The following is a 57671-nucleotide window of genomic DNA, read 5'->3' as shown; positions in this document are numbered from 1 at the left end:
ATTCCTGCAATTACAAAAGGATTTCCCCAGCCTAATTCTTGGTTGCCATAAGGCGTTATACCGTAGGTTACCGAGACTAAGAGAACAGTTATACCAACTCCAAACAACGTGGTACCTATAACATCTAAAGATTGTGAGATGGGCTTTTGCGCATCCTTTAGTGACCTATAACTCCATAATGTACCAGCTATACCAACTACTAGATCGAAGATGAAAATATAGCGCCAGTTCACTGTAGCTAGAATTCCTCCCAATATTAGACCCACTACATTACCGACTAGTCCTGAGACCTGATTTAATCCTAAAGCTTTTCCTAGTTCACTCTTCGGAAAATAATCAGTTAATACCGCAGCACTGTTCACCATGAGGAAACCGCCACCTATCCCCTGAACAATTCTCAACAAGATGATCTCCATTATGCCCTCCGCGCCAGGACTTACAACACTTGCCAAGAGACCCGAGGAAATGGAAAATATTAGAAATCCAATCATGTATAGTCTTGCTCTACCCTTCATATCTGAGATCCTACCCATTGTAACTACCAATGATGAAGTAACAATCATGTAACCTAATATCACCCAAAGGAGGTAGTCCAACGCCCCTGGTGATGTCGGATTAAAGTTTAAGGAAGAGAATATGGTTGGTAGAGCTAATATTATCATATTATAGTTTGCAAAGGCTAAGAAGATTCCTATACTAGTATTTGTTAAAGCAATCCACTTTTTCTCCATTCTCGTTCGGTAATGAACATTTTCTCAAGACTAATTTAAATCTATTTCATATAATGACTTAAATCCTATCATAGTCATGAATTCAATCATTATAAATTTTAACATATATGAAAATATTAAATATTCTTCGGAAAGACTTTTAGAACAAAGGATGATATTTCGATTTTTAAACTCAGTCTTTTAAATAGAATTAAATCTATTTAAATATATATGAAATTACTATATCGAAAAAGCTTAAAAGTAATTTTCATGTAGAGCCCTTACGAGCACCTCATGAAAAATGCCATAATATATCTAACCCTTCTGTTTTTTTCATTGGCGGGTATAATAGCCCTGAGTGTAGACGCAACACCTTCCAGCAATAACACAACATTAAATATAATGTATCAGAGATATGGAAGTATTTACATAAACACCAACTACACAGGTTTACTCACTAACGCAACTTTTACATCTCTAATAGCAACCTCAGCCCTATATAACACAACTTTAAGTAACCAAACTAACGGCGCAACAAGGATCACTTACAATGAAACCTCTTATTTATTAGAGTTTTCAGATACTTACAAAACGTATTCAGGTAACATAAGCATTACAGCAAAACCAGACATGGAACTTATCATAAATAGTCAGATACCTTACCTCATCAGAGTTATAGTAAACTCTTCATCTCATTCTCAACTGGTGTGGTCAGGAATAACTAATGGTACCGCTACTATTGATACACATGCATACATAAATGGCTCTGGAAACGTGATATTACAGTTCGCCAACGGTACATCAATATCACAACTAACCTTTAATGTGAAGGCAAATGAAACTGTTACAGAACATGTGAGTGTAGTTTTGAGAGAACTAATTAGCACATCAATCCAACAGGAGAGCCAGGGAAAAATAACTGTTCAATTCAACTTACCTAGAAGATATGCCCCTGTTCAGTTTAACATGAGCTATAATGAAAATACCTCTGTGACTGCAAAGAGTAATAGCGTTAATGCAACAATTGCCTACTTCAATGGAACATATGTACCTGCATTAGTGTGGAAAGGAGAGGGATTAGGTAATATCAAATTTGGAATTAACTTGTTAAATGTGGAACTATCTTCGGTTATTAACGCAAACACTAACTTCGAGACCATAGAGTTTTATGGTGTCAATGGAACAGTAATAGGTTATGTACACTTAGCCAGTATAAATGGTACTGCGTATTCGTCCTTAGGTGTGTCTAGACACAGCCTGAATCTCTACATGACAGAATTAAAGATAGTTACAGTGAAAGGAGTTAATTCACTTCAACACCCCCAGTATGTGGGCGAGACTGAAATTGGAAATAACACAGTAGTTGTAGTCGCAAATGCAAGTGGTCAAGTTTCTTCGACTGCAGACGTACATTTGTCACACAAGGTTGTACTAAATCAACAGCTTGAGGGAATTTTGGCTTCCCTGTCTATAAATAACACGGAAAAAGTTATAGTATTAACATCAGCTAACTCAACTTTAGGCGTCAAACCTGTAGTAAATAAAACAGTACAACAGACTTATGTGAACATTAATGGATCTCAGTATTCTGCTGAAAGGGTAGACATTCAGAACAAGACAGGATACATAATCTTTAACGTTAGTGTAAGTGGACAAGGCAATGTGGCTGTATATAAGGAAGTTAATGGAAGTTGGATAGAACTAAATTCAGAGAATTACTTCATAGTCAACGGCAGTGTTGTAGTATTTGATGATCCTGCAACAACTTACTATGTGGTTTATGGTCAGCCTCAACAGACTTCAACAGGGACGACAACTCAGTCTAATACACAAACCTCCTCTTCAAGTACTTCTCAAACTAATTCGAGTAGTTCCAGCACTCAATCTACACCTAGCGGTACAGGAGTTCCACTTAACTCTGGATCTAGTAGCACAACACCACCTCAAAGCTCTTCTCAGTCATCTAATAATACATTCTATATTGTATTAGCGGTCATAGTGATAATCATAGTGATAGGAGTAGTTGCCCTGCTCTTAAGGAGAAAATAATAAGTTTTTTCTGCCTATTTTTTGATTAAAGGTAGTATAATATTTCTTATTTCTTTCTATATCCGTCACCATCTCTAACACTTCCGTTTCCTATTGCTTTTATCCTCTCTAGAACTCTAGGAATGTTAATTTTCATTGGGCACACTTCCTTACAATTACCTGAATGCATGCAATACATAGCTGGTTTAGTATCCCTATAAACTGCATAAGACCACATTGCACCCATTGGTCCAGTGTATGGTGGATCTCCCCAGTCAACTCCTTCCACCCTATATACGGGGCAATGCATATGACAGCGACCACACCTGATACACAAAAGAGTCTCCTTCAAAATCTCGTCCTTAGAGATTTGGATCCTGCCATTATCTACAATAACTAAATGGAATTCTTTTGGACCATGGGCTGGACTAACTCTCTTCATCTCTATATCCCCTGTAGAACTTGGACCAGAGGACACATTGATATAGGTCGGAGGATACAGACCTGCAAAAGCTGCCTGAACTGTAGCTTCAGTGAGCGCATCATAGAATGTAGGAACTATCTTCTCTACTCCTGCCACAGCTATGTGAACAGTTGGTAGAACACTACTCATTCTTATATTTCCCTCATTCTCCACCAATATAACCGAACCTGTGTCAGCGGCTACAGCATTGGCTCCAGTTATCCCCACATCAGCCTTTACAAATTTCTCCCTTAGGAACTCCCTAACTTTGGCAACTAATTCTTCATGGGAGGAATTCACGTCCACATCTACATGTAGCTTTTCCCTTATTAGTTTAGCAATTCTCTCCTTTGTCATGTGGACTGCTGGAGCAAGTATATGAGAGGGTGGCTCATCAGCAAGTTGAATTAGAAACTCACCTAGGTCTGTCTCCCACACTTCGTTACCTATTGATTGAAGATGTTTCCTTAACCCTATCTCATAAGCGACCATTGACTTACCCATTACCACCTTTTTGCCAGAGCCAACTATCTTAGAAATCACTTCTCTAGCCTCATTTGCGTCCCTTACAAAATACGCATTTCCACCTATCCTCTTTACTGAATTTATTGTCTCCTCAATGTATTTTTCAGGGTTAGACAGAACCTGAAGTTTAGCCTCCCTTAATTTCTTTGCGAGCTCCAATATGTAAGGATATTTGTTTAGAATCTGGAAGACTTTAGGAACATTATTGTTTATTGCCCTATTCACTGCTATTTCCCATTCACTCATCACTCCACCACCTCAGCTAAATCATATATTTTATTGTGATATTTCGATAAATTAGCGTAACACATAGGACATACTACAAGTATGTTGTCACTTAATTTCTTCAATTGCTCCACTCTTGACTTGGCAACTTTCTCCCCTAATTCATGGTTTACTGGTTTTATTGGACTCCCACAGCAATAGGAGACCTCTTTACTGGTTACCATTAAATCTTCCACAATCTTTCCTCCAGCATTGGTTAGAATTTGCCTGTAGACGTCTCGTAAACCTAGAAACCTGGAGTATAAGCACGAGTCATGAATCACAAAACTGACATCCGTTTTTATCTTGGCATCCTTAATAAGCTCTAAGTAATTTACAACCTCAATATCGAACTTAGTGAACTCGCTATACCTATTTAGTGCATTATGGGTATGGGGATCTACAGTTATTATCCTCTTCACTCCTTTCTCTTTGAGGAATTTAGTTACCCTCTCCGCATGGATACCAAACTCGTTGAGGTACCCTAACTCTAAAAGGATTGCCCCGCTATAAGGTTCCTCTTCATAAAGATATCCAAAATTCACTCCATTCTTCTTCAGTAGACTTACTATATTCCTGAGAACTTTATATGACCTTTCTAACTGCTCCTTATTTGGTTTGATAAGTTTTGCAAAAACAGATAGTGAGGGCACTTTTTCAGCTAAAGGTATGGTTCTTGAAAATGTATCACTTAAGCTAGCTGTCTGGTGCATACATGAGGTAAACAGGATAGTTTCCCCGCCCTTAGGTAGATCACTAGCCCAGCCAGAACATATTTTTTTATCTATGTTATAGGGAAAATCGTATTTCTCAAGGTTTTGTAAAATAATTTTCCCTAACACATTAAATATTTAGAAACAAGGTATAAAAACTAGTAATAGTATTAATACTTATGAGACGACTAATTAGGTGGTACATGCTTTATAGACTTTTAGTAGCACTATTAAGGAGAAGGAGGGGTAGAAGATGAGCTTCACATATGTAATTGAAAAAGAGTTGGGAAGAAGAATAGAACAGCTAAATAGAGGATTCTATGAGTTAGTATATCCTCCTGTAGATATGTACGAGGAAGGGGGATATCTGATAGTTGTAGCTGACTTAGCTGGTTTCAATAAAGACAAGATTAAAGCTAGAATATCTGGACAGAATGAGCTGATAATAGAGGCAGAAAGGGAGATAAGTGAACCTGGTATAAAGTATCTAACGCAGAGACCAAAATACATAAGGAGGACAATAAAACTACCCATTAATGTAGCTAAGGACGCGGAAGTCGCAGGTAAGTACGAGAATGGAGTTCTCACAATAAGGATACCTATAGCGGGCGTATCAGCAATTAAGATCGAATAATGTAGAAAAAATAATAATAATCCAATTTTATTACTTATTCATGATTATTACAAGCGCAATTATGGCTATGAGAAGAGGAAGAATTGAGTTTCTGTCATAGAGATATGTCAAAAGGGCTATGACTATGAAGGAGAACGACAAGTATCTAGATATTTTTTCACTTGTACTCTTTTTATTTAACGGTATAGGTTTCTCCAGCAAGGATAACCTAAACTTCTGAATGGCTGAGCTTATAGTACTCCTCATGTCATTAATCATAGCCTCAAATAGTAATCCCTCCTCTTCAACAAGCTTCTGTAAGTTCAGAAAGAAATTAAACTCAGGATCAATTCTTGTACATGTTCCGCCTAAAATAGAGGTCATCCTAATGTAGATTGCCAGTTTATCAGGTATCTTTAGTGGAAACCTATAGAATACCTCATTTGTAGCCTCAAGGAATTGTTCAACTTCCAGAGTCTCAGGTGTTATACCTTGAAATTGTTCCAAAAATAGCCCTATCCCTTTGGCTAGTATTTCCCTATCAGCCTCTGGCTGTATTGCCCCTAATTCCTCTAAAACCTTCACGAGCCCTATACTATCAAATCTAAGTAAAGCTCCGTAAGCCCTCAATAATCTAAGTCTCGTATCTCTGTCCATCCTACCAACTATTCCAAAATCATATAGAATTAGATTACCTTTTTCGTCTAATGCTATATTTCCCGGATGAGGATCAGCGTGAAAATACTCCTTTGTCAAGAGCATTACCATAAAAGTCCTGAAAACCATATATGACAAATCAGGCGCCCTCATAATTCTCTTAGCCTCTTCAGAAGTCACCTTATATCCCTTAACGTACTCCATAATCAACACCCTCTTTGTAGCTAAGTAGGGTTCTGGAATTCTAATCCAGGGATAGTCAGACATCTCCTCTCTTATCTTTTTCATGTGAAACTCCTCGATCGTGAATTCCATCTCCTCATATATTTTCTTTCCGAAATTATCGACAAGAACTTTGAAACTTTCATAGAAAGACTCGTCAAATACATATTTCGTAAGTGGTGCTAATGATTTCAGAACGCTTATGTCTTGATCAGCCATCTCCTTTATGTTAGGTCTATTTACTTTTATCACAACTAACTTTCCGTCCTTTTTCCTCTTAGCTATGTAGACTACACCTATACTTGCAGAGGATATAGGTGTTGGGTCTATCTCATATTCATTCAGTTTATTGCCTAAATCTTCCTCAAGAATTTTCTTAATTTCCTCCCATGATGGAGGGTCCACGTCGTCTTGAAGTCTGCTGAGAGCCTTGAGATAAGGTTGTGGTAAAATGTCTGAGTGAACTGACAATAATTGACCAAACTTTATGAAAATGGGACCAAGAGATATCAGTGTGTCCACAAATTTTTCAGCCTCTTTCTCCATTTCTTTCTCGTCCACTTGCTCATTATTTAGAATTGCATTTCTATAATTTCTTATCTTTATAACTCTTGGTAATAACTTGATAATGACACTTAGTGTTCTAAACACTTTAAAAATATTTAGTCAAGGGTATTTTAAATAATAATGATATGGATGATAACATATTTACAGACCCTGTAGGTTACAAGAACTGGTACGTTAAACATAATGACTTGTATGAAAGTGAAAGGAAACTAGTCCAGTCCTTTAAGTTAAAAAACTGCATTGATCTTGGATCTGGTCCTGGAACATTCCATGAAGTAATTAATGGGAGAAAGATATCTATCGATATTTCACTACTAATGCTTAATGAAGTGGATAAAAGTGAAGATAGGATTCTGGCTGATGTTTCAGATATTCCGCTAAGGGATAACGCTACTGACTGTGTTTTTATATCGTTAACAATTTGTTTTGTTGACGATGTAAGAAAATTCATAGATGAGGCAATGAGAGTTACTAAAGAAAGGCTTGTGGCATGTTTTATACCCAGGGACTCAGAATTGGGTAAGTATTACGAAGAGTTAGGAAAAAGGGGACACAGATATTACTCTAAGGCTAGGTTTATTAGCAAAAAGGAACTTTACGCTCTTTTATCCAATTATAATATAGTAAGCGTTAAAAGTACGTTATTGAGTGAAAAGGAAAAAACTTATGAGATAAGATATGATGATTCGGGCTCTTATGTATGTGTAGAGGTTTCTAAACAATCATCTTAGGTCTTATCTTGAATTTCCTATATAGTAATAGTAACAGGGAGGGAGCTAACAGACTCCATAAAAGGGTTGTCTCCAGTATTGCCGCTATAGCAAATGCGAATCCTAGTTCTTGAAGTATTGGTGCATTAACTAACATTAGTGATCCCAATGTTCCCGCAAATATTAGTCCAAGAAACGCTATGGTAAGCCATAGTCTCCTTACGGCAACCTCCACTGCAGATCCCATGTCATTACCTTTTTCGAGTTCTTCATGAATTCTAGCCACCAGGAATATGTTATAGTCCATACCAATACCTATTATTATGGCTACTAAGAACAATGGAACTACTGCAAATATGGAGAAACCTAAGATTGATGAGAAGATTAGCCTTTGAATGGCTAACGTTATTGCTACTGCTGATAAAATTACAAATATTATTGTAGCCGAAACAGAAAGGCTTCTTGTTATTATCCACAATATGACAAACATGGTTACAGAAATTTCCACAACTATTAGTCCAAAATTACCCTCTACGAAACTGTAAATGTTATAATCATCAACAGGTCCACCACCAACATAACCTGAATTTCCTACTATTTTATCAACCTGTTTTACTACATTAAATGCCTGAGTTGAGAAAGGATCATATTTCTGATTAATCTCAAATAATATGTAGTTATTTGAAAAATACTGGGTGTAGTTGTAATTATTCAACTGGTTATAATTAACAATGTATCCATATGGAGATACAGGTGAATTAACACTAGTAACTCCCGGAATACTCATAAACTTATTATATAAGCTGACTGTAAAGTTGTAGGCGTTTTGATCAAATGTGCTATTATACGGTATAACCACATATATTGGGAAGATATTGGCAGATGTGAACTGAGTACTCAATATTCTAACTCCTGAAGTGGCTTGTGAACTTGGCAACAATGATAATACATCTAAGGTTAGTGGTGTAGAGGCAGCATATATTGCAGAGATTAAAACTATAGCTGTTATAACGCCAACAATAATGAGGGGCTTCTTACTTACTATTAGTGGTTTCTCTTTTGCTTGCCTTTTACCGTCATTTAAGCTATTACCGAATTTCCTTGGGTAAAATAACCTATCTCCCGCAACTCTAAGTATGGAAGGATAAAGTGTTATTGAGACTAACCATACTATCACGACACCAACCATATTTGATATTGCAGTGTCAGAAAAGAATGGTATTCTATAGATATATATAAACAGGAAGGACAAGATTACAATAAACGCAGTTATGGTAACAGCTCTTCCTCCCCATCTTACTGCATCATAAACTGCATCACGTTGATCTCTACCATTCTTTCTTTCTTCAACATATCTACTGGATATAAAGACGACATAGTCTGTACCTAAACCAAGAGCAAGTAATAAGACTTCGCTGGGGGTCAGAAAACTTAGCTGAAGACCTAAAAGTTTTATTGCGACCAAATACAGAAGCACCGACGCTACGAGATAGGCTGAGAGAAATATCGTAAGCGGCATGAAAGCAGCTATTACAGATCTGAAGTAAACTCCTGCAAGAATAATAGCTAAGGCAATTCCAACGGGAATAGCTACTGAATATGCAGTTGAAGCTATTCCACTAAGTTGATGTGAAATTGGTTCACCGCCCGTAAGGACAGTATTTAAGTGTGTATAGTTATTCACGTACTGCTGAAATTGCACTAACTCGTTGTACGTAACGTTTCCTTTCTTTGCATCTGACTTTAGGAAAAGTAACAGTAAGTTATTGCCTATAATGCTCTTAGTTATGTTCTGTATAGGATATATGGGATAATTGCCAGACTTTATGACATCATAATAACTTACATTACTTGCAATATCATTTACTAATAGTGTTCTGTTGACCGTAAGTATTGGCGAGAAATTAGCATAATTTATTATAAGCTGTGATGCAAGTAGCCTGTAATTTACATCTTTCTGTTGTAATAGGAGAGCAAACTCGTTCGTAGTTAGGTTACTACTTGATATTAATGGCTGAAGCTTTCCTAGATTTGTGGATATGAGGTATGCGGTTAGGTTTGTTATATTTCCAAACTTGTAGAGCGAAATGAAAAACCACTGAGGAATCTTGCTCTCATTTGAAGCTTGTTGGGCAATGTAATTCAGGTAATCCTCTGTAGAGTTGAAATTAAGAATATCACTTATGGTCGTTTGAGATATATTATAGGCTTGAGAAATATAGGAAACGGCAAACTCGTTTGGAGATTTAGTTTGATTTAAGTAAACCTGAGTGACGAATTCTTTTTCTGAAGTGTTCAAATTTGAGGTTATAAGCTGATATGCAAGTTCACTAAAGTTAGTAGAATTAAATACCTCAAACAGGAACGAATCATTTAAGCCAGTATTTTGATGATATATGCTTATCAGCACTTGGAGAGCTGGGTAATTAAGTAGGCTGTAGGCTAATTGATATGGAACATGGTAAAGTTCAACAAAATAGGTTATTGTAAAGGTCTGATAAGAGGACTTGTTGAGAAAGTTAGATATATTTATGTAATTAAACATGAAGGAAATAAATTGGTACTCAGTTGAATTGAATATTTTTGCACTTGCGTTCTCAATAGACTTTTGGGCATTATACTGTAAATTTGGAAGGGGATTAGGTATTGAAGACCAGTAGCTGTAAAATAAGTTAAAGTACTCTTTTTCCTGCTGGCTTGATAAAGAATTGTATACTTGGTTATAGGCATACTGGTTAGCTAACTGTGTATTATGAGTCTGATTATAGATACCTTCCCAGGCAACGAGAAAGTAACTTACAGGATAATAAAGAAAATATGATATATTAGTAGCAGTGGAGTTTACGTTTAGCTCCTCTTTTCTAAGATTTTCAAATGTGGTATAGTTCTCTACCATAGATCTGTGTAGTAAAGCCAGTTTCTCCTTGGTAGAGTTTAGAGTGTATGAAATATTAATGAAAGAGTTCTCTATTTTTATTGTAGCGTTTCTAAGAAGCATTAATTTATTTATATCACCTGTTATATTCTGCCTCTGTGTCTGCAGTTTGCTCTCTAAAGACGTCTCTGAAGAGGAGATGTTTTGCAAAATTTTAGTTAAATTGTCTACTCTAGGGCTTAACTGGGAGAAAGTTGTGTTCAGCAGATCTTTTTCAATGGTGTAGAAAGAAATCACTGAAATATTCTTATAGCTGGTTAAATTCGCGAAAAATCCAGCGTATTGAGAATAGTTACCCTCAACTATTAGCACCCCGTTGGATCCTGCAGCACCAGATATCTTAAAATCCTGGGAAATTATATTTTCAGCCTTTTCAGCTGTACTACCAGGTACTGATATGGACACTTGATATGATACTGATTTGAAAAATAGTGAAGTGAATGGAGCAGAAATAAGTATGACAACTATCCATAAAGCTAGGATAACATACCATTTATTTACGATAAACTTAGCTAAGCCAGGAAACATATAATGAGATATATCGATTTCGTTAAAAAATTTGTTATTTATGAGGAGTATATAATAAGCGAGACTTCAATTTATATGGAGAAGGTGCTTTTGTATGAAACGATTCGAAAACCTAAAGGAACTTTTGGCAGAGTATAAGAAATTATGGTCTCTACAATACGCTGAGTCCCTAATGGGATGGGATATTGAGACTTATATGCCGGAAGATGATGCCATGACTAGAGGCGAAGTCATATCAACTTTTAGTGAGATTAAAAGGGAAATATATCAAAAATTAGGTAAAATAATAGAAAGATATGAAGGAAAGGAGGGGCTTAACGACGAGGAAAGAGGAATATTAAGAGTTCTTGGAAGAGATTACAAGTATTATTCAAAGATACCGTTGGAAATAATTCAACAAATTGAAAGAGTTAGAAGTGAAGCTACAGTAGTGTGGAGACAGGCTAAAGCTAAGTCAGACTACTCAATGTTTAAACCTTACCTCGAGAAAATAAAAGATCTACAAATTAAGATAGCTGAATATTGGGGGTATGAAGACCACCCTTACAATGCACTATTGGATTTAAATGAAGAGGGATTTTCAATAAGGGACGGAGACAGAATCTTCTCCAGGCTACTGCCTGAGTTAAGCGATATTATGAAGAAAGTAAGCGAAAAAGGTTACTTCCCTAAATCGCATGAACTTGAAGAAGTCTCATACGATATAGGTAGGATGAAAGTCGTTAATGAAGAGGTAATAAAAATACTAGAAATGCCCAAGGGAAAGTTTAGATTAGATATTTCAGCTCACCCATTTACAGTCAGAATATCTGCTGATGACGTTAGAATAACTACCAGATATGAGGGCAAGGATTTTAGATCCACTTTATTCTCAGTGGTTCATGAATGTGGACATGCAATCTATGAGCTAGGTATAGATAGAGAACTTGAGGGGACGCCTATAGGAGGAGGAGTGTCAATGGGTATTCATGAGGCTCAATCCAGGTTTTGGGAAAATATAATAGGGAGGAGCAGGGAGTTCGTAAGCCTAATTTATCCAAAACTTAAGCAGAACCTTGATTTCTTATCTAAATATAACGAGGACGACATATACAGATACTTTAACATCGTCAGACCAAGCTTCATTAGAGTTGACGCTGATGAGGTTACATATAATTTCCATATTGCAGTCAGATATGAGATAGAAAAGAGGTTGATCGGCGGAGAAATAAAAGTTGATGAAATACCGTCCTTATGGAGTGAATTGATGGAAAAGTATCTCGGAATAACACCGAAGAATGACGCGGAAGGAGCACTACAAGACATTCATTGGACCGGTGGGTTTGGTTATTTCCCAGCCTACACATTAGGAAACGTAGTCTCGGGAATTGTATACTCAAAGACTCCAAACCTATATAATCTACTTAGAGAAGGAAAAATTGGGGAAATTAAAACTATTATGACGGAAAAAATCTATAAATATGGTGCCACCTATTCACCTAAAGATTTACTTAGAAAGACATTTGGAGAAGAGTATAACCCAGAAGGGTTAATACTATATTTGAGGCATAAATACTTGAAAAGCTAGCAAAATTTTTATCTCTAAATTTCTTTTTAGTATTTTAATGAATTATGGAAAAATAGCAGGTCTAATTGCGGCTGTTATTTTCATTATTACCATGTTTTTTCAGATACAAGGGTCGATAAATAATGGAGTAGCTCAGATTCAAGAATATCGAAGTATGTTGAGTTCATCCTCTTTGAGTTACAGCGTAAAAATTATCAGTTATAATGAACTCAATCTAACAGTTCATAACCCCTTCAATTTAACTATGATAATACAGAATGTTACAGGACAATATATGAAATTTGAACATGAGGTTGCAATAATGCCCAATACTAATAGAACATTTACCATATACATAACAAATTCTGAGGGATTCCTACATAACGTTGAAAATCAGAACGAGAACGTTACTATTTATATGAGACTAGCAAACACCACCTTCACTTCCACGGTGAAAATATGATGTTCAAGGGATTTAAGACTCTCATTATGTTCTACATCTCTTCACTTATAGTTGCACTTATTCCCACATCTTGGTGGTATTATAGTGCTGGGGGAATTGCAAATATCTATGATTCACCATTCCTTTTAAGAGTCGAGTTCTTAGGTTCTTACGTGATAATTGCAAATATAGTAAATATTTTACTTACTGCATTTAGAATTTATGTCATAGTTAACATAGTATATGCCCTGATATACATTTTTAGAAAGAAGCAGGAGTACAAATACACAACAATGGCGTGGCTACCCGTACTTTATATAATTGATCCAATACTCACATATTTAGTCTTAAAGTTTGCACTGCCCAACTATGCTAATTATCCTTTCGTTATTTTTGGTCAAGAAACATTTACTATACATCAAGGTAACACAACTGCATCACTACTAATTGTGTCAGAACCTACAATCGCATTTTGGATATCTTTTATCCCTACAATAGTCTATGTAGCATACTTCTTTGTCAAAAGGCTTTAGAGTAAGTTTGAGACTCGATCCTCTCTAATTCCCTCAGAGCACCTTCATTTCTGATGTCATAGCTAGTTGTAACCATTATTTCTGCTTCTCTGTCTATATCTCTCACGTTCTTGAAGTAATTCTCAGCTGTCCTAATGTTTTCAGTAATACAGATTACTATTCCCCTCCCATTATCTTTGAAAGAAGTAAAGCTACATGTCTTTAGAAAATCTAGGCTATCTATGTGACTGGAAAATATGGCAAACATTATTAAGTCTGCCTTTGATAGGTCAACTATTGGATATATTCTTATCATATTTTTGTTTGTCAGTACATTTATTCTCCTGTTGACTGACTTACTAGGTAAGTTAAGGTCTTTTGCTATTTCACTTATTTCAATTCTTGGATTCTTTATAACAGATTTGACAATCTTTATGTCTATACCTGAAGGAATAATTGGGTTCTGTGGTGGAATGTAAGACATTTGGGGCTCTCCTAGATCTTTGCTCATTACAGATATCTTATCCTCAATATCCTCAGTTGAATCTCCTACTAACCTGTAAACATTAAGATCTTCGAGACAATTTACTTTAAGATCGATGAACTGAAAATCTAAATCCTTGTAATTCTTGAACGATACAAAACCATAATATTTTCCGTAAAGATTAGGATTTACCTGCACTTTAAAGCTTTTTATTATTCCATCTTCTATTAATTTGTTGAATCTATAATTAAGAGAGGTAGCAGATAATTTCACTTCTTCAGCGATCTTTCTTTGCGAAATTCTACCATCTCTAAATAAGTAAATCAGTATCTTCTTATCTATTGAATCCATCATTATATTATTCATCCTATGATATTTATATTTTTTATTACAAATTTTTGATACACTGCTTAAAAGAGAATTTCTCTACTATTTACGTCTATCAAAGAAAAGTATTACAGGTTATTAGTATTTATACTCTCTCCTTTTACTTAACCTATAGTCCGCAGTACCCTTTGTAACTATCTCTATAAGCAACGCCTTCTTGCCTCTACCTCTTAATATCCTACCGAGCCTCTGGATAAATTGCCTTTTTGTGCCATATCCGCCCATAATTATCGCAATTTCAGCATCTGGAATGTCAACCCCCTCATCAAAGACAGTGGATGCCACGATCACCCTATAGTTGCCCTCCTTAAATTTACTCAATATTTCAAATCTTTCGTCCTTGGAAGTCTTATATGTCACTACAGGAATGAGAAATTCCTTGCTAATATCATAAGCTAATTCCGTATCTCGTGTAAAAACTATAATTTTCCTATCGTGGAATTCCCTTAAGAGCTCTCTCAATTTCTCTATTTTAGCTCGGCTGTTTACAGCTAATCTTAAGGACTCATGCCAAGCCAATAAAGCCTCTCTAGCCTTCTTATCCTTGCTTGCTAACCTGATTAATTTATAAAAGTCATTTAAACTGTTCAATCTCATCCCTCTGCTACTCAAAAATTCTTTTAATTTTCCTCTTAACTCCTTATACCTTTCTTTCTCCTCACTGGTCATCTCTACATATTCTTTTATGATCTCAAAATCCGCTATATACTTACCTGAAAGCTCCTTTAAGGACTTCTTGTAAACTATTGGTCCTACTAATTCTGGATACAAAACTTCCTTACCGTCCCCCCTTTCTGGAGTTGCAGTCAAACCCAGCCTGTATGGTGAAGCAAACATCTTAGCCATTAGTGAATACCCTTCTGAAGGTAAGTGATGAACTTCGTCAAAGATTATTAGAAGGAACTTGTTACCGAGTTCCTCTGCCCTGGTGTATGCTGAATCATAGGTTATTACTGTAATTCCCTTTAAGTCATCTTTTCCTCCACCTATAGATCCTACCTCAGTATCTAGATGCCTCTCTATAATACTAACCCATTGGTTCATTAAGTCTATTGTTGGAACTACGACTAGAGTAGACACCTTCAAAAGCGCAATAGCTTTTACTCCTACCATAGTTTTACCTGCACCCGTGGGGAAGATCACTATTCCCCTTTTTCCGTTCTTAAGCCAAGACTTGACTGCTTCCATCTGATAGTCTCTGAGCTCTAACGACTTCTCCCTTATCAACGGGAATGGTAACGGATCAAGTACGTTTTCAACAACTTCTATACCCTCAGTTAGAAAATATTTCTTTACATCTCTATATTTATAAGCGAAATTTATATAGCCCTGTAACTTCTCATCCCATTTTAAGCCTGGGGCATAAGCATCGGATATTAGTAAACCTTTGTAATACCTCAGATAAACCAAGACAATTTATTAATATTGTAGCAAAGAATAAATGTGTTACCGTGGGAATTAGCGAGATTTAAAATTCAAGGAAGCAGAATTATTCCTTTATTCATTGATAACTCTGAAATAGCACAAGAGGTATTAGATTTATTCCAAAAGGGAGAAAGGTTAGGAAATGTAATTGAACAGGCTAAATATCTGGAAAAAATATACGATTATAAGCTAGTAAGGGGGCTTATAAGACTCATAATTAGAGTTACAAGTCTAGAGGAAGACTCGCCGATTGACCCTTCAATATTGAGGAGAGAATTATTCAGTAGAGGACCAGTCTTTGATAAGAAGGTAAAGGAAGACGTAATTGAGGAGATTAAGAAAAAGTATAACATAGAACCAATTAGATACATGTTTTCAGACCTTGATGAGGAGAAGAGGATAATAGAGAAACCAAATATCTCAGCAGATGAGCTAATAAAATGGTACAACCTCTCCTTATTACAAACTCTTCTATTCAAGGGATACAGATTATCAATTAGAGTATCTTCAAATTGGAAGGAAATCATATGGAGAGCAAAACTACTAGGTCTAATGTATTATGCATACAAGGAACCATTGGAACTGGAATTTATTGGACCTGCAACTTTAGTTAAAATGAATGAAAAGTACGGCAGGAACTTTGCTGTTCTACTACCATATGTGGTCTCTTCACCAGATTGGAGTATAAGAGCTGAAATAGTGTTAGGTAAATTAAAGAAGAGGATATATAAGCTAGAAGCCAGTAATCTGAAGAATCTCCGCGAGATTAAAATAGATGAGAAGAAATTCGATAGTAGTATTGAAGAAAAATTTTACAACGACTTCACTAGTATACTTAAGGACTGGAAAATAACTAGAGAACCTGAACCATTGGTGGTGAAGGATAAGATTTTCTTACCTGATTTCGTGGCTGAGAAGGGAAAGTTAAAGGTCTACATAGAGATAGTAGGATTTTGGACTAAGAAGTATCTTCAAAATAAACTGGAGAAAGTCAGTGACGTCGAGAATCCTTTACTTTTACTGGTAAATGAGGAGCTCTCAATTGATGGTAAAATTGATCTTCCCAATATTATTCTATACAAGAAAAAAATAGATGTAATGAAAGTGTACAAATGGTTAAGAGATTATGAGAGACAATTTCTACAAAGCTTGCCGAATAACATAGACTATACCATAGAGGGTGACGTAGTAAGTGTAAGTGAGATAGCCAATAGGCTCTCCCTTCCGCTGGAGCATTTGAGGAAGAATCTGAAAAACTTCCCAGGTTATATCCTCTTAAAAAATTACTACGTAAAAGAGGATTTAATAAACAAGATAAAGAGCTATCAACTAGAGGGAAGGAAGTTATCAGACCTAAAAAAGGAATATGGGGATTACATTGTTGACGTAATAGATTACTTAGGTTATAAGTTAATGTGGAGGGGTTTAACTGACGCTGTCGTAGTAAAGAAATAAAAATTCATGTCCACTTTGTGGTTCCCACTACCACACTTGCACAGGCGTCCTTAATTCCCCTTTTACATGCCTCATTCATCAGATCGTTAGCCTCCCTTGTACTACCTATTTTCTTCAAAGCATTTGCTATCTTTATGACGATCTCAGGTTTAGGTTGCTCATTCAATTTGAATAGGTTTTTAGAGATATCTTCCAGTTGCTCTTTCTTACCTTGAGCAGTTAAATAGTCTAGTGCCATATCAAAGTATTTGCTGTTTATGTTTAACTTAATACCGCAATTTATGATAGTCCTGAGATTTTGGCATTTGGAGAGATCAAAATTTGACCCTATGTCCTCCAAAACTACAAACAGAGTATCGCAACTAATTGTGTCAACTATGTTGCATATAAACCAATTATATTCATCTCTGGGAGAGGACTTCGCTAGCTCCTTTATGATCTTATCACCTTCTTCTATAATCCCATCAGATAAAAGTTTCTTAGCATCCATTAATTTCTTTAGGGTATCAGCCTTAATGGTTGTCATAATATACTATAATTTTGGCACACTTAAATTTCTTCCATTTAAAAGACGTGACAAATAGCCATAAGATTTTACCCTATCAAGAACGAGATCAGCGGTAAATTTTCCCATAGATGGACCAAAACTCCAACCTAACCTACAGGCTCCGGTGGAAATAACAAACTGTCCCACTCTACCTATTATTGGAAAACCATCTGGGGAACATGGTCTGTATCCCATAGATAGGTCGTAGACTTTATCAATTTTAGCTAAACAACCCCCAGCATCCAAGAATATTTTAGCTCTCTCCACATCAGCACTAAAGTCTGCATCGAACCCTCCAGTAATCTTTATGTGATCTGAATTCTTAACCACCGCTACACCGAGCTCTGATATAACACTGGGATACTTCACTAACATCTCTCCTGAAACCCTATAACCATAACCTTTGAAAGATGTTATAGGCATACCCAGTTTACTTAACCAGACACCAGCAGAAAGTACTACAGTATCATAGCCCTTTGAAATTTCGTCTAGGTTAACTATCTCTCTAATTTCGATCTTAACTCCTTTAAGTTCCCTTTTCATCCTCTCCATAAACTTGTAAGTGTTCAACTTGGATAACTCAGGAAAATATATAGCACCAGAAAATCCCTTGACGTCTATAACCTCAAATTTCGGATTAAACGGATTACGCTTTTCCTCTTCTACGCCATGCTCTAGATTTAACCTATCTTGATAAATTTCCAATAAACCGTTCTCCTCATAATCAAAGTCATTTACCTCCTCTGCCATTCTCTTGTACTCCTTGAGAGAAAATGTAGCCATACGCCTAATTATGTCCCATGCCTCCTGTGGTGGCTCTTTATTTAAAATGGATAAAAGTGATTTAATCCACTCTGGGTTTAACTGTTTTACGATAGTGACTTTCTTACCCACATAAGATAACATCTTTTTTATCATTCCTGTTGTGTTAATCTTATCAAACCTGTAGGGCTCGATTAATCCCGCAGCGTGTACTGACCCACTACCGAGGCTCGATTTTTCATAAATTGTAACATCTACTCCCTCTCTACTTAAGTAATAGGCTATGAACGAGCCTACTATACCCCCACCGATTATGGCAACCTTCAACTTTTCAACCTTAATAAAATTCTTAAAGCTCTTTTTTTAATCCTACTTTCTATTTTTGTTAAATCTTCAAGATATATCTGATTAGATTTAAGCGTATTCGCGTCAATAAAACCCAGGTTTAATAACTGTAATGCTACCTCCCAAGCATATATCCTTACACTTGGTTTGTTATGTCTTAAAAACTCTACATATCTACCAACATCTCTTCTGTCAAAAATTCTAGCTTTAACTAAGTCAACAAATAATCTCCATGCTTTTTTCCTAATGGTCGACCATCTACTCCTCAATAATCTCCAAAAAGAGTACTTATCCTCAATCACTTTTTTCCTAGTTATAATTCCCATATCCATTAACTCGAAAATATGTGACCAAGCAGTCCACTTTATTCTATCTGAGTTCGCTCTTAGCCCTCTCTCAATACCTTCAACTGATAGTTCCTTGTAAATATCTAGGTGAGACCACGCGTCTTCCCTAACTCCCTGAATTCTATTCCACAATAGAGACCTAAGGTAATTCTTTTTGCCTTCAAGAACTTTGACATTTCCTGTATCTACGAGGGACTTTATTTTGTCCCAAGCTATTTTTCTCTTCTCTCTATCCTTACTTTTAAGATCTGACAGGATTTCGTCCTTATGTCTTATAATTTCATTAATTTCCTTGTACTCCAATCTATCCACCAGAAGCTGCCAAGAATACTCTCAGCTTGTCACCATCTTTCAACTCTTCATCTTCAATTATCGGTAATGAGTTCTTAACAACAACACTACCCTGGACTCTGTAACCTATTTTTTTCAACAAATCTCTTACCCTTGCCCTTTCTGGCAATTCGACCTCAATAATCTTATTTTCTCTAACCAGCTCAACTGTTACCTTCACAAATAACTAATTTATAATCATAACTCAAAAGTTTAACAGTGGACGAGAAAGAACTTACTAGAGAGGCTTATAACTATATTGTACATAGGAGAAAACCGCTGAAGTTTGTACAATTAATAGAGGGAAGAGTGATAGCTGATATAGGTTGTGGTTCAGGGCAAAACTGTATGATTTTGAAGGCAAAGGTAAGACTCTGTATAGATTTCTCCCGTAAACAGCTTTATGAAGCTAGAAAAAAGGGGTGTGAACACCTTTTGGAAGCAGACATGGAGTACCTACCCTTAAGAGACAGTTGCCTAGACGGAGCAGTATTTATAGCATCGATACATCATTTAGAAACTCCCGATAATTCCTTAAAAGAGGCTTATCGTGTCCTGAAGAAACACGGCAACATACTTCTCACTGTGTGGCTAGTTCAACCGAGGTTTCTTTTTAGAAGAAGAGTCACTATAAGATCTGTTATTAATGGAAAAGAGGTCTACAGATTCTATAGATTGTACTTGCCAGGTGAGATAAAGAAAGTAGTAGAGAAGGAGGGTTTTAGGACCTTAAAATATATTAATTTCAGACAAAATTCTATAATTCCTAATAACGGGCTATATATAGGGGTTAAGGACTAATAATTAAAAATCATTTAAAAAATGGAATTTTTTCTCTAAAAGTATATTAGCTTGAATTGCTCAAAAATCTTTGGGATGGATTTCATCGAACTATTTTTAATAGAGTATGTAACGCTTTTCCTTCTCTCTTTCCTCGTACTCACAATTTCTTACGGGGTTATTTCAAAGAGACTTGACCTCAAGAAATCCCTTATAGCATCCTTGTTCAGCTTACTATTTATGTCACTGTTTTCTACGTTAGATTATATTTTCCTTCTTGTAATTCCACTATTAGTCTTAGTCTATAGGGGAGCATTCTCGATTACCTGGATGAGATCTCTGATTTTAACCATCGTATACTTATCGTTTTATGCAATTTTCATGAATTACATTTTCTTCCACATAGCTAGATTAGGATAACTTGAGCGAAAGTCTAATATCTTACGAGAGTTTACTAAACCACTATGAATGATAAAGAAATAGAAGATGTGATGAAAGAGTTAGGATTAAATGTTAGTAGACCACCACAGGCACAAGAGAAGTTTCACATTGTAACCACTCCGCCCCAAGGTTTCCCGGTAGTTGACATAATACGTCTTACAGATAAATCTAGGTTCTATCTGATAACTATGGGCGTCGCAATCCATCCTGTTCACAAGAAAGCTATTGGAGGCTTGAAATTAGAGGAAAGAAAAGAATTCCTTAACAACCTAGCAGAGGATCTTCTTAAGATGGGTGTAGATTTTGCCTTTCTACCACCAGGCACAGATGTACCAGACGCAATACAGATCATAAGAATTATATTTGCAGATGGCATGACACCAAATGAGCTATTAAGTGCTTATTACGTTGTCAGGAATGCAGGTATGCTGGTGATAAACAGAATTAATAATAAATTTGGTGTAGCGGATGAAGGAAAACAAGGGATAACGAGGTATGTATAGGAGAAAAACCAAGATAATAGCTACAATGGGACCTAACAGTGAGAAGATTATAGATGAACTCGCTAAAGCAGTTGATATAATTAGAATCAATCTAGCCCATGGAGATGAGGAACAGCATAGAAGATACTTTGATATGGTAAGGGATAAAGTACCTATTCTTGCCGACCTACCTGGACCTAAACTGAGAATTGGTGACTTAAAAAATCCTATAGATCTGAAGCCTGGAGATAAAGTCACATTCGGTCAAGATATACCAGTAGACAATGAAATTTTCTTTAAACTAATAAAGAAGGATTCTAACGTCTTAATAGCTGATGGTCGTATAAAGCTGAAAATTGAGGAAGTCGGAGAGGGAAAAGCAGTTGCCACTGTTATTGAGGGGGGTACAATCACATCACGAAAGGGAATCAATTTACCTGATGCTGATACACCTGTAGGTTTAACAAAAAGGGATTATGAGTTATTAAAGCTCGCAATAGATTTAGGGGCAACATTCATAGGTCTCTCCTTTGTAATAAACGCAGATGACGTCAAGAAAGTAAGAGAGATTGTAGGAAATAGGGTTTGGCTTATATCAAAGATAGAGAAGAAAAAAGCCTTGTCCAATTTGAAGGAGATATGCAAGGCATCTGATGGAGTGATGGTAGCCCGTGGGGATTTAGGGGTTGAAGTAGGATTACCTAGTTTACCACAGATACAGAGGAGAATAGTGAAGATCGCTAGAAACTACGGTAAACCCGTTATCTTAGCAACTCAGGTACTAGAATCAATGGTAGAATCTCCGTTACCAACGAGAGCAGAAGTAACTGATGTAGCAAACTCAATATCTCAAGGAGTAGATGCGATAATGCTGAGCGATGAAACGGCTATAGGATTGTATCCACTCGACGTGGTTAAAACTCTTGATAGTTTAATTATCAGTGTTGAAAAGACGTTTAAACCGAAAAGAATCCACATATACAAGAACGTAGACGAGGCTATAGCTTACTCTGCTGTAGTATCCTCTATATTATCAAACTCGCCCGCAATATTTGTGTACACAAGGAGTGGCTCCACTGCACTAAGGATCTCTAGGCTAAGACCGACATGTCCAATAATAACCTTAACCTTCGACAAGAGCGTCGCAAAAAGATTGTCAATGTGTTACGGCATTTATCCAGTACTAACGGATAAATTGGAGACATTAGACGATATTACAAGAAAGGCAAAAGAGACTGCTTTAAACCTAGGATTAAATGGGAACATTGTAGTGGTAGGTGCAGCAAGACCAGACCAAAAGGGTACCACTAGATTTGTAAGAATTGAAGAAATAAATTGAAAAGCCAGAATTAGTTTTTAACAGAAAACCCATTTTTCTTAATCCCAATTTAACTTATCTGAGTAGTAAGTGTAGGAGCAAAGCAATTATTCAAATACATGATATTTGACCTATTCCTCCGTATAATAGGGCGAAACTCACGGAATACCCTAACCGTTAACCTGCTTATCTGAGGATGAAAAACATTTAATAAGCTCTAAATACAAACTAGTCTCAGTTTACCTGGATTTTTGAATGAAGTTAGAGAGCATAACTTTTTAATTCGGAACCGAACAAAAATAATTTATGAAAATTGGTACAATTATCTTTGTCCTAATGCTTGGAACTCTGATGGCAGCAGTAGACACCACTATAGTATTACTAGCTCTACCCACAATCACAACCGATCTACATACAGACCTCTACACGTCAATATGGGTTCTACTAGCTTACTTACTGGTATTAGCTATACTATCAACGCAGGCTGGTAGAATCGGAGACATAGTAGGAAGATCCAGAATTTATAACATGGGGTTCCTACTTTTCACTTTAGCCTCTGGATTATGTGGAATTTCACCTAATATAGAATTTCTCATAGGTTTCAGAATACTACAGGCAGCTGGAGGTGCGATGCTTGCGTCAAACAGTGGGGCAATAGTTGCAGATATCCTTCCACCTAACAGAAGGGGTGGTGCATATGGGTTGACCAGTTTAGGATGGAATGTAGGTGCACTTTTGGGAATAATTTTAGGAGGCGTGCTGACTACTTTTCTAGGATGGAGATACATATTTTACATTAATGTACCTATAGGAATAATTGCTGTAATCCTAGGCTTCAGAGAGATAAAAGACGTTAACAAGACAAAGAATAAGTTAGATATTGCAGGTTCACTTGTATTGGGTTTACTGTTATTTTTAATTTCCTTCGGTGCAGTGCTAATTGCAGGAGAGGGCGCATCGATATCAAGTATCTTAATGATCATAGTGGGCGTATTGCTCATTCCTGCATTTATACTTGTGGAAAGAAAGGTCAGTGCACCAATTGTGAATATGAGGGTCTTCCGAGAGAAGAAGCTTTCATATTCTGTATTCGCAAATTTCTTACAGGGTCTAGGCGCATTAGCGGTAAGTTTCCTCTTGATCATGTACTTACAAGGTGTTAGAGGATATAGTCCATTTTACTCATCAATAATACTGTCCCCAGGATATATTGTAGCTAGTATTTTAGCACCAATCATGGGCAGAGTTGCTGATAGAGGAAAACCTGGAATAATTGCTGGAATAGGGCTAATTTTCACATTTCTGTCCTTAATTGCCTACTACTTATTTTTAACACCTACAACGCCCATAGAGATAATCTTAATGATTACCTTCATAACTGGAGTCGGCTCAGGTATGTTTTGGCCGTCAAACCAAACTGCAATAATGTTTAACGCTCCTAGAGAATATTATGGTGCTGTTTCAGGTGTATCAAGAACCTTAGGAAATATCGGTACAATATTGAGTTATGTGCTCACAATTACAGTATCTACACTCAGTATACCTAGAAATGTTGCCTTCGAGATATTTCTGGGAACTAACGTGCTGAATGGAGGGGTAAGTTCAGTATTTGTCGATGGTCTCCACTTGGCGTTTTTAATATCTTCAGTTATAGTTGTAGTTGCCGCAATCCTTTCAATTTTAGGAGAAGGTAAGACATCTCGTAGGGTAGTGGAATAAGATATTTTAGTTTCTGATATCTATTTCTATCTTATGAGTAGTAACCCATCAAAGAACTATAAAGATGAACTCTTCGATAGAGAAGTTTACAGAGAATTAGCAAAGGATGAGAAGGACAATTACGCTAGGGAGTGCTTATTGAAACTGGCTGAGATGGAGGAAAAACATGCAGAAGTATGGAGGAAGATTGCGGATAGGAAGGGACTAGGCTTAGAACAGTTAGGAAAAATTGATAGATTAAGAATAAAATTTTACAAAACTTTCAGGAAAATATTCGGTCTGCAGCTTACAATAAAACTACTTGAATCCAGGGAGAATGAGAGTATAAACAAATATTTGTCATTGGCTAGAACCGAGGAGTTCACGCAACAGGAGAGGCAAAAAATTAGGGAAATTGCCATAGATGAGGCTGTTCATGAGGAGCTATTAGGTAGACTTAAAGCCAAAGATGTTGGAGATTTCATCTACGGTATAAGTGATGGTTTAGTTGAGGTTCTAGCAGCAACCTCTGGTATTGCAGGTGCTATAGGAAACCCACTTTTTGTGGCTGTCTCTGGATTAATCGTGGGAGCTTCTGGTACATTATCAATGAGCATTGGTGCTTATCTCTCAACCAAGTCAAGCAAAGAGATTAACCAGATAAAGAGGAAAAGGATAGAGGAGGCTAAAGCAATAGACAAGAATGAAGTTATGGACAGACTGTCAGAGGTGTTAGTGGATATGGGTGTAAAAGAGGAGGTGGCAGAAAAGCTATCTCCTAGACTGGTCGATGTCGCAGAGGATATCATATCTCCCGAAACTGACGAAAGCCCTAGAAAGAGTGCATTAATAACAGGGTTGTCTTATATTGTAGGTGCCATAATACCCGTTATAACATACCTTATTGGTTTAAGCGGACTAACAGGCTTAATATCCTCCTATTTAGTATCAGGATTAGCAATATTCACAGTGGGATCATTGATAGGCTTAATAAGTGAAGTGAATCCAGTCAAAAAAGGAGCAGAGATGTTAGTATTAGGTATAGGAGCTGCTATAGCTACACACTTGTTAGGAGTCCTAGCAGCTCATTTCTTGCCTCCAGGAATACTACCATCTTAAATAGTTTTTTCCTAAAAAATTAAATTGAAAGTAAATATTCCCTTATGACCTTATACGCGTTTATTACCTCCTTGAAACTCACAAACTCGTTGTAAGTATGTGCGACACCTAACTCTCCGGGTCCGTAAACTATTGCGGGAATTCCTTTGTTCCTAAAATAGCGTCCGTCTGTAGCGCCAGTTATGATATAATTCTTAGGTCTTATCCCTAAGGTCTTACTTATCGTTTCTTCAAGCTTTTTAACATAATGATTTTCAGGGTTAGTATAGTTGGGCTCGGAGAGGTCAATTGGTTCTACTTCACTCTCACTTACTAACTTCTTAACTAATGATAAAGCCTCTGAATTTTTTATACCAGGTGGTATCCTCATATCTACTTCAGCCTCAGCGTAATCAGGGACTACATTTACCTTAACGCCACCCTTAATTACCCCAGGATTGAAAGATATAGATACGTAATCCTTCTCCACTTCAGATGAAGCTCTAGCTGAAATTGCTTCCTTTAGTTCACTAGGTATAGGTATTTTCACATCCCTTATCTTCTCCAAATTCACTAGATCCCTAACAATTTTCATAATAGCGTTATCACCAAGAGAAGGAAGGCTACCGTGAGCAACCTTACCCTTAGACTTTAACTTAACCTGAAGAAGTCCTTTTTCACCTATATTTATCCATTCAGATCCTGAGGGCTCTGAAACTAATACTAAATTAGGCTTGTATTTCTCTGCAAGATGTTTAGCGCCATGAAAACCACCACTTTCCTCATCAGGGACTGCAGTAAACACCAGGTTATAATCTAACTTGTCCGCTAACTCAACGAAGACTTTCATTTGGACTGCTAAACCGCTCTTCATATCAGAAGAGCCTCTTCCGTAAATCTTGTCTTCAAGTATTAGAGCTGAGAAGGGATCATGAGACCAGCTTTTTAAATCTCCCGTAGGAACAACATCATAATGCCCATTCAGCATTATAGACTTATCGCTCTTCTTACCATTGTTAACAATAATGTTTGGCCATCCCTTATCAAATTCTACTACTTCAGCACTATAACCGTGGTTAGAGAAATACTCTCTTATAAAATTCGCACAGTCTCTTAAACCTTCTCCATGAGGTGGGTTTACACTAGGAATTTTGACTAGTCCAGAAACCAGTTTTAATAGGTCGTCCATATTAAAAATAAGGAACTCTATTTATTAAGAGTTCCGTTACTAGATCTAATCCTCTTCTGAAGTAGCAATACGGCTCTTGCTAATGCCTCAGGTCTTGTTGGGCAACCTGGCGCGTAAATATCCACAGGAATTCCTAAATCTGAGGGTAAAACAGTATTGTAAGAGTTCCAGAAAATACCACCCTCTAATGCACATGCACCCATAGCTATTACGAATTTGGGCTCTGGCATCTGATCATAGACAATCTTGGCAGCTCTACCCATCTTTCTAGTTAATGTACCTTCAATTACTAGTAAGTTAGTCTGTCTGGCTGAGGAAAATGGTAAAACACCATATCTTTCTGCGTCAAACCTTGCTGCTGCAAATGCGCCGAACTCTGTCCCACAGCAACTTGTTGTTAGATGAGGAGGCCATAACGAGAATGATGTACCCCAGTCTTTCAAACTTTTTATTGGTTTCCTATTTAGTAACCAATTAACAACTTTTTTTGATACTTCTTCAAGGTTTCCTGTTAATAATAATTCTTCTGTCATCTTAACATCATCAATAAGGTATATTCTAACAGTTACTAAAATACCTTTGCATTAAAGAGTTTTAACACTTTCATCATTTATCAGCGATCACCTCACTAATCACCTTTCATAGATTTCAGAGCAGAGCGTCGAAGCCATCAAACTAGCTCTCGTTGGTTCCTCATCACTAAAAATCTTATTTTCTCATGAACTATTATACTTTATCATGACTCTTGTGCTAAAAGTTGACCCACTGAACCCTGAGATACAGAAGATCAGGGAAGCTTCTGAAGTCATAAAAAGAGGTGGACTGGTGTCATTTCCCACAGAGACTGTTTATGGATTGGGAGCTAATGCATATGACGGTAATGCTTGTCTAAAGATCTTTCAAGCGAAAAACAGACCGCCTGACAATCCATTGATAGTTCATATAGCAGAGCTTGACCAACTCTTTGATGTAGCAGTAGATATAAATGAAAAAGTGTTGGAAATAGTTCAAGTTATTTGGCCTGGTCCATTGACATTAATTTTGAAAAAGAGTAGCAAAATACCAAAAGAAGTATCAGCAGGGCTAGACACAGTGGCAGTGCGAATGCCTGCTCATCCAATAGCTCTACAATTGATCAGAGAAAGTGGTGTTCCCATAGCTGCTCCTAGTGCTAATCTCGCCACAAGACCAAGTCCCACAAGGGCAGAAGATGTACTTAATGACCTTAATGGAAGAGTGGATATTATAATAGACGGTGGACATACATTCTTTGGCGTTGAGTCCACAATAGTTAATGTGACCTCGAATCCCCCTACACTTCTAAGACCAGGACCCTTTACTGTTGAAGAGCTGAGGAGTTTCTTTCCCGATATTCAGGTTCCTGAGTTTGCCAGGGGTTTGGGAGAAGCTGATATCGCCCTAGCCCCCGGAATGAAATACAGACATTATGCGCCTAGTAAGAAAATTATACTGATAGAAAATAGAAGTTTAATGAGAAAAGTAGTTGATTTATTATCAGCCAAATACAAAGTTACTGTGCTTATAACCAAAGAGTTAGTAAACGAATTCAAGGACAAGGACATGATCGTATTGGGAAGTGATGAGAACTTATATGAAGTTGCAAGGAATCTCTTCGAGTCGTTTAGACTACTTGAGAACAGGGATACTGAACTAGGTGTTATGGTAGGTTTTCCTGAAAGAGGTGTAGGACTAGCCATAATGAACAGGGCAAGGAAAGCCTCCGGATTCAACATCGTACAAAAGTTGGAGGATGTGTACAAGTATGTTAATATTTAAGTTCCCTAGTGTGACCTCGACACAAGATTTAGCTGAAGCAATATACTATATGATTAACGCAGAGGAGTTTGTGGTCACAGCAGAGGAGCAGACAAACGCTAGAGGAAGATATAGAAGAGAATGGTATTCCCCTAAAGGTGGTTTATGGATTACTTACGTAGTGAAGAATTACGATGTAGATAAGGTTCCCTTCTTGACTCTAAAAGTGTCATTAGGGATAAGAAACGCACTAGCCAAATATGTTAACGCAGGAATAAGGTGGCCTAATGACATCGTAGTGGGCAATAAGAAGATAGCTGGAGTACTAATAGAGGGAATAGCTGAGGGGAGCTCTGGAACTGTATTTATAGGTGCGGGTATTGATACAAATGTGACGAGATTTCCTGAGGACATAATAGCTACTTCAATATTGCTTGAAACAGGAAAGGAGGTAGATAATGACGAGCTATTGAACGAGATTATAAACTCTATTAAGAATATCATGAATCTTGACGACAGGACTACTATAGATAAAATTAATGAGGTGTTGCAAATCAAGGATAAAAAAATAAGGATAATGGGACAAGACTGGGAAAAAATTTGTAAAACCTTATTCGTAGACTATTACGGCAGATTGGTTACAGACTGCGGAATATTTGAAGTAGAAGAGGTAATGAGGGTAGAATCACTTGACAATTAACACCGGAATTCTTGATTCTTGAGCAATTTTTGTGGATACACTCCCTAAAAGGAGACGCTTGAAAGTAGATAGACCTCTACTTCCTGTCACAATCAGATTGGCACCACTTTTACTTGAGTACTCTACGATAGAAGATGCAGGATCTCCCTCCAGTACTATACCATCAACCTCTTTAATGCCTTGATTTGTGGCTTTACTCTTAGCGTTCTCCACATCACTCTTAGCCTTAGAGTAAACTTGTTGGATCAAGTCATTTGGTACAGGTGCAAGACCCATTCCAAGTAATGCTGAAGTATCCACCACTTGAACAACATCTAACTTAGCGTCATACTTCTTTGCTAGATCTATGGCAACGTCTAATGCCCTATTAGCGTTATCAGAACCATCATATGCTACAACTATTTTTTTAAACATACCCATCCACACATTATTATGATAGAGAAAAAATAAAAACTTTCATACTAGATTAACGCCGTTAAAAAACAAGGATTTAGTATGAACATTCCACACCATTTCCTTTTCACCTAGGGCTCCTACAATATTCTTCGCAAGATCCTTGATATTACCACTGATAGTTAGCTCTCTTAGAGCACTATCCTTATACCATGAGACTGAAGCTACTAATGAAAAATCTCCTGTATCGAAATTACTCGTATGGACTCCTTGAACTTCATCAACTACTATTGTCTCCTCATCTGCAGAGCTGGAGACTTGAATATCGATTACTGATGGCGAAATAGAAGGCAAAGTTGAATAACTCCTCCCTGCTGAATGCGTATTCTCTCTGTTAGCCTTCAATGACCAATACGTGTTAGATAGGAAATTCCTAACCTTTCCTCTCTCTATAAGCTGTACAATTTTTGAGGGTAGACCCTCGCCATCAAAAGATCTACTACCAGGAGCATGGGAGAGTGATGGGTTATCAATTAGTGTTAGAGACTCATTCAAAATCTCCTCGTCCTTCAAAATACTTTTGCCTCTAAATTTATTCTCTAAGGATAAAGAGTGCATAAGGAGGGGAATGAATAATGAGGACACAGCTTTAGGGGTTAATATGACACTATTGAATTTTAACCTCTCTTTGTTCATATTTTTATATAAATTTCTCTTCGTCACTATTTTATCCATAATACCCCTCTGGACGTCTAACTTCCCTATATCTCTACTGGAAATCCCCTCGTAAATTTCAGGAGATACGTAATCTCCAATTTTGAAATTATAAACTATTGACATGCCTACAAGACTCCTCTCCTCTTCTACATCCATACCCTCTGTGCTTATGATCTTAATTTTACTATTCACAGCCTCATAGTACTCATTGACCACATTCGCGTAATCCTTAGCTTCCTCAGTTTGCTTAGAAAACTCAAGTAATTTCTCCCTTACTTCTTCTATATCGAAGAACTTTAAGTTGATCTTATTTACAGGCTTTGAATATGGTAAGACGTTAAATTTATCTTCTTTAGATAACTTCATTGTTTCTATTGCCATCTCCAGTAAACTATCGTCTAATAAGTTTGAGTGAGCAAAACCTACTTTTCCATCCTTAATTACTCTAAGACCATAGCCTGTATCTCTTAGATTAAAAAAGTGAGCTTGTCTGTCTTTCTTATATTGTATTGAGGAGACTTCTACAGAGTATATTTCAGCGGTTACACCCATATCCTTCGCTCTACTAATCAATGAATACTCGTCCTTAACCAACTATACCACCCACCTTAACCTTTTCAACCTTCACATATGGACCTCCTGTACCTACAGGAACAGATTGACCGTCCTTACCGCAAAAACCTGGAAAAACATTAAACTCCTTAGATACACTTACCACACTTTTTAGTGTCTCTAAAGTGTATCCAGATATCCCTACAGTCTTCAAAGGTTTACTTATTTCCCCGTTTTCTATCAAATATGACTCCTGGATACCAAATTGGAAAGTTCCATCTGGACTAGTCTGTCCTCCACTTGGAGACACAAGTAAAATACCGTTTTTTGTCTCCCTTAATATCTCTTGATATGAAATATCTCCAGGAGCGAAATAAGTATTTCTCATTCTAATAAGGACAGGGCTCTTAAAGTCCTCCGACCTAGCATTACCTGTAGGCTTTTGACCTAAATATAATGAGTAAAACCTGTCTGTGAGAGATTCCTTTACCACGCCTTTATCGATAATCTTCACATCTCTGCCTTCTACCCCTTCATCGTCATACAAAGTCACTCCTATCCCTTCAGGATATTGAACCAATGGTGAATCCATTATTGTCACAGAGTCAGGGGCTATTTTCTTACCTCTTAAAGGAAATAATATACCGTTAGTTGAAAGGTCTGCCTCTGCCAAATGACCTATTGCCTCATGAGCGAAAACTCCTGAAACATCTGGAGATAATATAACAGTGTATAGACCTGCTTTAGGTGTCAAGCCAATAAATTGATTATTTATTCTCATTTTCACAGTATCTAATATCTCCTCCTCATTGAAAACTTCAAATGGATAACCTTGGTAGGAAAAATGACGATGATAGGCAGAAGATATAGTGTCTCCTTCCCTAGCTATTACGTTTATAGAAATTCCAGATAAGTAGTAAGATTGCTTTATTTCTCTACCTTCTGTACTATAGTACTCCTTCCTAATTTCCTCTTCTGCGTACCTTATGGTAACGCTCTTAATTCTTGAATCAAGATCAAATAACTTTTGCCTAAGTCTCTTAAGATCCTCCATTTTCTCATGGACAGATTTACTAACCTCATATCTGGGTTTCAGCATAATTTCATCATGCTTAGAAGGGAGAAGTATTATGTTTACATTCTCGTTACCTACTGCGCTATTTATGGCTTGCTTTACATTTTCCTCCTCAATTTCCTTCGAAGATGAAAAATATCCCCAATTATTTCTATACAACACTCTCAAGGAATAACCTCTTTCAGTTCCATAACTACTCACTTGCTCTCTATCTTCAGTAACAACTAACGATAATCCCTTAGATTTAAAGTAACGCAAATCCGCAAATGTTGCACCATATGATTCGGCTCTAGCTAAAACATCCATGAATAATTATTTGTAACACTTGGGTAAAAGTTAATCTTCCATATAATCTTTAAAAACTTAACACTCATAAGTCTACTATGCTTCTGATTGAGGATAGGGCTAAGGCTTTGGGAATCTTCGTAGCTTATACTGAGGTTGAAGACATTAAATTTGGGAGAAGTGCGGGGGAGTTAGAAACTGAGATAAAGATGGTAGAAGAAAAGTACAAAAACGAGAACCCAGAGAAGCTAAAGGAAAACACCATAATCAGAGCCTATAGAGACTTTTACTGGAAAATTGGAATAGATCCGACAAAAACTAGACCCAGCGGTGAAGCCTTAAGAAGGAGAATTAGCAGGAATGGTAGTATCCCAAGAATAAACAATATAGTGGACATTGGAAATTTGGTGAGTGCAGATACATTAGTTCCTATAGGAATTTATGATAAGGCTAGGTTTCAGTATCCAATATACCTTAAACTAAGTAGTGGGGGAGAACTATTTTATGCCATAGGCAGATCAGAGCCTGAAAAGATAGATCCAAACATACCAATATTAGTGGACAGTAAAGGAGTAGTTATGCATATCTATCCTCACCGAGACTCCACATTAACAAATGTAATTGAGACAACGAAAGATGTACTAATAGTCTCTGCAGGTGTAAAAGGAGTGAATGAGGACCTGGTGATTTTAGCTTCTAAAAGAACAGCTGAACTTTTAGTAAAATACGCAAATGGTAAGTGGAACGGTGATGTAAAATTAGCATAAAAATACTTCTCTTAGGTTACGGAAATGTCGGTAAAGCCTTTAGGAGTTTAATTCATGAGAAAAAGAGTAAGATAAGGGAATTAAAGGATATTGAGATAGCTGGAGTAGTGACAAGTAAAGGAATCATGTTAGGTGATAAACAGGATTTTACGGTGGACTATAAGGGCGATATATTCCTAGCTTACGAAAAATTAAATCCTGATGCTGTAATAGATACTTTACCAGCTAATTATAAGGATGGGTCTCCATCATTACAACTCTACATGAAGGTGCTTAAGGATGATAGAATTGTGATAACCGCAAACAAGGCACCGCTTGCATTAGCATTTAAGGACATAGTAGGAAAAGGAAGAGTCGGATTTCAGGCAACTGTAATGAGTGGAACACCTAGTATAAATCTGTTCAGAGTGTTACCGGGAAGTGAAGTCAAGAGAATTAGAGGTATTTTGAACGGAACAACGAATTACATACTGACCAAAATGTACAATGGTCTCAGTTTTACGGAAGCCCTCAAGGACGCTCAGACACTAGGTTATGCAGAGTCAGACCCAACAAATGATATAAGTGGATTTGATGCAGGTGCAAAACTCACCATATTAGCCAATTTAATGCTTAACTTAGACATAACCATAAGGGATGTGAAAATAGAGGGTATACAGAATTTAGATTCTGCAAAAAGAGATAATAAAAAAATCAAACTGATAGCCTATGCGGACGAAAAAACTGTCCAGGTAAGACCAGTCCCATTATTACCTGAGGATCCGCTATTCAGCGTGGATGGAGTTGAGAATGGATTAGAGATATCCACAGATATTCAGACCATAGTAATTAGAGGACCAGGGGCAGGACCAAAGAATGCAGCTTATGGATTATTATCAGATCTGATTTTAATGACGAGGGGATGGTATTAGATTTTAGACTAATGGTAAGAAAAATAAGCCTTCGACATTTTTCTCGCTGAAAACTTCTCACTATATTCTCTTTAATTACGCATAACCTCTGTAATAGTAAAAATTAGTGTAAGTCATAGAATATCTCTGATAACATACTCGACTTAATTCATACTCACAAAAGTCTATGAAGACTAGACTACTTGATAATTTATAGAATTAAGTCGCATGAATCTTAACTGTATAATGTTACAAAATGAACGATATGACAGCAGCTATCATAACTATGGCTAAGTATGGGGCAGAGAATTTGTATGATATCCATGATTCCTCTGGAGTGGGATTCCTCATAAGCCTAACATTGAAATACAACAAGACCGCAGTCGCAGCAAGCGTGATTATTACGTAAATCAAGTTAAGATATAACATGAGACCCAAGGCAAATGGAATCATTAGAATGTTTGAAATTGCTATTGCTCTTGCTGCGGTTTTATCATCAACTATAGCCGGAAGCATTGGTATTTCTGCGTTAGCATAATCTCTTTTATACCTCAGTGCTAAAGCCCAAAAGTGTCCAGGTGTCCAAGCAAACACTAGCAGTCCTAAAAGTAGTGATTCAAGATTAAATGAGTTTGACGCAGCAGCATAACCAGCCCATGCAGCCGCACTTCCTGCAAACCCTCCTATAACTATGTTCAGCCAAGTTCTTGGCTTCAGGTAGTAAGAATATACAAATACGTATACTAGAGAACCCAATAGAATGAAAAAGGCTGTAAGGGGATTTGCTAACAATCCAATCAATGACCCTAAAGCACAGGCTATACCGCCTACCATATATGCCTCTTTTCTTCCAACCTCCCCTTTCACTGTGGGTCTCCAAGACGTTCTCTTCATCACTTTATCCTTTTCTATTTCAAGCCCGCCATTTATTATCATTGAACCACCGGCTGCAATACTTCCCCCTATTAAGACGGGAATTAGGTTATACCAATTCCCCTTAAATGCGAGAATATATGAGGCAATAGCTACAACATCTAGCAGACTAACGACCTTAGGTTTCGCTAATTTAACGTAGTCAATTAATTTCCTCGATAGCGTAACTGACATTAATATATCATGACGATTTGTAGTTTATAAAGTTTTTACTAAAAATATACAACAAGAATACTAATATGAATTTTTAATAGCTCATTGTAACTTTCATGTCAACATTCCTTTTTCCTCTTACAATGATCTCGATCTGTGTATCACCACATTTTTTCCTTAGTACTATCTCATTTTCCCTAGGTACAACTCTGAGATTACCACAGTTATTTAATACTTTTAACTTCTGATAGTAAGGAGGTCTAATCTTTTTCAATGATCTAGAGAATAAGTAATTAAACATCTCTGATGGGTTATCAAATTTCAACTCCCCCACAGGGACTTTAAATATGACTTCAATGTAATATTCGCTCACATTCACTTTGATATTTTCGTACACGCTACTAAACACATACCCTATTATAAATGGAGCCACGGCAACAGCTACTAGTATCTCAGCAACGTAGGACTGCAGATAGTTGTAAGTAATTAAGAATGTGGTAAGTAAACAGATACCTATTGTTAAAGGCAAATATCTTAGGGTTTCAGTGAAGTCCCTTAAATATCTTGACACCATAAAGGATGATATGCTGCTACCACCAAAGGGTACAGCACCTATCAGCGTATAGTAAATAGCCTTCCGGTCCATACATATCTTTTACTTTTTCCACCTAAAAAGTATTATCAAAAGTTGTAGTGAGGGTTTTTTAATTGGAAGTTATAGTATTTTTTATGGAGACAATAATAGTAAAAAATGAACCACCATTCTTGCGAATCACATTAAATAGACCAGATAGATTGAATGCAATAAATAAAAAAATGATTGAGGAAATCAGAACTGTTCTAGAAGAGACAGTAAAGGACGAGAAAGTAAGAGTTATAATATTTACGGGAAATGGTAGGGCATTTAGCGCAGGTGCAGATATATCACAATTTAAGGAGCTGGAAGGTCTGACAGCATGGCAGTTTGCCATGAAAGGCAGAGAGCTTATGGACTATATCGAAAATTATCCTAAACCCACTATTGCAATGATTAACGGTTATGCTTTAGGTGGAGGTTTAGAGTTAGCTTTAGCCTGTGATATTAGAATAGCCTCAGATGAGGCTCAGCTAGGATTACCAGAAATTACGTTAGGAATTTACCCAGGCTTTGGAGGAACTCAGCGATTATTGAAATTAGTGGGAAAAAGTAGAACCTTAGAAATGATAATGTTAGGTGAGAGAATATCAGCAAAGGATGCAGAGAGAATAGGTTTGGTAAATAGGGTAGTTCCTTCCAATGACCTAGAAAAGGAAACGTTAAATTTAGCGTCTAAATTAGCTGAAAGACCTCCTCTAGCTATTCAGCTATCAAAGCTTATTGTAAATCAGGGAATGAACTCACCAATCACTGTAGGATTAAACATGGAGAGTTTAGGATGGGGAGTAATCTTCACTACAAAGGATTCAAAAGAAGGTGTTAACGCATTCCTAGAGAAGAGAAAACCTAACTTCAAAGGAGAATAAAATTACAGGAAAACTGACTCAAATCTCTCGTCAAATGCATGCTTAGATAGTTTTCCTTCTATTGGTAACTTATATCCACAATACTTACATCTCATATCTTCCTTCAAATGCCACTCTAATATCCTGAAACCGTATCTCCTAATAACCATCTTACCGCAATTTGGGCAATAGGTATTCTCATAAGGATGACCTGGAACATTTCCTAGGTAAGCGAAGTTAAACCCAAACTCTTTTGCAACTTTGTAATGAGCCTCCAATGTCTTTACAGGAGTCCATGGTAGGTAATCTAGTTTGTAATCAGGATGAAACCTAAGAAAATGAATAGGTATGTCTGGACCTAAAATATCATAAATCTTTTTCAGGAGAATTTTGGCAGATTCCAGGTTGTCCCCTATCTCAGGGATTATTAGGTCAGTTATCTCCACGTGTATTCCTCTTTTACTAAGCTCTCTAATAGTCTCGAGTATTGGCTCAGGACCTGTAGCACCAGTGTACCTCTTCATAAACTTTTCCTCGCCATTACCCTTAAAGTCAACAGTAACTGCATTAAGGAAATCTTTAACATAATCCACCAATTCAATACTCCAATAACCATTAGTGACCATTGTGTTAAATAGCCCATGCTTTCTAGCTATAACACCCGTATCATGAGCAAACTCTGCAAATATTGCTGGTTCGTTATAGGTATACGTAATTCCCTCACTTTCATAAGCTAGTGCCATCTCAACTATTTCTTCAGGGGAGATCTCTGTTCCCTCTGCTCTTCTCCTCTGGCTTATATCATAGTTCTGGCAATACATACACATCCAATTGCAACCAAAAGTTGAGAATGAAAATACTTTTGACCCAGGATAGAAATGAACTAAAGGCTTTTTCTCTATGGGATCTATATGGGCTGCAGCCACTTTTCCATAGACATCTAAATACAATTTTCCCCCTTTCACAGATCTAATACCACAAAAACCCACCTGATTTTCCCCAATCAGGCACTTCCTAGCACATGCTAGGCATCTTATTCTACCACTCTCAAATTTATATAAACTTGCCTCCTTTACCACAATTTAATTATTAGTCACTGAAGTAAAAAACCTCATCTACAAAATGAGATGTAAAAAATATCTTCATCACAAACATTATACTTCTTCATGTAGGATTTCTTAATTTCATCCTTTAGAATACTCCATTTCATCTCGTCAATGTACTCCGAACTGTATATTAGATACACTAAGTTTGATCCGTCGTCTAAATATTGGTCAACGACGACCGTTGAGTATTCTTTGCCCTTATCTTGTACTTCCACTATCTCAAGGTAAACGTCAACAACCTCAGCTCTCTCATTTAAGACCTTTAAGGCAAGTTTTGAAATCTCATTGGATGATACAGGCTGTTCCACTTCGTACTCAGTCTCCTTTGATTGCTCATAAAACTTCCTAAACATTTTTTTAAACCTCAAAATTCAATTAGTATCTACGAAAAGGGTAATTTATTACTATCCAAAATCTTTATATAGAGAAAATTTAAAGGAAGAACTCCGAGAAAAGGGAGTGAATGTAGTAGATGTAAGAGTATGCAAATACCTAGAGATTGATTTCTTTTATGACGAAAAGGTCGTAGAGATGTTAGGTCCACCAATCTCTACAGATTGTGATAACTGTAAATTTCAAGATCTATTCTATGACTTTAAGTTTTGGGAAACACATGAAAGTCTAGAGAAATTATGGAGAGTTGAGACAGATCCACAGAGGAAAAAATACCTACAAGCCTTAATTTTGATCTGCGCCTCAATGGTTAAATACTGTAAGGGACAAATACAGGTCTCTGACGACCTCATGAATAAGGCATTATCTCTTATATCCGATCTTCCTGAGGAACTCCTTCCTTTCTTTTATTTCAGCATCACCCTCAACTCCTAACGGAGTGAACCCATCCACGACACCTATTATACCTCTTCCCTGGTCTGTTTGGGCTACTAGAACTTGTAAAGGATTAGCAGTTGCCGCAAATATTCTGACAACTTCTTCGACACTCTTTATCCTATTAAGCACGTTTATGGGAAAACCATTTTTCAAATAGACTATGAAAGTATGACCTGCTCCAATTGCTAAAGCAGTTTTTTGTGCTATTTTTATCAGCTCTTCATCATTACCATCCCATCTCACTAATCTTTTTCCACTGGCTTCGCAGAAAGCGATTCCAAATTTTATTGAAGTGCTGGACGACGCTAGTGCCTCATATAGGTCTTCTACTGTCTTTATAAAATGGGATTGCCCTATTATTACGTTAGTTCCCTCAGGTATTTCCACCCTTACAACATCAATTTTGACACTCATAATATTAAATTCTCTATCGGGGGTAAAAATTTTCTCAGCCGAGGACCACTACATCATACCTCAGTCGTACTCCGCGTTCATCATTATACCTTTAGATAAGCATAATTTAAAGTGACCTCAGTGTTCCCATTAACAGTTATACTCTTTGTGAGTTTAAATGTTGTGAAGAATACTGTATAGTTGCCTGGCTGAACATAGAATATAGCTATTCCCTGATTATTTGTGGAGGTCTGATTTAGATATTTTCCATTGTAGTATAACCATATAGGTGCAGATGCCAATGGCTGTGACCCACCAAATGGACCGTAATTAACTATAACCTGGACTTCAAGCACGTACTTTCCGTCAACAGTAGAACCACCTAAATTGTTGACTTGAATTGTTGTCTTGTATGAACTTTCCGAAGCGTATACACCAACCGCAGTTATAAGTATAACAATTATCGCTAGGACTAGATAAAGCCTCTTATTCATAGTCACGTTATTATAATAATAGTAATATATAAGTTCATTCTAAAATACCCTGTGTCAAGTAAGCTTTTACTTGAAGCCTTTAAGATTGCTATTCGAGATAACTTACCACTACTCAGGAGGTACCTAATTCTTGGTGCATTTGACGGTATTCTTGTTGGTTTGAGTATACTAGTATCAACTGTCATAGTTGAGGCTAATTTCAACACTATACTTTTGGGTATAATGTCAGGGCTAATAGGTGTAGCCATGTCGTCTTTATGTAATACCTTAGTTGTAGAAATCAAGGAAAAAGAATTAGAACTGAGAAACCTAGAGAGACAAATACTGAAAAGCCTTAAGGGAACTATCATAGATTATTCGCAAAAAATAGGTATATTTCTGAACACACTAGTACACGGTTTATCTCCTTTCATCGGTATCGTAATAATAGTATTTTACTACTTCTCTGAGAATATGTGGATAACCATATTTCTGTCTTCTCTGATTTTATCGATTTTAGGATCCATTTACAGCGGAGAAATCAAGGAAAGGATAAACACAGCAATAATAATGCTAATAGCAGGTTTAGTAACTGCAGCACTTTCCATAGTTCTAACGAAAACTTTGGGATCTCCAGTCCACTAAAGCCACCAACCTGTTATGCTCCAACAACCAAATCTATTATATAACTCTATACAACTCTTCTTGTCCCCATTTGCACACTTTTCACAAATAGACCCGTAATCTTCTACAGTAGCTTTATCGCAAACGACCTTACCACAAATTTCTACACACTTCCTATTTTCGTAATATACGTAACAATCCACTTATAGTCACCTTTTTAAACTACTTATACAATATAAACATATGCCTAAAGATATACAACGAATCGATAAACAGTCTGAAATTATAACCGATAAGATTAAGAATGTGATAAGGGAAATAGAACAAAGTGATGAGGATCTTAAAGTAGTCGCCTTTATGGAACATACGAGCCCACCAGAAACTATTAAACCCAAAATAATAAAGTTTCATAAAGTTCTTGAACTACTAAGACTACTGGCTGATGATAATCCGATAGAAAAAGGTGTAGCAAAAGTTATGTTCCAATCCCCTACCACTGGGAGGGCAAAAGGATTAACTCCGACAATGATGGCAGGATTTCAGTATCTAAAACCAGGTTCAAAAACACAACCGCATTCACACAATATGGCGTCAATTTATTTAGTGGTGAGAGGAAAAGGTTACAGTATAATAGGTGGAAAGAAGGTAGAATGGGAAAATGGAGATGTATTTGTAGTACCGGCAAACCTACCTCATTACCATGTCAATACATCGGATACCGAGTCGATATTATTTGATGTAACAGACTCAGGATTGTTAGAGAGTTTAGGTATATTAGAGTTCAAAGAAGAGAGTGAAAATAACACGTAAACTACACTTAATTCTCTAGATGAAAATTCATACATAAAATAAGATTTGTTCTATTTTTTTGCTCCTTTCTCCTTTAAAAATCTTAAGACATTTATCAAGTTTTCATCTCTCCATTTTGATAGTTCCTGAAAGCTTTTACCTTTTATGAACTGGTACTCTTTCATTTGGTTTACAGCTTTAATAACTCCTGTGTAAGGAAACTTATCGTATTTTGCAAGGGTATACATCCATTCATTTGCACCATAACCAAATCCTCTGCTGAAAAAGTACTCTAATCCACCCTCTCCTCCACCTAAGTGATACGTTAGGAAGGGTCCCATAAATACCCATCTAAGTCCAATAGCGGCAGTTACAACTTTATCAATATCCTCTACAGTTGCAACTCCCTCGTCAATAAGATGCACAGCTTCTCTAAATAGAGCAAATGCAAGCCTATTTCCAATAAATCCTGGAACTTCTTTCTTGAGAACGACGACTACCCTTTTCAGTTTGTCTTCCATGAATTCTCTCGTAGATTGTATGACTTCCTCTGAAGTCTTTTCACCAGGCACTATTTCTACAAGAGGGAGAAGATGGGGAGGGTTCCAAGGATGCGCAATAATGGCCCTTTCTGGATGTCTTGACATGGACTTTTGGATCTCAGAGATTAGTAACCCTGAGGTGCTACTGGCTATGATTACATCTTTATCAAGTCTCTCATCCAATTCACCGAACACTTTCTTCTTAACTCCATAATCTTCAATAACAGCCTCAATTATGAAATCCCCTTTCAGAACATCATTAAAATCGGTAGTAGGAGTTATCAATTTCATGTACTCCTCTGGGCTCTTATCCGCCAGCTTATATTCATGCATAACTTGAAGATAACCCTTAATTTTGAGTATTCCTTTATCTAAGGTCTCCTTCTTCTCCGTGTAAAAGATATTTCTATATCCATGGACAGCTAATAAGGTACTCCAACCTGCTCCAATAATTCCCGCTCCTACAATAGAAACTACATTTACTTGTCTCATATTACTTTAAAAGTATAAAAAGTATAAGTATTTTTTGGATTACAATTAAAACGTCTCATTTACTATATATACTATTACTGACATTTTAATCCTATGGTAACAGAAACCTTAAAGACTTACATAACAACTGTGGTACCTAAGTTACAGGATAGATTTGATGCTAGGGAAAAAGCATTTTCGATATCAAGGGAGATCATTAGATACGCAGGAGAGGCAATATCTCTATCACATAGATTCCGAAAAGACGAGGCATTAAACAAGTACAAACTGGCATTGGAAAAACTGGACAATTTGAAAAAGCTAATAGAAAAATACCCAGAATTACTTTATGGCGAAATAGCTACTGCTTTCCAGGAAGTTGCAGAGGCAACAATCGTGATATCCATATATTTTAATCAGAATTTACTAATAGCTACAGATTTAGGAATACCAGACGCTTTTTACATCTTAGGTATAGCGGACGCTATAGGAGAGCTAAGAAGAAAAACATTAGAACACTTAAGGAAGAAAGAGCTGGAAGAAGCAGAAAAGACTTACCAAATGATGGAGGAATTATATGAGTTGTTATGGGAGTTGGAGTATCCCAAAGCTCTGGTTCCTAATTTGAGGCAAAAAATAGATGCAATGAGGAGAGTTTTAGAGGAAACACATCATGATATATTTTTGGCTTACCTGAGGTAATTATTTTTCACATAGCTCACTAGCTCTTCCGCTACATCAATATTGGTAGCCAACATAAATCCTTTGAACTCTGGAACGTCATTAAACTCGTTTATAACGTAATTTTTAGATTGGTGCTCCATTACATCTATGGATACGAACTCTCCACCTATAATACTCGTAGCCTTTAATACAGTCTCTTTTAGTTTATGGTCTACCTCTATCTGCGATGGATAACCGCCTAAAGCAATATTTGCTCTCCATTCGTTAGAAGGTATATTCCTAGCGTAACAACCTAGAAGCTCACTACCTATCACAATACACCTTATGTCCCTGCTTTTGTAGTTAATGTACTCCTGAACTATGTGAACTTTAAGAGCAGAGTTGCCCATCAACTCCCTATGTTCAATTATGGTTTTACCTTCGAAAATGTCCCTTATGAGAGATACTAGTCTTCCCCAGCTACCTATTGGTGGTTTATCTATCAGTGGAAATCCTTTTTGTTCATAGGCTTTTAATGCAGCATCTGATGACATGGCAATTATAGAGTCAGGTATTGGTATGCCCTCTCTATACAGCTTTGAGTATGTTAAAATCTTGTCTCCACATAAACTAATAGTATCACTTGAGTTTATGGTGTGAACACCAGCTGATTCCAAAACTGCTGATGCGTAGAGTGCCCTATACATACTTATAGGTCTTATGATTGCCACATCATATCTTCCTAAGGCTTTGTTAAAAGGTAAGGGCTCTTGTGCCACATTAATTACATCATATTGTAATTGAAATTTTTCCAGTGCTTTAGCAATTAGTTTTTCCTCTTGTCTTACTATGTCAACGACAAGTGCTACTCTCATATACCTGCCCCATACTCACCTATTTCATAGAAAGTCATGTTACTTTTTCTTAATAAGAATGCCTTTGTTAACTCCTCACCTAACCTACCATTTAATATTATAGGTACGTTATAATCAACGGCAATACGCCTCACCTCATAATCTAAGCTTTTAAGATATCCATCGGTTACAACTATTTCAACTTTTCTGTCTTTAATTAGTTCTACGCTTTTACCACTACTTGTAACTTCATAACCATAGATGGGAGCATCAGAGAGAGTATAGACCGTCATGCCGTATTCAGATAGGTTTCTTGCAGACGCTTGTAAATACTCCACATTCGATCTTCCATAAACTAGGGCAATACCTTTTTGATCAGGTAATCTATTTGGAGACGAGGACAGCCAGCTCTTCAATAATGCATCATAGAAATCTACACCCAACGATGCAGCTTCTCCAGTGCTTCTCATCTCAGGACCTAAGAAGGGATATGCGCCCTTCAACTGCGCCCATGAGAATTGAGCTGATTTGACTCCCCATGATTTTGCCTTAAGTTCAACAAACTCGTCAAAGTCAAATCCCTTTATCACGCCTGTAAGAGCGAGGTCAATTATGTTCTTCCCAACTACCTTACTACTGAATGGCATAGATCTACTAGCTCTGAGGTTCATCTCAATAATGTAAGGAGTTCCGTTCTTAACTACGAATTGGACATTAAATGGACCCTTAATATTCAGTTCACGAGAAATTGAGTGAATTGACTCCTTCATTTTATGAACCGTTTCAGGACTCAGCTTCTTAAATGGTATACTAATAGTTGCATCGCCGCTATGCACTCCTGCCTCCTCTACATGCTCAAGTACAACACCATAAACACCTCTACCATCAGAAGCACCATCTATCTCAGCTTCTATTGCATTATCAATGTATTTAGATACTACCACAGGATGTTCTGAAGAGATCTCTGTGGCTTTCTTTATGTAAGATACTAATTCTGTGTCATTGTAAACTATTCTCATTGCCGAACCGCTAAGGACATAGCTTGGTCTGACCAAAACTGGATAACCAACCATTTCTACAAATTTCCTGACCTCCTCAATTGATCTTGCAGATATCCAATCAGGCTGCTTTATGCCTAGCTTATCAAGTAGTCTTGAAAACTTTTCTCTATCCTCAGCTATATCCACACTGTGTCCAGAGGTACCCAGTAATTTGACACCATTCTCTTCAAGTTTCTTCGATATTGTATTCCCTATCTGACCTCCGGCGAATGTCGCAACATAGTTAAACTTCTCCTTCCTTACAAGATCTAAAATCCTTTCCACCGATATTTCATCAAAGTACAATTTCCTGGCGATATCCCAATCAGTTGAGACTGTTTCAGGATTATAATTAATTATTGTAACTTCATCAAAATACTTTGAGGCAGAGTCTAGTAGAGAAACTACACCCCAATCAAACTCAACTGATACACCTATTCTAAAACCACCTGCGCCGACGATAAGCAATTTTCTTATACCGTTCGAAAATTCAATGTCGTCCTCAGTTCCGTTATAAGTCACGTACAGGTAGTTTGTAACTGCAGGCCATTCGCCAGCTAGAGTATCTATTTGCTTAACTTTAGGCTCAATTCCATACTTTTGCCTTAGTTCCCTGATATCCTTCTCACTTAGACCTACCGCGCTAGCTATCTGATAATCACTAAAGCCTAAACGTTTAGCAATTGACAGAGTCTTCTGGTCTAATCCCTTATTGTTCTTTATGCTTTCATAGAAATCTACTAAATTCTTTATTTTGTTGAGGAAGAACTTATTAATACCAGTCACTTCATAAACTTCGTCAATAGTCGCACCCTCTTTAAAAGCCTTTGAAGCATAGAGGAACCAATATGGTCTTCTCTCCTTTAACATTCTTAATGAGTCGATTTTAGTCATCTTCGAATTATACACTTTTCCGCCAATTATTCCAGGCTCTCCTAAGTCTAGCATTCTAACGGCTTTCTGAAGAGCCTCTTCAAATGACCTCCCTATACTCATTACCTCTCCTACACTCTTCATTTCAGTTGCTAGAGAGTGCTCGACATTTTCGAACTTATCAAGATCCCATCTAGGTATCTTTATTACCACATAATCTAAACTGGGCTCAAAACATGCACAAGTTGATCCAGAAACTTTGTTTAAGACCTCATACAGTTCATATCCTAAAGCTAGTTTTGCTGACACATAGGCTAGAGGATAACCTGTTGCTTTACTAGCCAAAGCACTAGATCTTGACATTCTTGGATTAGTCTCTATTATATAATATTCATAAGCTAAAGGATTCAGTGCAAATTGAACATTACACTCACCTACTAGATCGATAGATTTAGCCACATCAATTGACATACTCCTCATGTCCTGGAACTCCTTATTATCCAAAGTTTGGCATGGTGCAATAACTGTTGACTCACCGGTATGAACTCCCATTGGATCTAGATTCTCTATACACGCTATGACTGCTGAATTTCCGTGTTTATCTCTCATTACCTCATACTCAAGTTCAATCCAATGGTGTAAGTACTTCTCTATGAGGACTTCATGAATATAACTCTGGCTTAATGCCCTACCGATATCTCTTTTCAGATCTTCTTCACTCCATGCTACTGTGGAACCTCTTCCACCTAAATTAAAGCTCACCCTGACCATTACAGGATAGCCTATCTGTCTTGCTTTCTCGAGTGCCTCCTCCTCTGATCTTGCAGAAAGGCTAGGAGGTACAGGTAGGTTGACGTTAATCATTGTTTCCCTGAATTTCTCTCTGCTCAAGGCTCTTTCTATACCTTCTATAGGTGTACCTAGAACTTTTACACCATATTTTTTCAATATCTCTTTCTTGTATAAATCTACACCGACATTCAATGCTGTTTGCCCGCCAAAACCTATCATTATCGCATCTGGTCTCTCCTTCTCTATTACCCTCTCTACAGTCCACCAAGTCACAGGAATCATATAGAGTTTATCTGCGAACTTTCTACTCGTCTGGACTGTTGCGACATTAGAGTTTACTAATATTGTTTCAATTCCTTCTTCTTTCAGAGCCTTTAGTGCTTGACTTCCTGAGTAATCGAATTCTGCTGCCTCAGCTATCTTTATTGGACCTGAACCAATTACCAAAACTCTTTTTACGTTCTCACGCATCTCCTACCACCATTTTCTTAAATTTATCAAAAACCCAAGTTACATCCCATGGACCGGGTCTAGCCTCAGGGTGAAACTGAGTGGTAATTATGTTGTACTTTTCATGTATCCAACCCTCAACAGTTCCGTCATCTGGATTATAAAACCAAACACGTGTGTGAATAGGAACATCTTGTTTTGAAAGTATTGCGTAACCATGATTATGGGTAGTAATGTAGCTCTTTCCAGTGGTTGTATCTATAACAGGCTTATTGATGGCTCTATGACCAAACTTCATCTTCTTAACTTTTCCTCCTAAAGCCATGGTAGCTATCTGGTGACCCAAACATATCCCTAATGTGGGAAGATTGTACTCAATTATCTCTCTGAAGTTTTTCACCAAATCAGTGAGAAGATTTGGATTCCCAGGACCATTACTAAACAGTAATCCTTTGGGATAAAAGTCCATTATCTTGTCCGCACTATAATTGCAAGGAACTCTAACCACGGTAAATCCTCTCAAATATAACTGATACAAAATCCCGTGTTTAATTCCGCAATCAACTACAACTACAACATCGCCTGTCTTACCTTGGTGAATTATAGGAGCCTTTGGTGAGGTATACTGAATAAAGTTCATTTCGTCATATTTTTTCTTCAAATATTCCTCCGGATTATTTACTTCAACACCTGAAGCGATTATTCCCATCATTACTCCTCTTGATCTAACTCTCTTTACAACTGCCCTCGTGTCTATTCCATAGACACCTGGAATTCCTTCACTGAGAAGCCATTCATGTAAAGTTTGTTTTGAGTTCCATTTGAAAGGTTCTGTTAGTTCTGATATAACTAGGCCTTCAGCTTGAATTCTCTCTGATTCAAAATTAGTGAGTATGCCATTGACATAATTTTTCTCAGGAACACCATAATTTCCTATCAAGGGATGTGTAATTACAAGGATTTGCCCTTTGTAGGAAGGATCAGTCAAACTCTCTGGGTAGCCATTCATGGACGTTGTAAATACTATTTCACCGACTCGTATACCCTTGGCACCAAAGCCTATTCCTTTCATTAAAGTTCCATCTTCTAGATATACGTATCCTGGTGTATCATTGTTGTAATAATCCATCTTCTATCACTCCCAATTGACCCATCTTTTCTATAACACTTTCCTTATATTGCTTAAATTTTTCATGTTGATTATTGAGTCTCTTTTCTTTAATTTCAATTTCCTGTGTCAATAAACTTGGATTTGGAGATCCAATTACCTTTTTATTTTCTATGGATTTTGTGTAAGAAATTCCAGCTACGAAAGTGCCCGCTTTAATTTTGTTTGCCACATCTATATAAGCTTTTCGATAGGGAATGCCGGAAATAGCCATTTCTTCAGCTAAATCAGTAGCTGTTAAGCCTTGTATTTCTCCAAAATTTTTGATTTGAATATTTTGAATTATGTCTCTTGTAATATGTATTGATGGTATCACATGTTTGATACAATTCCAATAATGTTTATTCATCTCCTGCAGATCGAGATTATACCCAGAAGGTAAACCTTTGTAAATCATCATTAGTGACGATAAATCTCCATAACATTCTCCCACCTTTGTTCTCAAGATCTCCATCGTTACACTATTTCTCTTTTGAGGCATAAGGCTACTAGTACTGACATGACTATCTGGAAGTTTAATTATATTAACGAACATAGAAGACAGTAGTATCATATCCTCGGCAAATCTACTTAACACTAGCATTAGTAATGTCAGTGAGGATATTGCATTAATGAAATCTATCCTTGAAGAGGTTGACGATATTGTATTATAAAGTACATCATCAAAGCCTAACAGTTCAGCCTCTCTCTTCCTATCTATCTTAACATTACTACCTACTATTGCTCCGCTACCTAATGGACTTCTATTTATTAGTTTCAGGGAGTTAAACAAAGCCTCCCATGGTGTGTTTAACTCTTCTTCCAAATACATGAAGTAATGAGCCAAAGTAGTGGGTTGAGCAGGCTGGAAATGGGTATAAGATGGCATAATCGTGTTTAGGTTTTTCTTAGCCTGTTCGATTAAGGACTTCCTAAGTAAGTAAAGTTCTTCCATAATGTCAAAAATATATTCTCTAGTTCTTAGTCTCAGGGCTGTAGCTACATGATCATTTCTACTGCGACCAAGTCCAACCCAACCTCCCTCTTCTCCTATATTCTTTATAATATAATCCTCTAAAGCTTCATGAACGTCTTCATAGCCTGAGGAAGGGTAATCTTTGAAGGAATTTATTGCACGAATGATCTTTTTTGCAGTATCCTTAGAGATGTAATTAGATAAGTATAGTTCTATAACATGAGCCTTTAAAGTAAGCTTGACTTCTTCTACAATCTCTTTATCAGATTCATTAGAGGAAGTGTACGAAATTACAAAATCTTTATCAGAGCCCCATCTTCTATATAACATTCATATCCCTCTCGATTTTCTGGCCACCAATGAGTGCATACCAAAGATCTCTATGAAACCTCTAGCCATCTCGTCAGATGGATACCAGCCCTTATTGTAACTTGCTATCTCCTCAGAAAATGGAGAGAACTTTCCTTTTCTGCCTAAGATTTTCATGTTACCATTTTCAACCTCAATAAATACCTCCCCCGAGATCCATTTATTTAGATTATCTCCAGCTATCTGGATAGTCTCTCGTAAAGGCTCAAACCATAGACCCTGATAAACCAGATCACTCCACTGACCATCAAGAGATCTCTTAAATCTAAATTCTAGTGGAGTGTAAGTTGATTTCTCTAAGTCCTTATGAGAATTAATTAAAACTAGTGCAGCAGGTACCTCATAGACTTCCCTCGATTTAAAGCCCACTACTCTGTTTTCAAGATGTTCAACTCTTCCAAAACCTCTTGAACCAACGAGCTCATTAAGTACTTGAATAACCTTAAGTAAATCCATTTTTTCTCCATTGACTTCCACAGGAAGACCCTTATCAAAGGTTAAGGAAATCTTAAGTTTGTCATCTTTTGTCTTCTTAGTCCACTCAAATGCGTCCTCAGGAACCTCCTTTGATGGATCGGAAATTATATCTCCTTCTATACTTCTTCCCCAAAGATTTTCATCTATACTATACTTACTACTTTCTGTCTTTATTGGAATTCCTTTCGATTTAGCATATTCGATTTCCTTATCCCTTGTCATATTCCATATTCTTGCAGGGGCTATGATCTTTGCCTCAGGGTACAACGCCTTAACCGCTAAATCAAATCTAACCTGATCATTACCTTTTGATGTCGAGCCGTGGGCGATTGCCTCCGCACCTATTTTCTTGGCTATTTCGACTACCTTTTCAACTATTAATGGTCTTGCTAAGGCTGTTGAGAGAGGGTATATATCTTCATATAAACCATTCATCTTTATTGCGTATGAGATATATCTTTCTGCAAAATCCTTTTTTGCATCTATAGTATAATGTTTTATTGCTCCTGCTATATAAGCTCTTTTTTCTATTTGATAAAAATCATCCTTTTGACCTACATCCACTGTAACTGTTGTAACATCAGCGTTGAAGGTTTCTCTTAGCCATCGAATAGCAACAGTCGTATCTAATCCTCCTGAGTATGCAAGTACGATTTTCATTCCGCAAATTAGAATCAAAAAATGGTATTTAAGATGACGAGATAATTAAAAATACGTTATTCTTTACATATAGAATGTTAAAGGACTCCTTTAGCCGTTGACCTCTTCCTCTTCACATAATAGTCTAAGGCTTGTTTTAGAAAATCTGTTCTGCTCTCTAAACCCATTTCAGATACAAAGTAATCAATTTTGTTTACAACGTCTTCCCTCAATCTGACGCTTACAACTTTTTTCATTCTCTCTCAAATAGAAAAAAGTAATTTAATAAATTAAAAGTCTTCCTTTTAAAGAGGACAGTTAACTATGAGGAGTATTACCTCAAAAAATTATCTCTCTTATTAACTTACTGATGTAAGTATTACGGCTTGCTTTTCTTTCTTATATTCTTCTAATCTCTCCAACATTGTCTTTATTGTTGATGTAAGAATTTCCTTATGATACTTCCTCACGTGCTCTTCTGTATCCTCCTTAGGAATCGATGTATTACAGAGTGTACAATAATATAGATCTCCGTCTGTTCTTTTAACAATCGGTTTAACGTCCTTTGATATGCCTTTAATAATCGGGAGAATCTTCTTAGCCCTTCCTTCGCTTCCACTCTTTTCAATAATCCTTTGAGCATATCCCCTGAGTTGATGCTTTGATATCTGATACTCGTATGCTACTGTAGCTGGACCTTCTCCTTTTACTAGGTATTTTTCTAATGCTTCTAGAATATAGTCGCTACCACCTAATATCTTTAGTGCGACATAATTTACTAAAGATTTTATATCCATTTGTTTCATATTAACCACTAGACACCCATATTGTACTCAGAGTTTAAAAGGACTATATTATATATTATAAATATACAATAGAATTTTTGTAGGTTGAAATCTTTATACCATTACCTTCTGTTACTACTCCCAATTCGTAAACCACATCATTTCTCTTTGCTAAGGTATCAATTACATCGTCTTTCAATTTTTTGTCCACAAAAATTACCATTCCGACTCCCATATTGAACACCTTATACATTTCCTCATGACTAACTCCTGCACTCTCTATTGCCTTAAATATATCCAAAGGCTCAGGCATTTTAAGAGATATTCCAAACTTGGTTATCCTTCTTAACTTCGAAAAGGAACCACCGGTTATGTGTGCAACAGCCTTAATTTTATCCTTAACAGACAACACTGATTTTACATAGATTTTTGTGGGTTTCATTAACTCTTCAGCCCAATCGTCTAATCTTAACTTTCCCTCATCTATCAACTTCCTTATGAGAGAGTAACCATTGGAGTGAACCCCATTACTAGCTAAGCCTAAAACCACATCTCCAGGTCTCACATCTTCCCCAGTTTTCAGTGCATCAGCAATTCCAATAGCAGAGCATGATAGATCATATCCTTTGATCACACCAGGCATTATTGCAGTTTCACCTCCTATAATATTAACCTCTGCCTCCTCAGCACCTGCTTTCAACCCCTTCATAACTTTCTGTATCACGTCGTCCATTTCCCCTTCCAAAGCTAAATAATCAACAATAGCTATCGGTCTTGCACCAACGCAGACTATATCATTAACGTTCATAGCAATGCAGTCAACTCCCGTGGGCTCTATGATACCTGTCTTTAACGCCAAAAGAGTCTTAGTACCTACCCCATCCACATGCATTGCCAAATACTTGTCATCAAACTTTATCACGCCAGCATAATGCCCTATTCCCACTTCAAGCCTAGATGAACCCAAATAATTAGCTATGAAATTATGGTACTGCTTAAGTTTGTCTAAATTTACGCCAGATTTACTGTATTCGCTCACCATAGACCACCATTTGGTGACCAGTCTGCACTTACGCCCAAAATTCCCTTAGATTCACGGGACTTATACGAAAATCTCACTATTTCGGCTTTTTCCTCCTGCTGAGAGATAGTCCTTCCAATATCGTGTCTAAATATCAATTTTGTATCCGAAGAAATCAATGAGAAACACCTATCCAGTTTCTCTACAGCTTTATCATAGTCATCAACCACTGTAATTTCAAGGGCTCTCGAACCTTTTGTTATAAGTTTTCCCCCTTCCTGTGATATTGAACCGAAATATACATTACAACCTATCTCCCTCATTCTAGGTAAATCCAGCCAAATTGTATGCCCAGTTGCCATATTCTTATCTAATGGATAACCTAAGGGTGCTACGGCTTTAACAATTGACGGTTTCTCATTAATTTCTATTTTAGCTTTATTCAAGTGAGAGGTTGCAAGCAACTCTAAGGTTCTTCCGAAATCACTAGTAATTCTAGGAATTATGGCTGAGGTCTCAGGATCCCCTAATCTTGAATAATACTCTATGATCGTGGGTCCCCATATGGCAGTTAACATCATTTGACCAGAAAGTATACCAACATAAGCCTGTTTCACTTCCTTTGCAATTGCATCTGCAGTTTTTCTAACTATCTCAAAAGATTTATCAAATTCCTCCCTATTTATAAACGGCAATAAGTAGTCTGGTCCAGATATAGACCCCATACCACCGGTCTCCGGACCTATTCCGTCCTCATATGCGTTCTTATAATCTTGAGCTAAAGGCAGAGGCAAATAGCTTTTACCATCGGTCAGAACGTGAAGAGTATACTCCGGTCCATCTACTTTCTCTTCAATAAGAATTTTCACATCTCCCTTTACCAAGCTAGCAACGTTCTCGACACCTTTACTTAAAGCGCTTCTTTTTTCCTCACTTAAATAAGCCTGTAAATCTGCGACCACTTTAACTCCTCTACCACCTACTTGTTCTGCCGGTTTAACTGCAACTGAGCCGCCATATTCGAGAATAAATTTAGCAGCTTCCTGCATGTTATTAAAATATCTGAATCTGAGCCTTCCTGGAATTTCATATTTCCACATTAACTCTCTCATCCAAACCTTAGATTTCTCGATCATGGCACCATCTGCATTGGGTCCAACTACTGGGATACCCTCTTTTCTGAACTCATCTGCTATACCATGGAATAAAGGCTCTTCTGGACCAATTACGCCAAAATCTGGATTCACTTGTTTAATAGCTCTCCTTACTTCCTCAACTGAATTTATATTTCCTATCAAGTACTCGCCATTAGTCTTCATAACAATCTCATTTATTCCTGGATTTTTGTAGCTTGAAAGAGCGAAGACTCTATATCCTTCTTCAGAAGTTCCTAGTGCTTCTGCTAATACATTTTCTCTTGCTCCTTCACCTATTAAGAGAACTTTCTTCATGCCGATCACCATTTAGGAAAGAGGTTAGTCATGCAACCAACGCATAAATTTCTATGACCAACTACTTTGTAAAGTCCCTCAAGACTTAGCCAATATATTGAGTCTGCACCCATAACTTTAGTTATTTCGTTATCCGGAAGATTGGCTGCTATGAGCTCCTTTTCTTCAGGAACTTGCATACCATAGGGGCATTTGGCAATTAGCTTAGGACTGCCAATTAGCACATGTACTTCCTTGGCTCCTAATACTCTTAAGTTAAAGATGGTGTTCTTTAATGTTCTTCCAGTTACCATAGAATCATCAATTAATATTACTCTTTTTCCCTTAACGGCAGACTTTATGGGATTAAGCTTTAACTGAACACCAATAACCTTGAGGAAATCATCCGAGGCTAACATAGTCCTTATAGGACTGCCTGTCCTGGTGAAGCCTAAAGAGAATGGTATTCCGGATTTACGGGAATAGCCTATTGCGTATGGTATTGCAGTGTCTGGAACTCCTATTACCACATCTCCTTCAATTTTCCTCTCTTCAGCTAACTGTTCACCTATCCTGACCCTTATATCGTAGATATTACCATCAAAAACGTAACTGTCTATCCTTGACTGATAAACTATATCAATAGAGCAATATCTAGAGGACGATGATTCCTTAAGTCTCTTGTACGACACAGAATATGAATCTATATAAACTAGTTCTCCTGGCTTTATTTCCCTTTTCAACTCACCACCAATCACTGAAATACCTGGTGTTTCAGAAGACAGTATGGCTAGATCAAATCCGAAACCTCCTATTTCCAGTGGCTTTACTCCAAGTTCATCCCTATAACCGATCATTCTTCCGTCTTTTGATAGGAAGACTAAAGAGAAGACTCCATCAGCTTCCATTAGGGCAGTCTCAGGATCCTTGTATAGCTTTTTACTGAGTTCATTGAGATCAGTCTTCACTACTCCATCTATGGATAAAACCCCATAATCTGTGGTATAAGGATACTTCTTTTCTAATCCTGTATATGCGACACCAGCCCATCCCTGAATCTCTGGAAGCTCTAAGTCTTCAGGTGCTGAGTCTCCTGAGATGGTAAAAAATCCTTTATCGCTTAATGTCGAGATACCACTTCTTGAATAGCCTCTATGTTGCAAGCCTATTATACCGTAGTACAAAAACTTACTTATGTTCCAGATTTTATCAAATGCATATACACCTAGTATACCTGCCATCACACTCACCCTTTCATACTTACACTGAGTTTAGAAAAATCATACGAATGTTTAAGAGGATACATACCTGAAAAACATGCGTGACATAAATCTTGTCTACCAATTGCCTTAATCATCTCATCTATAGAGAGGTATTCAACAGAATCTGCTCCAATTGACTTTGCAATCTCCATCTCGTTTTTATCATTTGCGATTAATTCCTTCTTGTTCGGAAAGTCTATACCCATATAGCAGGGATACCTGATCATAGGTGAACCTATTCTCACATGAATCTCACTTGCACCATTTTCTCTAATTAGTTTCACTAATTTTTTCATTGTTGTGCCTCTAACTATAGAATCATCTATTAATATAATTTTCTTGTTTCTTACCACCTCACCAACAACTCCGAATTTCTCCTCAACAATACTTTCCCTCTTATCCTGGGAAGGCATTATAAAAGATCTCTTAGATACAGACGTTCTGACCAATCCATATTCCAGAGGAATTCCAGATTTCCTTGAAAACCCTAGGGCAATTGGCACAGAGGACTCCGGTACAGGAACCACAATATCTGCTTTCGCTGGATGGTTCTCAGCTAATATCTCGCCTAACCTCACTCTAGCCCTATAGACTGAAACTCCGTCTATTATTGAGTCAGCCCTAGAGAAGTAAATATACTCGAAGGAACAAAAATGAACTTCGTCCCTAGCTACGATCTCGCTTTCAATTGAGCCATTCTTGATGTATATCATCTCACCGGGTTTAACATCCCTAATCACTATTCCTCCCAACTGCCTTATTGCAGAATCTTCAGACGCTATAATATAGCCTGAGCCTAATTTACCTAAAACCAAAGGTCTAAAGCCTTTGGGATCTCTTAGACCGATTAGTTCACCCTTATTGGTTAAGACAACTAAGGAATAACCACCATCTGCTACGTCCACCAATTTTCTTATCCCTTGCCTTATATCTTCTTGGTTTTTCAGTACTTCATAAATGAATTCAGTATCAATCCTCACGTTATAATTAATGTAATTTGGAATAGTTCCATTAAACGCTAGAGCGATTTTACCGTCGCTTAGGGGCTGAGCTTCATCTATTACTCCCCGTCCTGTAGTCGAGTATCTTACGTGACCAATAGAGAAGTTTGACGATTTAAGAATTATTGGGTCTAATGCGTCTTCCACAAGTCCTAGTCCCTTAACAGTACTAAGTCGATCCTTATCGAGGAATGTTATTCCAGCCGATTCCTGACCTCTATGTTGGAGAAACTTCAAAGTCTCATATACAATTCTTGGTGCATCGGGAACATTGTGAATTCCGACTATTCCGCAATGTTCCTTTATCTTGCTAATCACTTGTCACCTCTTCTAGATATCTATGATAATTATTTACTTCTTTAGTCAGGTCTATTTTCTTTCCTTCCCTTAACCACATTACGTATTGTTCTCTAGTGACTTCTCCTATCTTAGATACATAAATTCCTCTACTTTGGCTTTCGAGCCAATTAATATCATCTTCTCTTTCACTCAAAACAATGAATCTTCCTCCATTTTCAGAAAACAGCTTGGAAATTACGTCATCGGTATCTGAAGGTATTAAATTAGTATCAATTGAGACGCCGAATCCCCTTACAAGTATAGGTAGCAACGCTCCTACTAAACCGCCTTTACTAATGTCTTTTGCGAAGATTATTTTCCCATCATTTATTGCCTTAATCACAAGTTCGCTTGACAGAAGTTCCTCATTTAACCTAGTCTTAGGTACGTCTCCATAATTTCCAAATATTTTAGCCAATAGTGAACCTCCCATCTCCTCCCTGGTAAATCCAATCATAATTATTGACGCACCCTCAGTAATCTTAGGTCTCAAAAACTTGTCCTGTACTAATCCAGCCATGACAACCAATGGTGTTGGCTTAATTGGTTTCCCCTCCTTATTCTCGTTGTAAAATGAGACCTTACCCCCAACTATAGGGGTACCGAAATACTTTGAAGCCTCTGCTATACCCCTTACTGCCTCAACAAATTGATAGTATACTTCAGGTTTCTTAGGATCTCCGAACTGTAAATGATCTACAACACCTATTCCCTTAGCGCCCACTGTGGCTAGATTTCTATATGCTTCTGCTACAATATATCTACCACACTCATAAGAATCTTCTGCGCATAAATCAGGGTTAGCATCACCCTTGATTGCTAATAGCTTACCATTTGGTAAAGATATTAAGCCTGAATCAGCCTCTCCGGGTTTGAGCACTGTAGATGTTCCTACCTCATAATCGAACTGGGAATATGCCCAGAACTTGCTTACAAGGTCTGGATAAGACAGAATCTCCTTCACAGCTACTTCTAGGTTTATATTGGGTTTTTCATAATATACTGAGTACTTAGTTTTTTTAACACCCCACTTATATCTAGGTGGATTCAAGAGTAAACTCGAGGGTAAATTCACAACCTCTTTCCCCTTGTATAAGAATCTAATACTAGTATCATTAGTGAACTCTCCAATAACTGCGCAAGGATATTCATAATACTCAAAGGCTTCACAAACCTCCTTTACTCTCTCTGGTTTTACAGCAAATACCATTCTCTCCTGGGTTTCCGAGACTAGAATTTCTCCAGGTGTTAAATCCTTGACACGCAAGGGTATCTTATCCAGCTCGACCTCTACACCTAATCCGTTAGCCATTTCAGTGATTCCGACAACTAGCCCACCACCACCTAAGTCCTTAATTGCCTCTACTTTATCAGCGATTTGAAGAGTTACATCTAAAACTATTTTCCCAGCAAAGGGATCTGCAATCTGAACTGCACCTATCTCATCTTCTCCGCTAAGTTTCCTAGATGCAAAGGATGCACCACCAAGTCCATCCAGACCAGTTAAACCAACAAGAACGATCTTTAGCCCTGCCTCCTTTACTACACTTGGTACGATCTTATCCTTCTTTACAACACCTAGTCCAGCTACATCAACTAATGGATTATCATTATACGTTTCGTCAAACGCTAGCTCACCTGCAACTACAGGAACACCTATACTATTTCCATAAAATCCTATACCTGCTATTATGTTCTTTAACAGCCATCTATTTCTTGAATTATTAAGATTACCAACCCTTATCATATCAAGTAAGGCTATAGGTCTAGCGCCTTTACTGATTATATCTCGTATTATTCCTCCAATTCCTGTGGCTGCTCCGTTAAAAGGATCAATAGCAGATGGATGATTATGGCTCTCCAGTTTGAGGACTACAGCCCATCCATCGCCTACGTCCAACGCCCCTGCGTCTTGCCAATCCTCTATACCCATTACTACTCTTTCGCCCTCACTGGGAAAACTCCTCAAGAATATTTTTGACGATTTATATGAACAATGCTCTGACCATAGGGCATCTACAACTAACCATTCCTCCTCTTTCGGCTCCCTCCCTAAAAACTTCCTCACTAGCTCCATT

Annotated in this window: 58 protein-coding genes (2 of these 58 cut by a window edge); 22 read left to right on the top strand and 36 right to left on the bottom strand. The window is 37.2% G+C overall.

The window, feature by feature from the left end; translation table 11 throughout:
• Positions 1–731, bottom strand: partial view of an MFS transporter gene (locus SACI_RS07965; protein WP_011278481.1) — the 5' portion only. The gene continues 937 nt to the left of window position 1, outside the view; 731 of the gene's 1668 nt are visible here — the first part of the coding sequence; its start codon is at positions 729–731; the stop codon falls past the left edge of the window.
• A gap of 273 nt (positions 732–1004) precedes the next feature.
• Between SACI_RS07965 and SACI_RS07960 the strand changes: the two genes are divergently transcribed.
• A complete protein-coding gene (locus SACI_RS07960) occupies positions 1005–2759 on the top strand; it encodes a hypothetical protein (protein WP_011278480.1) in 1755 nt (584 codons plus the stop codon).
• 46 nt (positions 2760–2805) lie between these two features.
• On the opposite strand, the gene SACI_RS07955 is transcribed toward SACI_RS07960, so the two are convergent.
• Entirely contained in the window at positions 2806–3972 is a 1167-nt protein-coding gene (locus tag SACI_RS07955) for an LUD domain-containing protein (RefSeq protein ID WP_011278479.1), read from the bottom strand.
• Positions 3972–4832 carry a (Fe-S)-binding protein gene (locus tag SACI_RS07950; protein ID WP_011278478.1) on the bottom strand — a complete coding sequence of 287 codons (861 nt, stop codon included), beginning with the start codon at positions 4830–4832 and terminating at the stop codon, positions 3972–3974. Before SACI_RS07950 ends, SACI_RS07955 begins: the two co-directional genes overlap by 1 nt.
• 124 nt (positions 4833–4956) lie before the next feature.
• Here SACI_RS07950 and hsp14 point away from each other — a divergent pair, with 124 nt between their 5' ends.
• Positions 4957–5337, top strand: coding sequence for an archaeal heat shock protein Hsp14 (hsp14, locus tag SACI_RS07945; RefSeq protein WP_011278477.1), 381 nt, complete (start codon positions 4957–4959; stop codon positions 5335–5337).
• 30 nt (positions 5338–5367) lie between these two features.
• Here hsp14 and SACI_RS07940 read toward each other — a convergent pair whose 3' ends face one another.
• On the bottom strand, positions 5368–6846 hold the full coding sequence (locus SACI_RS07940; RefSeq protein WP_011278476.1) for an ABC1 kinase family protein: 1479 nt from the start codon (positions 6844–6846) through the stop codon (positions 5368–5370).
• Positions 6847–6887: 41 nt separating this feature from the next.
• On the opposite strand from SACI_RS07940, the gene SACI_RS07935 reads away from it, so the two are divergent.
• Positions 6888–7493, top strand: coding sequence for a class I SAM-dependent methyltransferase (locus SACI_RS07935; RefSeq protein ID WP_011278475.1), 606 nt, complete (start codon positions 6888–6890; stop codon positions 7491–7493).
• On the opposite strand, the gene SACI_RS07930 is transcribed toward SACI_RS07935, so the two are convergent.
• The gene (locus SACI_RS07930) at positions 7477–10935 is read right to left on the bottom strand and encodes an MMPL family transporter (protein WP_011278474.1); all 3459 of its coding nucleotides are present in this window, start codon (positions 10933–10935) and stop codon (positions 7477–7479) included. The genes SACI_RS07935 and SACI_RS07930 overlap by 17 nt on opposite strands.
• A 94-nt stretch (positions 10936–11029) precedes the next feature.
• On the opposite strand from SACI_RS07930, the gene SACI_RS07925 reads away from it, so the two are divergent.
• The 3 genes from SACI_RS07925 to SACI_RS07915 are packed head-to-tail and all read left to right on the top strand — an operon-like array spanning position 11030 to position 13456.
• Positions 11030–12502 (top strand): carboxypeptidase M32, encoded by a 1473-nt coding sequence (locus SACI_RS07925; RefSeq protein WP_011278473.1) that lies wholly within the window; start codon positions 11030–11032, stop codon positions 12500–12502.
• 37 nt (positions 12503–12539) lie between these two features.
• Positions 12540–12944 (top strand): hypothetical protein, encoded by a 405-nt coding sequence (locus SACI_RS07920; protein WP_011278472.1) that lies wholly within the window; start codon positions 12540–12542, stop codon positions 12942–12944.
• Positions 12941–13456, top strand: a complete 516-nt coding sequence (locus SACI_RS07915) for a hypothetical protein (RefSeq protein ID WP_011278471.1) — start codon at positions 12941–12943, stop codon at positions 13454–13456. Before SACI_RS07920 ends, SACI_RS07915 begins: the two co-directional genes overlap by 4 nt.
• Here the strand turns inward: SACI_RS07915 and SACI_RS07910 are convergent.
• Both SACI_RS07910 and SACI_RS07905 read right to left on the bottom strand, forming a co-directional pair.
• Positions 13443–14270 carry a winged helix-turn-helix transcriptional regulator gene (locus tag SACI_RS07910; RefSeq protein ID WP_230949784.1) on the bottom strand — a complete coding sequence of 276 codons (828 nt, stop codon included), beginning with the start codon at positions 14268–14270 and terminating at the stop codon, positions 13443–13445. The genes SACI_RS07915 and SACI_RS07910 overlap by 14 nt on opposite strands.
• A gap of 114 nt (positions 14271–14384) precedes the next feature.
• Positions 14385–15716, bottom strand: a complete 1332-nt coding sequence (locus SACI_RS07905; RefSeq protein ID WP_011278469.1) for a DEAD/DEAH box helicase family protein — start codon at positions 15714–15716, stop codon at positions 14385–14387.
• A 33-nt stretch (positions 15717–15749) separates the two neighbouring features.
• Here SACI_RS07905 and SACI_RS07900 point away from each other — a divergent pair, with 33 nt between their 5' ends.
• Complete coding sequence (locus SACI_RS07900; RefSeq protein ID WP_011278468.1) at positions 15750–17186, top strand: DUF790 family protein; 1437 nt, start codon at positions 15750–15752, stop codon at positions 17184–17186.
• 4 nt (positions 17187–17190) lie between these two features.
• Here the strand turns inward: SACI_RS07900 and SACI_RS07895 are convergent, their stop codons facing one another.
• The 4 genes from SACI_RS07895 to SACI_RS07880 are packed head-to-tail and all read right to left on the bottom strand — an operon-like array spanning position 17191 to position 19698.
• Positions 17191–17712: a DUF1955 domain-containing protein gene (locus tag SACI_RS07895; RefSeq protein ID WP_011278467.1), complete on the bottom strand. Its 522-nt coding sequence runs from the start codon at positions 17710–17712 to the stop codon at positions 17191–17193.
• A 6-nt stretch (positions 17713–17718) separates the two neighbouring features.
• Positions 17719–18822 (bottom strand): FAD-dependent oxidoreductase, encoded by a 1104-nt coding sequence (locus SACI_RS07890; RefSeq protein ID WP_011278466.1) that lies wholly within the window; start codon positions 18820–18822, stop codon positions 17719–17721.
• Positions 18819–19499 carry a hypothetical protein gene (locus SACI_RS07885; protein ID WP_015385648.1) on the bottom strand — a complete coding sequence of 227 codons (681 nt, stop codon included), beginning with the start codon at positions 19497–19499 and terminating at the stop codon, positions 18819–18821. The genes SACI_RS07890 and SACI_RS07885 overlap by 4 nt, the downstream gene beginning before the upstream one ends.
• A complete protein-coding gene (locus SACI_RS07880) occupies positions 19492–19698 on the bottom strand; it encodes a MoaD/ThiS family protein (protein WP_011278464.1) in 207 nt (68 codons plus the stop codon). The genes SACI_RS07885 and SACI_RS07880 overlap by 8 nt, the downstream gene beginning before the upstream one ends.
• Positions 19699–19736: 38 nt before the next feature.
• On the opposite strand from SACI_RS07880, the gene SACI_RS07875 reads away from it, so the two are divergent.
• The 6 genes from SACI_RS07875 to SACI_RS07850 all read left to right on the top strand — a co-directional run bounded on the left by SACI_RS07875 (position 19737) and on the right by SACI_RS07850 (position 25355).
• Positions 19737–20318, top strand: a complete 582-nt coding sequence (locus tag SACI_RS07875) for a class I SAM-dependent methyltransferase (RefSeq protein WP_011278463.1) — start codon at positions 19737–19739, stop codon at positions 20316–20318.
• Between the two features lie 75 nt (positions 20319–20393).
• Positions 20394–20717, top strand: a complete 324-nt coding sequence (locus SACI_RS07870) for a hypothetical protein (RefSeq protein WP_011278462.1) — start codon at positions 20394–20396, stop codon at positions 20715–20717.
• 44 nt (positions 20718–20761) lie between these two features.
• Positions 20762–21241 carry a DUF2299 domain-containing protein gene (locus SACI_RS07865; protein WP_011278461.1) on the top strand — a complete coding sequence of 160 codons (480 nt, stop codon included), beginning with the start codon at positions 20762–20764 and terminating at the stop codon, positions 21239–21241.
• Positions 21234–22559, top strand: a complete 1326-nt coding sequence (gene pyk / locus SACI_RS07860; protein WP_011278460.1) for a pyruvate kinase — start codon at positions 21234–21236, stop codon at positions 22557–22559. The genes SACI_RS07865 and pyk overlap by 8 nt, the downstream gene beginning before the upstream one ends.
• 285 nt (positions 22560–22844) lie before the next feature.
• Positions 22845–24257 (top strand): MFS transporter, encoded by a 1413-nt coding sequence (locus SACI_RS07855; RefSeq protein ID WP_011278459.1) that lies wholly within the window; start codon positions 22845–22847, stop codon positions 24255–24257.
• 33 nt (positions 24258–24290) lie between these two features.
• Positions 24291–25355: a VIT1/CCC1 transporter family protein gene (locus tag SACI_RS07850; RefSeq protein WP_011278458.1), complete on the top strand. Its 1065-nt coding sequence runs from the start codon at positions 24291–24293 to the stop codon at positions 25353–25355.
• A gap of 19 nt (positions 25356–25374) precedes the next feature.
• On the opposite strand, the gene SACI_RS07845 is transcribed toward SACI_RS07850, so the two are convergent.
• Together SACI_RS07845 and SACI_RS07840 are read right to left on the bottom strand one after the other, a co-directional pair.
• Complete coding sequence (locus SACI_RS07845; RefSeq protein ID WP_011278457.1) at positions 25375–26523, bottom strand: M20 family metallopeptidase; 1149 nt, start codon at positions 26521–26523, stop codon at positions 25375–25377.
• Positions 26524–26540: 17 nt separating this feature from the next.
• Positions 26541–27056 (bottom strand): NADH-quinone oxidoreductase subunit B, encoded by a 516-nt coding sequence (locus tag SACI_RS07840; RefSeq protein ID WP_011278456.1) that lies wholly within the window; start codon positions 27054–27056, stop codon positions 26541–26543.
• Between the two features lie 205 nt (positions 27057–27261).
• Here SACI_RS07840 and SACI_RS07835 point away from each other — a divergent pair, with 205 nt between their 5' ends.
• Together SACI_RS07835 and SACI_RS07830 are read left to right on the top strand one after the other, a co-directional pair.
• On the top strand, positions 27262–28320 hold the full coding sequence (locus SACI_RS07835) for an L-threonylcarbamoyladenylate synthase (RefSeq protein ID WP_011278455.1): 1059 nt from the start codon (positions 27262–27264) through the stop codon (positions 28318–28320).
• Positions 28307–28999 (top strand): biotin--[acetyl-CoA-carboxylase] ligase, encoded by a 693-nt coding sequence (locus SACI_RS07830; protein WP_011278454.1) that lies wholly within the window; start codon positions 28307–28309, stop codon positions 28997–28999. Before SACI_RS07835 ends, SACI_RS07830 begins: the two co-directional genes overlap by 14 nt.
• Here the strand turns inward: SACI_RS07830 and SACI_RS07825 are convergent.
• Genes SACI_RS07825 through tldD form a run of 3 tightly spaced genes read right to left on the bottom strand, consistent with a single transcriptional unit; the run spans position 28985 to position 32042 of the window.
• Complete coding sequence (locus SACI_RS07825; RefSeq protein WP_015385647.1) at positions 28985–29419, bottom strand: universal stress protein; 435 nt, start codon at positions 29417–29419, stop codon at positions 28985–28987. The genes SACI_RS07830 and SACI_RS07825 overlap by 15 nt on opposite strands.
• 36 nt (positions 29420–29455) lie before the next feature.
• Positions 29456–30703 carry a TldD/PmbA family protein gene (locus tag SACI_RS07820; protein WP_011278452.1) on the bottom strand — a complete coding sequence of 416 codons (1248 nt, stop codon included), beginning with the start codon at positions 30701–30703 and terminating at the stop codon, positions 29456–29458.
• The gene (gene tldD / locus SACI_RS07815; RefSeq protein WP_011278451.1) at positions 30696–32042 is read right to left on the bottom strand and encodes a zinc metalloprotease TldD; all 1347 of its coding nucleotides are present in this window, start codon (positions 32040–32042) and stop codon (positions 30696–30698) included. Before tldD ends, SACI_RS07820 begins: the two co-directional genes overlap by 8 nt.
• A 77-nt stretch (positions 32043–32119) precedes the next feature.
• Between tldD and SACI_RS07810 the strand changes: the two genes are divergently transcribed.
• Both SACI_RS07810 and SACI_RS07805 read left to right on the top strand, forming a co-directional pair.
• A complete protein-coding gene (locus SACI_RS07810) occupies positions 32120–32788 on the top strand; it encodes a B3/B4 domain-containing protein (protein WP_011278450.1) in 669 nt (222 codons plus the stop codon).
• Entirely contained in the window at positions 32785–33699 is a 915-nt protein-coding gene (locus tag SACI_RS07805; RefSeq protein ID WP_048054404.1) for a homoserine dehydrogenase, read from the top strand. The genes SACI_RS07810 and SACI_RS07805 overlap by 4 nt, the downstream gene beginning before the upstream one ends.
• A gap of 228 nt (positions 33700–33927) precedes the next feature.
• Here SACI_RS07805 and cyoE read toward each other — a convergent pair whose 3' ends face one another.
• Both cyoE and SACI_RS07795 read right to left on the bottom strand, forming a co-directional pair.
• On the bottom strand, positions 33928–34785 hold the full coding sequence (cyoE, locus tag SACI_RS07800) for a heme o synthase (RefSeq protein ID WP_011278448.1): 858 nt from the start codon (positions 34783–34785) through the stop codon (positions 33928–33930).
• A gap of 73 nt (positions 34786–34858) precedes the next feature.
• On the bottom strand, positions 34859–35410 hold the full coding sequence (locus tag SACI_RS07795) for a hypothetical protein (RefSeq protein ID WP_015385645.1): 552 nt from the start codon (positions 35408–35410) through the stop codon (positions 34859–34861).
• Between the two features lie 83 nt (positions 35411–35493).
• On the opposite strand from SACI_RS07795, the gene SACI_RS07790 reads away from it, so the two are divergent.
• The gene (locus SACI_RS07790; protein ID WP_011278446.1) at positions 35494–36267 is read left to right on the top strand and encodes an enoyl-CoA hydratase/isomerase family protein; all 774 of its coding nucleotides are present in this window, start codon (positions 35494–35496) and stop codon (positions 36265–36267) included.
• Between the two features lie 2 nt (positions 36268–36269).
• Here SACI_RS07790 and amrS read toward each other — a convergent pair whose 3' ends face one another.
• Together amrS and SACI_RS07780 are read right to left on the bottom strand one after the other, a co-directional pair.
• Positions 36270–37325, bottom strand: coding sequence for an AmmeMemoRadiSam system radical SAM enzyme (gene amrS / locus SACI_RS07785; protein WP_011278445.1), 1056 nt, complete (start codon positions 37323–37325; stop codon positions 36270–36272).
• Positions 37326–37357: 32 nt separating this feature from the next.
• Positions 37358–37705 carry a hypothetical protein gene (locus SACI_RS07780; RefSeq protein ID WP_011278444.1) on the bottom strand — a complete coding sequence of 116 codons (348 nt, stop codon included), beginning with the start codon at positions 37703–37705 and terminating at the stop codon, positions 37358–37360.
• A gap of 178 nt (positions 37706–37883) precedes the next feature.
• Between SACI_RS07780 and SACI_RS11685 the strand changes: the two genes are divergently transcribed.
• Positions 37884–38180, top strand: a complete 297-nt coding sequence (locus tag SACI_RS11685; RefSeq protein WP_230937974.1) for a DUF309 domain-containing protein — start codon at positions 37884–37886, stop codon at positions 38178–38180.
• Here SACI_RS11685 and SACI_RS07775 read toward each other — a convergent pair.
• Both SACI_RS07775 and SACI_RS07770 read right to left on the bottom strand, forming a co-directional pair.
• Positions 38109–38597, bottom strand: a complete 489-nt coding sequence (locus tag SACI_RS07775; RefSeq protein WP_011278442.1) for an adenosine-specific kinase — start codon at positions 38595–38597, stop codon at positions 38109–38111. The two genes, SACI_RS11685 and SACI_RS07775, sit on opposite strands and share 72 nt — an antisense overlap.
• 83 nt (positions 38598–38680) lie before the next feature.
• Positions 38681–39070, bottom strand: a complete 390-nt coding sequence (locus SACI_RS07770) for a hypothetical protein (RefSeq protein WP_011278441.1) — start codon at positions 39068–39070, stop codon at positions 38681–38683.
• A gap of 51 nt (positions 39071–39121) precedes the next feature.
• Here SACI_RS07770 and SACI_RS07765 point away from each other — a divergent pair, with 51 nt between their 5' ends.
• Positions 39122–39694 carry a membrane protein gene (locus tag SACI_RS07765; RefSeq protein ID WP_011278440.1) on the top strand — a complete coding sequence of 191 codons (573 nt, stop codon included), beginning with the start codon at positions 39122–39124 and terminating at the stop codon, positions 39692–39694.
• Here the strand turns inward: SACI_RS07765 and SACI_RS07760 are convergent.
• Entirely contained in the window at positions 39691–39876 is a 186-nt protein-coding gene (locus SACI_RS07760) for a hypothetical protein (protein ID WP_011278439.1), read from the bottom strand. The two genes, SACI_RS07765 and SACI_RS07760, sit on opposite strands and share 4 nt — an antisense overlap.
• A gap of 40 nt (positions 39877–39916) precedes the next feature.
• Here SACI_RS07760 and SACI_RS07755 point away from each other — a divergent pair, with 40 nt between their 5' ends.
• On the top strand, positions 39917–40483 hold the full coding sequence (locus SACI_RS07755; protein WP_011278438.1) for a cupin domain-containing protein: 567 nt from the start codon (positions 39917–39919) through the stop codon (positions 40481–40483).
• 50 nt (positions 40484–40533) lie between these two features.
• Here the strand turns inward: SACI_RS07755 and SACI_RS07750 are convergent, their stop codons facing one another.
• Positions 40534–41496: a 3-hydroxyacyl-CoA dehydrogenase family protein gene (locus tag SACI_RS07750; RefSeq protein WP_011278437.1), complete on the bottom strand. Its 963-nt coding sequence runs from the start codon at positions 41494–41496 to the stop codon at positions 40534–40536.
• Between the two features lie 93 nt (positions 41497–41589).
• Between SACI_RS07750 and SACI_RS07745 the strand changes: the two genes are divergently transcribed.
• Positions 41590–42177 carry a haloacid dehalogenase gene (locus tag SACI_RS07745; RefSeq protein WP_011278436.1) on the top strand — a complete coding sequence of 196 codons (588 nt, stop codon included), beginning with the start codon at positions 41590–41592 and terminating at the stop codon, positions 42175–42177.
• Here the strand turns inward: SACI_RS07745 and lysX are convergent.
• From lysX to purL, 12 genes are all read right to left on the bottom strand, one after another.
• The gene (lysX, locus tag SACI_RS07740; protein ID WP_011278435.1) at positions 42165–43013 is read right to left on the bottom strand and encodes a lysine biosynthesis protein LysX; all 849 of its coding nucleotides are present in this window, start codon (positions 43011–43013) and stop codon (positions 42165–42167) included. The genes SACI_RS07745 and lysX overlap by 13 nt on opposite strands.
• A complete protein-coding gene (gene carB / locus SACI_RS07735; RefSeq protein ID WP_011278434.1) occupies positions 43010–46168 on the bottom strand; it encodes a carbamoyl-phosphate synthase (glutamine-hydrolyzing) large subunit in 3159 nt (1052 codons plus the stop codon). Before carB ends, lysX begins: the two co-directional genes overlap by 4 nt.
• On the bottom strand, positions 46161–47276 hold the full coding sequence (gene carA / locus SACI_RS07730) for a glutamine-hydrolyzing carbamoyl-phosphate synthase small subunit (RefSeq protein ID WP_011278433.1): 1116 nt from the start codon (positions 47274–47276) through the stop codon (positions 46161–46163). The genes carB and carA overlap by 8 nt, the downstream gene beginning before the upstream one ends.
• Positions 47257–48600, bottom strand: a complete 1344-nt coding sequence (gene argH, locus SACI_RS07725; RefSeq protein ID WP_011278432.1) for an argininosuccinate lyase — start codon at positions 48598–48600, stop codon at positions 47257–47259. Before argH ends, carA begins: the two co-directional genes overlap by 20 nt.
• Positions 48601–49776, bottom strand: coding sequence for an argininosuccinate synthase (locus tag SACI_RS07720; RefSeq protein ID WP_011278431.1), 1176 nt, complete (start codon positions 49774–49776; stop codon positions 48601–48603).
• 77 nt (positions 49777–49853) lie between these two features.
• Complete coding sequence (locus SACI_RS07715; protein ID WP_011278430.1) at positions 49854–50012, bottom strand: ribbon-helix-helix domain-containing protein; 159 nt, start codon at positions 50010–50012, stop codon at positions 49854–49856.
• A 102-nt stretch (positions 50013–50114) separates the two neighbouring features.
• Positions 50115–50561 carry a hypothetical protein gene (locus SACI_RS07710; RefSeq protein ID WP_011278429.1) on the bottom strand — a complete coding sequence of 149 codons (447 nt, stop codon included), beginning with the start codon at positions 50559–50561 and terminating at the stop codon, positions 50115–50117.
• A 55-nt stretch (positions 50562–50616) separates the two neighbouring features.
• Positions 50617–51582, bottom strand: coding sequence for a phosphoribosylformylglycinamidine cyclo-ligase (purM, locus tag SACI_RS07705; RefSeq protein ID WP_015385643.1), 966 nt, complete (start codon positions 51580–51582; stop codon positions 50617–50619).
• Positions 51576–53012, bottom strand: coding sequence for a phosphoribosylamine--glycine ligase (gene purD, locus SACI_RS07700; protein WP_011278427.1), 1437 nt, complete (start codon positions 53010–53012; stop codon positions 51576–51578). Before purD ends, purM begins: the two co-directional genes overlap by 7 nt.
• 5 nt (positions 53013–53017) lie before the next feature.
• Positions 53018–54232 (bottom strand): amidophosphoribosyltransferase, encoded by a 1215-nt coding sequence (locus tag SACI_RS07695; RefSeq protein ID WP_011278426.1) that lies wholly within the window; start codon positions 54230–54232, stop codon positions 53018–53020.
• 5 nt (positions 54233–54237) lie between these two features.
• Positions 54238–55569, bottom strand: coding sequence for an amidophosphoribosyltransferase (purF, locus tag SACI_RS07690; RefSeq protein WP_370685267.1), 1332 nt, complete (start codon positions 55567–55569; stop codon positions 54238–54240).
• Positions 55565–57671 carry the 3' portion of a phosphoribosylformylglycinamidine synthase subunit PurL gene (purL, locus tag SACI_RS07685; protein ID WP_011278424.1) on the bottom strand. Its footprint extends 26 nt past the window's final position, so 2107 of the gene's 2133 nt are visible here — the last part of the coding sequence; the start codon falls outside the window, past its right edge; the stop codon is at positions 55565–55567. The genes purF and purL overlap by 5 nt, the downstream gene beginning before the upstream one ends.

It is taken from the genome of Sulfolobus acidocaldarius DSM 639 (assembly GCF_000012285.1).
Classification (GTDB): Archaea; Thermoproteota; Thermoprotei_A; order Sulfolobales; family Sulfolobaceae; genus Sulfolobus; species Sulfolobus acidocaldarius.
Note: the sequence above shows the minus strand (reverse complement) of the source record. Positions and strands in the feature narration are given on the sequence as shown.

Bases quoted from the DNA above. Each gene is read 5' to 3' on its own strand.
- SACI_RS07960 (WP_011278480.1), top strand. From the start codon at position 1,005: ATGAAAAATGCCATAATATATCTAACCCTTCTGTTTTTTTCATTGGCG.
- SACI_RS07955 (WP_011278479.1), bottom strand. From the start codon at position 3,972: ATGAGTGAATGGGAAATAGCAGTGAATAGGGCAATAAACAATAATGTT.
- hsp14 (WP_011278477.1), top strand. From the start codon at position 4,957: ATGAGCTTCACATATGTAATTGAAAAAGAGTTGGGAAGAAGAATAGAA.
- SACI_RS07935 (WP_011278475.1), top strand. From the start codon at position 6,888: ATGGATGATAACATATTTACAGACCCTGTAGGTTACAAGAACTGGTAC.
- SACI_RS07930 (WP_011278474.1), bottom strand. From the start codon at position 10,935: ATGTTTCCTGGCTTAGCTAAGTTTATCGTAAATAAATGGTATGTTATC.
- SACI_RS07925 (WP_011278473.1), top strand. From the start codon at position 11,030: ATGAAACGATTCGAAAACCTAAAGGAACTTTTGGCAGAGTATAAGAAA.
- SACI_RS07920 (WP_011278472.1), top strand. From the start codon at position 12,540: ATGAATTATGGAAAAATAGCAGGTCTAATTGCGGCTGTTATTTTCATT.
- SACI_RS07915 (WP_011278471.1), top strand. From the start codon at position 12,941: ATGATGTTCAAGGGATTTAAGACTCTCATTATGTTCTACATCTCTTCA.
- SACI_RS07910 (WP_230949784.1), bottom strand. From the start codon at position 14,270: ATGGATTCAATAGATAAGAAGATACTGATTTACTTATTTAGAGATGGT.
- SACI_RS07895 (WP_011278467.1), bottom strand. From the start codon at position 17,712: ATGACAACCATTAAGGCTGATACCCTAAAGAAATTAATGGATGCTAAG.
- SACI_RS07870 (WP_011278462.1), top strand. From the start codon at position 20,394: ATGGATTTCATCGAACTATTTTTAATAGAGTATGTAACGCTTTTCCTT.
- SACI_RS07865 (WP_011278461.1), top strand. From the start codon at position 20,762: ATGAATGATAAAGAAATAGAAGATGTGATGAAAGAGTTAGGATTAAAT.
- pyk (WP_011278460.1), top strand. From the start codon at position 21,234: ATGTATAGGAGAAAAACCAAGATAATAGCTACAATGGGACCTAACAGT.
- SACI_RS07855 (WP_011278459.1), top strand. From the start codon at position 22,845: ATGAAAATTGGTACAATTATCTTTGTCCTAATGCTTGGAACTCTGATG.
- SACI_RS07850 (WP_011278458.1), top strand. From the start codon at position 24,291: ATGAGTAGTAACCCATCAAAGAACTATAAAGATGAACTCTTCGATAGA.
- SACI_RS07845 (WP_011278457.1), bottom strand. From the start codon at position 26,523: ATGGACGACCTATTAAAACTGGTTTCTGGACTAGTCAAAATTCCTAGT.
- SACI_RS07840 (WP_011278456.1), bottom strand. From the start codon at position 27,056: ATGACAGAAGAATTATTATTAACAGGAAACCTTGAAGAAGTATCAAAA.
- SACI_RS07835 (WP_011278455.1), top strand. From the start codon at position 27,262: ATGACTCTTGTGCTAAAAGTTGACCCACTGAACCCTGAGATACAGAAG.
- SACI_RS07830 (WP_011278454.1), top strand. From the start codon at position 28,307: ATGTTAATATTTAAGTTCCCTAGTGTGACCTCGACACAAGATTTAGCT.
- SACI_RS07825 (WP_015385647.1), bottom strand. From the start codon at position 29,419: ATGGGTATGTTTAAAAAAATAGTTGTAGCATATGATGGTTCTGATAAC.
- tldD (WP_011278451.1), bottom strand. From the start codon at position 32,042: ATGGATGTTTTAGCTAGAGCCGAATCATATGGTGCAACATTTGCGGAT.
- SACI_RS07810 (WP_011278450.1), top strand. From the start codon at position 32,120: ATGCTTCTGATTGAGGATAGGGCTAAGGCTTTGGGAATCTTCGTAGCT.
- cyoE (WP_011278448.1), bottom strand. From the start codon at position 34,785: ATGTCAGTTACGCTATCGAGGAAATTAATTGACTACGTTAAATTAGCG.
- SACI_RS07795 (WP_015385645.1), bottom strand. From the start codon at position 35,410: ATGGACCGGAAGGCTATTTACTATACGCTGATAGGTGCTGTACCCTTT.
- SACI_RS07790 (WP_011278446.1), top strand. From the start codon at position 35,494: ATGGAGACAATAATAGTAAAAAATGAACCACCATTCTTGCGAATCACA.
- SACI_RS07780 (WP_011278444.1), bottom strand. From the start codon at position 37,705: ATGTTTAGGAAGTTTTATGAGCAATCAAAGGAGACTGAGTACGAAGTG.
- SACI_RS11685 (WP_230937974.1), top strand. From the start codon at position 37,884: ATGTTAGGTCCACCAATCTCTACAGATTGTGATAACTGTAAATTTCAA.
- SACI_RS07775 (WP_011278442.1), bottom strand. From the start codon at position 38,597: ATGAGTGTCAAAATTGATGTTGTAAGGGTGGAAATACCTGAGGGAACT.
- SACI_RS07770 (WP_011278441.1), bottom strand. From the start codon at position 39,070: ATGAATAAGAGGCTTTATCTAGTCCTAGCGATAATTGTTATACTTATA.
- SACI_RS07755 (WP_011278438.1), top strand. From the start codon at position 39,917: ATGCCTAAAGATATACAACGAATCGATAAACAGTCTGAAATTATAACC.
- SACI_RS07750 (WP_011278437.1), bottom strand. From the start codon at position 41,496: ATGAGACAAGTAAATGTAGTTTCTATTGTAGGAGCGGGAATTATTGGA.
- SACI_RS07745 (WP_011278436.1), top strand. From the start codon at position 41,590: ATGGTAACAGAAACCTTAAAGACTTACATAACAACTGTGGTACCTAAG.
- lysX (WP_011278435.1), bottom strand. From the start codon at position 43,013: ATGAGAGTAGCACTTGTCGTTGACATAGTAAGACAAGAGGAAAAACTA.
- carB (WP_011278434.1), bottom strand. From the start codon at position 46,168: ATGCGTGAGAACGTAAAAAGAGTTTTGGTAATTGGTTCAGGTCCAATA.
- carA (WP_011278433.1), bottom strand. From the start codon at position 47,276: ATGGATTATTACAACAATGATACACCAGGATACGTATATCTAGAAGAT.
- argH (WP_011278432.1), bottom strand. From the start codon at position 48,600: ATGTTATATAGAAGATGGGGCTCTGATAAAGATTTTGTAATTTCGTAC.
- SACI_RS07720 (WP_011278431.1), bottom strand. From the start codon at position 49,776: ATGAAAATCGTACTTGCATACTCAGGAGGATTAGATACGACTGTTGCT.
- SACI_RS07715 (WP_011278430.1), bottom strand. From the start codon at position 50,012: ATGAAAAAAGTTGTAAGCGTCAGATTGAGGGAAGACGTTGTAAACAAA.
- SACI_RS07710 (WP_011278429.1), bottom strand. From the start codon at position 50,561: ATGAAACAAATGGATATAAAATCTTTAGTAAATTATGTCGCACTAAAG.
- purM (WP_015385643.1), bottom strand. From the start codon at position 51,582: ATGGTGAGCGAATACAGTAAATCTGGCGTAAATTTAGACAAACTTAAG.
- purD (WP_011278427.1), bottom strand. From the start codon at position 53,012: ATGAAGAAAGTTCTCTTAATAGGTGAAGGAGCAAGAGAAAATGTATTA.
- SACI_RS07695 (WP_011278426.1), bottom strand. From the start codon at position 54,232: ATGGCAGGTATACTAGGTGTATATGCATTTGATAAAATCTGGAACATA.